The sequence below is a fragment of the Clostridioides sp. ZZV14-6150 genome, from assembly GCF_020657875.1.
GTDB lineage: Bacteria > Bacillota > Clostridia > Peptostreptococcales > Peptostreptococcaceae > Clostridioides.
This window is the reverse complement of the sequence record NZ_JAGWDA010000008.1, coordinates 1-57671: the sequence shown is the minus strand read 5'-3', so window position 1 is coordinate 57671 and position 57671 is coordinate 1. Positions and strand designations below refer to the sequence as shown.

At 28.4% G+C, this 57671-nt stretch carries 54 protein-coding genes and 2 pseudogenes (1 of these 56 running past the window's edge); 44 read left to right on the top strand and 12 right to left on the bottom strand.

The genetic code is table 11. The features are described 5' to 3' along the window. From KGF41_RS10860 to KGF41_RS10825, 8 genes are all read left to right on the top strand, one after another. Nucleotides 1–613 carry the 3' portion of a Crp/Fnr family transcriptional regulator gene (locus KGF41_RS10860; protein ID WP_227829641.1) on the top strand. The gene continues 68 nt to the left of window position 1, outside the view, so 613 of the gene's 681 nt are visible here — the last part of the coding sequence; its start codon lies off the left edge, out of view; the stop codon is at nt 611–613. Nucleotides 614–1014: 401 nt separating this feature from the next. Then, nucleotides 1015–2406, top strand: a complete 1392-nt coding sequence (locus tag KGF41_RS10855; RefSeq protein ID WP_227829640.1) for a [FeFe] hydrogenase, group A — start codon at nt 1015–1017, stop codon at nt 2404–2406. A 106-nt stretch (nt 2407–2512) separates the two neighbouring features. Beyond that, complete coding sequence (gene rbr, locus KGF41_RS10850) at nt 2513–3049, top strand: rubrerythrin (protein WP_227433364.1); 537 nt, start codon at nt 2513–2515, stop codon at nt 3047–3049. 31 nt (nt 3050–3080) lie between these two features. Further along, nucleotides 3081–3470: a Fur family transcriptional regulator gene (locus KGF41_RS10845; protein WP_227829639.1), complete on the top strand. Its 390-nt coding sequence runs from the start codon at nt 3081–3083 to the stop codon at nt 3468–3470. Between the two features lie 37 nt (nt 3471–3507). Beyond that, the gene (locus KGF41_RS10840) at nt 3508–3894 is read left to right on the top strand and encodes a desulfoferrodoxin family protein (RefSeq protein WP_227829638.1); all 387 of its coding nucleotides are present in this window, start codon (nt 3508–3510) and stop codon (nt 3892–3894) included. 146 nt (nt 3895–4040) lie between these two features. Further along, nucleotides 4041–5492, top strand: a complete 1452-nt coding sequence (locus KGF41_RS10835) for a glutamate synthase-related protein (RefSeq protein WP_227842805.1) — start codon at nt 4041–4043, stop codon at nt 5490–5492. A gap of 176 nt (nt 5493–5668) precedes the next feature. Then, nucleotides 5669–6484 carry an MBL fold metallo-hydrolase gene (locus KGF41_RS10830; RefSeq protein WP_227829636.1) on the top strand — a complete coding sequence of 272 codons (816 nt, stop codon included), beginning with the start codon at nt 5669–5671 and terminating at the stop codon, nt 6482–6484. 766 nt (nt 6485–7250) lie between these two features. Further along, nucleotides 7251–8441: a hypothetical protein gene (locus tag KGF41_RS10825; RefSeq protein ID WP_227843016.1), complete on the top strand. Its 1191-nt coding sequence runs from the start codon at nt 7251–7253 to the stop codon at nt 8439–8441. Between the two features lie 247 nt (nt 8442–8688). On the opposite strand, the pseudogene tnpA reads toward KGF41_RS10825, so the two are convergent. The 3 genes and pseudogenes from tnpA to KGF41_RS10810 all read right to left on the bottom strand — a co-directional run bounded on the left by tnpA (nt 8689) and on the right by KGF41_RS10810 (nt 11824). After that, nucleotides 8689–9089: pseudogene (gene tnpA / locus KGF41_RS10820) on the bottom strand (IS200/IS605 family transposase). Beyond that, complete coding sequence (iscB, locus tag KGF41_RS10815) at nt 9076–10428, bottom strand: RNA-guided endonuclease IscB (protein ID WP_227856658.1); 1353 nt, start codon at nt 10426–10428, stop codon at nt 9076–9078. The pseudogene tnpA and the gene iscB overlap by 14 nt, the downstream one beginning before the upstream one ends. A gap of 268 nt (nt 10429–10696) precedes the next feature. Beyond that, a complete protein-coding gene (locus KGF41_RS10810; RefSeq protein WP_227830128.1) occupies nt 10697–11824 on the bottom strand; it encodes a DEAD/DEAH box helicase in 1128 nt (375 codons plus the stop codon). A gap of 445 nt (nt 11825–12269) precedes the next feature. Between KGF41_RS10810 and nifV the strand changes: the two genes are divergently transcribed. The 9 genes and pseudogenes from nifV (at nt 12270) to treR (ending at nt 20251) form a co-directional block, all read left to right on the top strand. Then, nucleotides 12270–13463, top strand: a complete 1194-nt coding sequence (nifV, locus tag KGF41_RS10805; RefSeq protein ID WP_227433357.1) for a homocitrate synthase — start codon at nt 12270–12272, stop codon at nt 13461–13463. A 24-nt stretch (nt 13464–13487) separates the two neighbouring features. Next, the gene (locus KGF41_RS10800) at nt 13488–15413 is read left to right on the top strand and encodes an aconitate hydratase (protein WP_227850778.1); all 1926 of its coding nucleotides are present in this window, start codon (nt 13488–13490) and stop codon (nt 15411–15413) included. A 20-nt stretch (nt 15414–15433) separates the two neighbouring features. Continuing rightward, nucleotides 15434–16426, top strand: coding sequence for an isocitrate/isopropylmalate dehydrogenase family protein (locus KGF41_RS10795; protein WP_227482972.1), 993 nt, complete (start codon nt 15434–15436; stop codon nt 16424–16426). A gap of 250 nt (nt 16427–16676) precedes the next feature. Continuing rightward, complete coding sequence (locus KGF41_RS10790; RefSeq protein ID WP_227830131.1) at nt 16677–17126, top strand: MarR family winged helix-turn-helix transcriptional regulator; 450 nt, start codon at nt 16677–16679, stop codon at nt 17124–17126. 33 nt (nt 17127–17159) lie between these two features. Further along, a complete protein-coding gene (locus KGF41_RS10785; protein WP_227843014.1) occupies nt 17160–17654 on the top strand; it encodes a GNAT family N-acetyltransferase in 495 nt (164 codons plus the stop codon). A 144-nt stretch (nt 17655–17798) separates the two neighbouring features. Further along, nucleotides 17799–18005, top strand: a pseudogene (locus KGF41_RS10780) (NAD(P)H nitroreductase); the annotation flags it as partial. Between the two features lie 189 nt (nt 18006–18194). Beyond that, nucleotides 18195–18506, top strand: coding sequence for a helix-turn-helix domain-containing protein (locus tag KGF41_RS10775; protein WP_227433351.1), 312 nt, complete (start codon nt 18195–18197; stop codon nt 18504–18506). Between the two features lie 28 nt (nt 18507–18534). Beyond that, complete coding sequence (locus KGF41_RS10770) at nt 18535–19230, top strand: CPBP family intramembrane glutamic endopeptidase (protein WP_227830133.1); 696 nt, start codon at nt 18535–18537, stop codon at nt 19228–19230. A 307-nt stretch (nt 19231–19537) separates the two neighbouring features. Next, nucleotides 19538–20251, top strand: a complete 714-nt coding sequence (gene treR / locus KGF41_RS10765) for a trehalose operon repressor (protein WP_227830134.1) — start codon at nt 19538–19540, stop codon at nt 20249–20251. 111 nt (nt 20252–20362) lie between these two features. On the opposite strand, the gene treB is transcribed toward treR, so the two are convergent. Next, nucleotides 20363–21802 (bottom strand): PTS trehalose transporter subunit IIBC, encoded by a 1440-nt coding sequence (gene treB, locus KGF41_RS10760; protein ID WP_227830135.1) that lies wholly within the window; start codon nt 21800–21802, stop codon nt 20363–20365. Nucleotides 21803–22083: 281 nt separating this feature from the next. On the opposite strand from treB, the gene treC reads away from it, so the two are divergent. The 10 genes from treC to KGF41_RS10710 all read left to right on the top strand — a co-directional run bounded on the left by treC (nt 22084) and on the right by KGF41_RS10710 (nt 33576). Further along, nucleotides 22084–23742 (top strand): alpha,alpha-phosphotrehalase, encoded by a 1659-nt coding sequence (gene treC, locus KGF41_RS10755; protein WP_227843012.1) that lies wholly within the window; start codon nt 22084–22086, stop codon nt 23740–23742. 18 nt (nt 23743–23760) lie between these two features. Continuing rightward, nucleotides 23761–25125: a sulfatase gene (locus KGF41_RS10750; RefSeq protein ID WP_227843011.1), complete on the top strand. Its 1365-nt coding sequence runs from the start codon at nt 23761–23763 to the stop codon at nt 25123–25125. A gap of 64 nt (nt 25126–25189) precedes the next feature. Next, the gene (locus KGF41_RS10745; protein WP_227843010.1) at nt 25190–26311 is read left to right on the top strand and encodes a radical SAM/SPASM domain-containing protein; all 1122 of its coding nucleotides are present in this window, start codon (nt 25190–25192) and stop codon (nt 26309–26311) included. 92 nt (nt 26312–26403) lie between these two features. Then, nucleotides 26404–27186, top strand: a complete 783-nt coding sequence (locus KGF41_RS10740) for a sulfite exporter TauE/SafE family protein (protein WP_227840108.1) — start codon at nt 26404–26406, stop codon at nt 27184–27186. A gap of 60 nt (nt 27187–27246) precedes the next feature. Beyond that, entirely contained in the window at nt 27247–27759 is a 513-nt protein-coding gene (locus tag KGF41_RS10735; RefSeq protein ID WP_227843009.1) for a PTS glucose transporter subunit IIA, read from the top strand. A 354-nt stretch (nt 27760–28113) separates the two neighbouring features. Next, a complete protein-coding gene (locus KGF41_RS10730) occupies nt 28114–28998 on the top strand; it encodes a fumarylacetoacetate hydrolase family protein (protein WP_227840107.1) in 885 nt (294 codons plus the stop codon). Between the two features lie 98 nt (nt 28999–29096). After that, nucleotides 29097–30272 (top strand): phosphoribosylaminoimidazolecarboxamide formyltransferase, encoded by a 1176-nt coding sequence (locus KGF41_RS10725; protein ID WP_227843008.1) that lies wholly within the window; start codon nt 29097–29099, stop codon nt 30270–30272. Between the two features lie 128 nt (nt 30273–30400). Then, nucleotides 30401–31255 carry a hypothetical protein gene (locus KGF41_RS10720; RefSeq protein WP_227830143.1) on the top strand — a complete coding sequence of 285 codons (855 nt, stop codon included), beginning with the start codon at nt 30401–30403 and terminating at the stop codon, nt 31253–31255. 44 nt (nt 31256–31299) lie between these two features. Then, nucleotides 31300–32535, top strand: coding sequence for a glycosyltransferase family 4 protein (locus KGF41_RS10715; protein WP_227856657.1), 1236 nt, complete (start codon nt 31300–31302; stop codon nt 32533–32535). A gap of 102 nt (nt 32536–32637) precedes the next feature. After that, nucleotides 32638–33576 carry a cell wall-binding repeat-containing protein gene (locus KGF41_RS10710; protein ID WP_227856656.1) on the top strand — a complete coding sequence of 313 codons (939 nt, stop codon included), beginning with the start codon at nt 32638–32640 and terminating at the stop codon, nt 33574–33576. 335 nt (nt 33577–33911) lie between these two features. Here KGF41_RS10710 and KGF41_RS10705 read toward each other — a convergent pair whose 3' ends face one another. Then, on the bottom strand, nt 33912–34265 hold the full coding sequence (locus tag KGF41_RS10705) for a GIY-YIG nuclease family protein (RefSeq protein ID WP_227830146.1): 354 nt from the start codon (nt 34263–34265) through the stop codon (nt 33912–33914). 303 nt (nt 34266–34568) lie between these two features. On the opposite strand from KGF41_RS10705, the gene KGF41_RS10700 reads away from it, so the two are divergent. From KGF41_RS10700 to KGF41_RS10680, 5 genes are all read left to right on the top strand, one after another. Further along, nucleotides 34569–35480, top strand: a complete 912-nt coding sequence (locus tag KGF41_RS10700) for a recombination protein NinG (protein ID WP_227830147.1) — start codon at nt 34569–34571, stop codon at nt 35478–35480. A 250-nt stretch (nt 35481–35730) separates the two neighbouring features. Beyond that, entirely contained in the window at nt 35731–36165 is a 435-nt protein-coding gene (locus KGF41_RS10695; RefSeq protein WP_227830148.1) for a DUF6323 family protein, read from the top strand. A 23-nt stretch (nt 36166–36188) separates the two neighbouring features. Further along, complete coding sequence (locus KGF41_RS10690; protein ID WP_227850786.1) at nt 36189–37703, top strand: DUF6179 domain-containing protein; 1515 nt, start codon at nt 36189–36191, stop codon at nt 37701–37703. An 82-nt stretch (nt 37704–37785) separates the two neighbouring features. Further along, nucleotides 37786–39153 carry a M20 family metallopeptidase gene (locus tag KGF41_RS10685; RefSeq protein WP_227843006.1) on the top strand — a complete coding sequence of 456 codons (1368 nt, stop codon included), beginning with the start codon at nt 37786–37788 and terminating at the stop codon, nt 39151–39153. A gap of 35 nt (nt 39154–39188) precedes the next feature. After that, nucleotides 39189–39413 carry a NifU family protein gene (locus tag KGF41_RS10680; RefSeq protein WP_227830151.1) on the top strand — a complete coding sequence of 75 codons (225 nt, stop codon included), beginning with the start codon at nt 39189–39191 and terminating at the stop codon, nt 39411–39413. A 120-nt stretch (nt 39414–39533) separates the two neighbouring features. Here KGF41_RS10680 and KGF41_RS10675 read toward each other — a convergent pair whose 3' ends face one another. Both KGF41_RS10675 and KGF41_RS10670 read right to left on the bottom strand, forming a co-directional pair. Further along, on the bottom strand, nt 39534–39932 hold the full coding sequence (locus tag KGF41_RS10675; protein WP_227830152.1) for an HsmA family protein: 399 nt from the start codon (nt 39930–39932) through the stop codon (nt 39534–39536). A 2-nt stretch (nt 39933–39934) separates the two neighbouring features. After that, nucleotides 39935–40369, bottom strand: a complete 435-nt coding sequence (locus KGF41_RS10670) for a MarR family winged helix-turn-helix transcriptional regulator (protein WP_255287880.1) — start codon at nt 40367–40369, stop codon at nt 39935–39937. Nucleotides 40370–40741: 372 nt separating this feature from the next. Between KGF41_RS10670 and KGF41_RS10665 the strand changes: the two genes are divergently transcribed. The 8 genes from KGF41_RS10665 (at nt 40742) to KGF41_RS10630 (ending at nt 49425) form a co-directional block, all read left to right on the top strand. Next, the gene (locus KGF41_RS10665) at nt 40742–41728 is read left to right on the top strand and encodes an ABC transporter permease (RefSeq protein ID WP_227830153.1); all 987 of its coding nucleotides are present in this window, start codon (nt 40742–40744) and stop codon (nt 41726–41728) included. After that, nucleotides 41712–42623 (top strand): ABC transporter permease, encoded by a 912-nt coding sequence (locus KGF41_RS10660; RefSeq protein WP_227843005.1) that lies wholly within the window; start codon nt 41712–41714, stop codon nt 42621–42623. The genes KGF41_RS10665 and KGF41_RS10660 overlap by 17 nt, the downstream gene beginning before the upstream one ends. Nucleotides 42624–42738: 115 nt before the next feature. Beyond that, complete coding sequence (locus KGF41_RS10655; RefSeq protein ID WP_227830155.1) at nt 42739–44307, top strand: ABC transporter substrate-binding protein; 1569 nt, start codon at nt 42739–42741, stop codon at nt 44305–44307. Nucleotides 44308–44380: 73 nt separating this feature from the next. After that, nucleotides 44381–45406, top strand: a complete 1026-nt coding sequence (locus KGF41_RS10650) for an ABC transporter ATP-binding protein (protein WP_227856655.1) — start codon at nt 44381–44383, stop codon at nt 45404–45406. Further along, on the top strand, nt 45399–46343 hold the full coding sequence (locus tag KGF41_RS10645; RefSeq protein ID WP_227830157.1) for an ATP-binding cassette domain-containing protein: 945 nt from the start codon (nt 45399–45401) through the stop codon (nt 46341–46343). The genes KGF41_RS10650 and KGF41_RS10645 overlap by 8 nt, the downstream gene beginning before the upstream one ends. 333 nt (nt 46344–46676) lie before the next feature. Continuing rightward, complete coding sequence (locus tag KGF41_RS10640) at nt 46677–47531, top strand: protein-ADP-ribose hydrolase (RefSeq protein ID WP_227830158.1); 855 nt, start codon at nt 46677–46679, stop codon at nt 47529–47531. A gap of 189 nt (nt 47532–47720) precedes the next feature. Next, nucleotides 47721–48692: an alpha/beta hydrolase gene (locus tag KGF41_RS10635; protein ID WP_227830159.1), complete on the top strand. Its 972-nt coding sequence runs from the start codon at nt 47721–47723 to the stop codon at nt 48690–48692. Between the two features lie 283 nt (nt 48693–48975). Next, entirely contained in the window at nt 48976–49425 is a 450-nt protein-coding gene (locus tag KGF41_RS10630; RefSeq protein WP_227830160.1) for a hypothetical protein, read from the top strand. Between the two features lie 160 nt (nt 49426–49585). On the opposite strand, the gene KGF41_RS10625 is transcribed toward KGF41_RS10630, so the two are convergent. Then, nucleotides 49586–50515, bottom strand: a complete 930-nt coding sequence (locus tag KGF41_RS10625) for a helix-turn-helix transcriptional regulator (RefSeq protein WP_227856654.1) — start codon at nt 50513–50515, stop codon at nt 49586–49588. Between the two features lie 192 nt (nt 50516–50707). On the opposite strand from KGF41_RS10625, the gene modA reads away from it, so the two are divergent. The 4 genes from modA (at nt 50708) to KGF41_RS10605 (ending at nt 53992) form a co-directional block, all read left to right on the top strand. Next, on the top strand, nt 50708–51520 hold the full coding sequence (modA, locus tag KGF41_RS10620) for a molybdate ABC transporter substrate-binding protein (protein ID WP_227830162.1): 813 nt from the start codon (nt 50708–50710) through the stop codon (nt 51518–51520). A gap of 148 nt (nt 51521–51668) precedes the next feature. Then, complete coding sequence (modB, locus tag KGF41_RS10615; protein WP_227830163.1) at nt 51669–52352, top strand: molybdate ABC transporter permease subunit; 684 nt, start codon at nt 51669–51671, stop codon at nt 52350–52352. Next, entirely contained in the window at nt 52353–53429 is a 1077-nt protein-coding gene (locus KGF41_RS10610) for a sulfate/molybdate ABC transporter ATP-binding protein (RefSeq protein ID WP_227830164.1), read from the top strand. A gap of 5 nt (nt 53430–53434) precedes the next feature. Then, nucleotides 53435–53992, top strand: coding sequence for a sugar O-acetyltransferase (locus KGF41_RS10605; protein ID WP_227830165.1), 558 nt, complete (start codon nt 53435–53437; stop codon nt 53990–53992). A 186-nt stretch (nt 53993–54178) separates the two neighbouring features. On the opposite strand, the gene KGF41_RS10600 is transcribed toward KGF41_RS10605, so the two are convergent. The 4 genes from KGF41_RS10600 to KGF41_RS10585 all read right to left on the bottom strand — a co-directional run. Continuing rightward, nucleotides 54179–55195, bottom strand: coding sequence for an ABC transporter substrate-binding protein (locus KGF41_RS10600; RefSeq protein WP_227830166.1), 1017 nt, complete (start codon nt 55193–55195; stop codon nt 54179–54181). A gap of 32 nt (nt 55196–55227) precedes the next feature. Further along, nucleotides 55228–56250, bottom strand: a complete 1023-nt coding sequence (locus tag KGF41_RS10595; protein WP_227856653.1) for a CD0873 family tyrosine ABC transporter substrate-binding lipoprotein — start codon at nt 56248–56250, stop codon at nt 55228–55230. Nucleotides 56251–56403: 153 nt separating this feature from the next. Beyond that, entirely contained in the window at nt 56404–57159 is a 756-nt protein-coding gene (locus tag KGF41_RS10590) for an ABC transporter ATP-binding protein (protein WP_227830168.1), read from the bottom strand. After that, nucleotides 57146–57671: ABC transporter permease subunit (locus KGF41_RS10585; protein ID WP_413841488.1), on the bottom strand; the 526-nt coding region annotated here is incomplete at its 5' end. The genes KGF41_RS10590 and KGF41_RS10585, both read right to left, overlap by 14 nt.

The window sequence follows — 57671 nt, the reverse complement described above, 5'->3', positions numbered from 1 at the left end:
TGAAGTAAAAGATTTAATTTCAGCAAGTTATATTCAAAAATATAATAAAGGTGAACTAGTTCATTCTAAAAATTCAGCCTGTACTGGAATAGTAGTAGTTTTAAATGGTCAGCTTAGAAGTTTTATGACTTCAAATTCAGGTAAAGAAATTACTCTTTTTAAATTGTTTGAACGTGATATTTGTATGTTATCTTCTTCTTGTGTATATCAAGATCTTACTTATGATATCAATTTAGAAGCCGAAAAAGATTCTTCAGTTATTATAATTGATAGTAAATTTTTCAAAGAAATTTCTAGTAACAATCTTAGCATACAAAACTTCTTTCTTACTTTAACTCAAGATAAATTGTCTCAAATTATGTGGGTTCTTGAGCAAGTTGTATTTTTTAGCTTAGATAGTAGAGTAGCTAATTTTTTAATAGACCAATACTATTTAAATGATTCTATAAACATTAATATAACTCATGATACTATAGCTAACAATTTAGGCTCCGCCCGAGAAGCTATAAGTCGAATGCTTAAGAGGTTTGAAAATGATAAAATAGTAGAACTTTCAAGAGGAAGTATCAAAATAATTGATATAGAAAAATTAAAATTTTTATCAAGTCCGTAAAATCGAGTCTATAAAATAAAATGTGTATTCTTCTAAAAAATGGTGATAAGCAGGGTATTAATCCAATTATCAAAATAGGAGGTACACATTTTTATGTGTAATAAAACAGGAATATCAAAACATTTAATCCAAGATTATGGAAATGACATATCTGTAATAGAAAACTAATTTATTGGTATGTACTCAAAAGGTATGTCAACCTTGAGACAACTAATTTTAATGTTTAAGATTAAACTATATTTGGTTCTAGAAAATATTTTAAAATATTTAAAGAGAGAATAAACAAAAACCGAAATTGACAAAATATGGTATATAATCTAAAATAATAACAGTAATCGTTATTAATATTGAAAATTAAAGCGTAATTACTAGAAAGTCACAATTATAAGGAGAAAGATTAGATGAAACACTCATTTACTGAAATTAGAATTCCTATTGAAAAGGATAATCCTGCAATACTTAGGGATGAATCAAAATGTGTAAAATGTGGTCAGTGTAGAACTGTTTGTGAGAAAGAAATCGCTGTAGGGAAAATGTATGACTTAGATAAGACAGGAGATAATGCCATCTGTATCCATTGTGGGCAATGTGCAGTTGTATGTCCAGTTGAATCAATTACACAAGTGTATGATTATGAAAAAGTGAAAAGTTCTATTAATGATTCAGAAAAAATAGTTATATTCAGTACATCCCCATCTGTAAGAGTTGCACTTGGTGAAGAATTTGGTATGGAACCTGGTACATATGTTGAGGAAAAGATGGTTTCTGCTTTAAGAAAATTAGGGGCAGATTATGTATTTGATACTACATTTTCAGCTGATTTAACCATTATGGAAGAAGCATCTGAATTAATAGAGCGTATAACAAAGAATGATAAATCACTACCTCAATTTACAAGTTGCTGTCCAGCTTGGGTTAAGTTTGTAGAAACATTTTATCCAGAACTGATACCAAATTTATCTACTGCTAAAAGTCCAATAGGTATGCAAGGTCCAACGATAAAAACGTATTTTGCTAAAAAGAAAGGTCTTAATCCAAAACAAATTGTAAATGTAGCTGTAACTCCATGTACAGCTAAAAAATATGAAATATTAAGACCAGAAATGAATGATTCAGGAAAATACTATAAAGATGAATCCATACGTGATATGGACTATGTGATTACAACTAAAGAATTAGCAAAGTGGTTAAAAGAAGAAGAAATTTCATTTGAAAATCTAGAGCATTCATCATATGATGATTTACTAGGTAGAGGAAGTGGAGCAGGAATTATATTTGGCAATACTGGTGGAGTTATGGAAGCAGCTATAAGAACTGCCTATTATCTAATTACAGGAGAGCAACCTCCTCAAAATATACTAAATTTCACTCCTATTAGAGGAATTGATGGAATAAAGGAGGCAGAAGTTAAAGTAGCTGATAAAGTCATAAATGTAGCAGTAATACATGGTACTGCTAATGCTAAAAGTCTAATAGAGAGTATGAATGATAATAAACATAAATATGATTTTATAGAGGTCATGACATGTAGAGGTGGATGTATAAGTGGGGCAGGTCAGCCAAAAACATCTTTTGAAGTCACAGATATGATTAGGTTTAAGCGTATAGCTGGTCTGTATAATAAGGATAATACTATAAAAATAAAATCTAGCTATGAAAATCTAGATATAAAACAAGTTTATAAAGAATTTTATGGAAGTCCACTTTCTGATTTAGCAGAAAGTATGTTACATACAGCATATAATTCTAAAAATTATATGCTAAATAATATATTAGAAAATGAGAATATTTAAATAAAAAAAATAATATTATATATAGTTGACAAAAAGTGGAAATTAATATATTATATAAATATAGAAATAGTAATCATTACTATTATTAAAAAGGGAGGAATTAATTATGAACTTAAAAGGAACTAAAACAGAGAAGAATCTAATGGCAGGATTTGCAGGGGAATCAGAAGCAAGAAATAAATATACATACTATGCATCAAAAGCTAAAAAAGAAGGGTACAATCAAATAGCTGCTATATTTGAAGAAACTGCTAACAACGAAAAGGAACATGCTAAACTATGGTTTAAACTTTTACATGATGGAATGCCTTCAACAGAAGAAAATTTAAAAGATGCAGCAGCAGGTGAAAATTATGAGTGGACTGACATGTATGCAACATTTGCTAAAGAAGCTAGAGAAGAAGGATTTGACAAAATAGCTTATTTATTTGAAGCTGTTGGAAGAATAGAAAAAGAACATGAAGAAAGATACTTAAAACTTTTAGAAAACCTAAATGAAGGAAAAATCTTTAAAAGAGAAGAAGAAGTTGTTTGGCAATGTCAAAACTGTGGTCATGTGTATGTAGGTACTGAAGCACCAGAAAAATGCCCTGTATGTGACCATCCAAAGGCTTATTTCAATATAAAAGCTGAAAACTATTAAAAATTATTATAATTAAAAAGGAATGTTAACTATGAAATTTTCTAAACAAAGAGAACTGATTTTAAATGAAATATTAAATAATCCAGTTCATCCTACTGCTGATTGTTTGTATGAAAATCTAAAAAAAGATAATCCGAGTTTAAGCTTAGGGACTGTGTATAGAAATTTAGCTCAGCTAACAGAACATGGTTTTATAAAAAAAGTTAGTATTCCAGGAAATCCAGATAGATTTGATGGTAGAACAGAAAATCACTATCATATTATATGTGAAGTATGTGGAGAGGTGTACGATTTAGAATCTGAAATTCTTAGCAATTTAAAAGAATCAATATCAGAAGAAACAGACATAAAAATAACATCTTATAACATAAGTTTTAAAGGGATTTGTAATAATTGTAGAAAGTGTAGCCAAGTAGGTTAACTTTTCAAATTCTAAAAATAATTAATGAGGTGAGTTTATGTGTAGTGAAAAAAGATTTTTTATATGTGAGACTTGTGGTAATCTTATAGGGATGATACACAGTGCAGGTGTTCCTGTTTTCTGTTGTGGAAAGCCTATGAAAGAGCTTGTTCCTAATACAACAGATGCAGCAGTTGAAAAACATGTGCCTGTGATTGAAGTAGACGGAAATAATGTTACTGTTAAAGTAAGTAGTGTTGCTCATCCAATGACTAAAGAACATCATATAGCATGGGTGTATCTTATGACTGAACAAGGTGGTCAACGTAAATGTCTAGCAGTAGATGGAGAGCCTGTAGTTAAATTTGCTTTGAATGATGATGATAAAGTAGTATCTGCATATGCTTATTGTAATTTACATGGATTATGGAAAGCTGAATTGTAATATTTAAATAAACTGAATTAAAAAGGAGGCTAAAAAATAGAAATTTATTTCTATAAAAATAGCCTCCTATAAATTTATATAATTTCAAATCTTAATTTGTTTTTTTTATTTGTTTTGAGATTAATAGAGTATAAGGAGAAAATAATATGTCAATTTATAAATGTAGTGTTTGTGGATATATTTATGATGAATCTAAAAATGATAAAACATGGGATGAGTTAAGTGAAGACTGGACATGTCCTGTATGTACAAAAGGTCGTAGTTATTTTGGAAAAATAAGTACTGTGTATTTTGAAGGTGAAGAAAATAAAGAAAATAAAATAGAAGCATCTGTTCAAGAAAAATCTGATGTAAATAGTGAAAAAACAGGTGATTTAAATTATTTAAATACATATTTAAGAAGAGATGATGAAGTTGAGCAACATATGGATATAATTCATGAAATGGCTGTTACAGGAAAGTCTATAATAGAGCCTATGAAAACTAAACTACCAGTAATTTCTTGGGATGATATTTTAATTATGGGAGCTCAATTAAATCCATTACCTCTAAATGAACATGATGAAGTAAATACAACAACAATAATAGGAAAAAAAGCAAAAAAGCCTATGGTAATAGAAAATCCAGTTTATATTTCTCATATGTCATTTGGCGCTTTGTCTAAAGAATTAAAAATAGCTTTAGCAAAAGGTGCAGCTAAAAATAAAACAGCTATGTGTAGTGGTGAGGGTGGTATATTACCAGAAGAAATGGAAGCTTCATATAAGTATATTTTTGAATATGTCCCAAATAAGTATAGTGTAACTGAAGAAAATCTTAAAAATTCTGATGCTATAGAGATAAAAATTGGTCAGGGAACAAAACCTGGTATGGGAGGTCATCTTCCAGGTGAAAAAGTAACTGAAGAAATTGCCAAAGTTAGAAATAAGCCTGTAGGACAAGATGTTATAAGTCCATCTTGTTTTGAAGAAATACAATCAAAAGAAGACTTAAAGAAACTTGTAGATGAGCTTAGAGAGGTCTCAGAAGGACGTCCAATTGGTATTAAAATTTCAGCTGGGCACATTGAGAGAGATATGGAATTTATAGCTTATGCTAAACCTGACTTTATGACTATTGATGGACGTGGTGGAGCTACTGGAGCAAGTCCAAAGTTACTTAAGGATGCAACTTCAGTTCCAACAATATTTGCTCTTTATCGTGCTAGAAAATACATAGATACACATGGATTAGATATAGACTTAGTTATAACAGGTGGTCTTCGTATATCTACTGACTTTGCTAAGGCCATAGCTATGGGAGCTGATGCAATTGCAATTGCTAGTTCTGCTCTTATGGCAGCAGCATGTCAACAATATCGTATATGTGGTTCTGGTAAGTGTCCTGTAGGAGTAGCTACTCAAGATGAGGAATTAAGAAAAAGATTACATATGGAAAATAGTGCAAATAGAGTGGCAAATTTCTTAAATGTTAGTTTAGAAGAGCTTAAGACTTTTGCTAGAATTTCTGGTCATAAAGATATACATGATTTGAGCGTTGATGATTTATATACAGTTAACTCTGAGATATCAAATTATACGAATATACAACATGTATAAATTTTTAATTTAAAACTATCTAATAATACGAGTTTATAAAAGAAAATAGATTTAATAAAAAGAGAATTTTATATTATAGAATTCTCTTTTTTAATATGAAATTGAAGAGATTAAATTGTAAAATACATTGTAATATCGTACTATTAAACTAAACAACAATTTAAGGAGTGATTATTATGGAAAAGATGCAGATACAAGTTCTCGTTGATAATAATACATATATTGATAGGTACTTTGTTGGAGAACCAGCAGTTAGTTATTATATTGAGATTGATGGAAATAGAATTTTATTTGATGCAGGCTATTCAGAGGTATTTATATCAAATGCTGAAAAAATGGATATAGATTTAGGAGACTTGACTCATGTTATTTTTTCTCATGGACATAATGACCATACAAGGGGTATTCAATTTTTAGAAAATAAATATGATTTATCTAAAGTTAAGCTTATAGCACACCCTAATTGTTTTGAAACTAAAAAATGTGGAGATGATAATATAGGAGCACCATTTTCTATTGAGAAAGCTAGAAATACTTTTATGTATAAACCAAAGAGTAAACCTTTTAAGATAAGTGAAAATTGTATATTCTTAGGAGAGATTCCCTCTATAAATAAATTTGAAAAAAGAGCAAAAATAGGAAAATATAAATCAGAAAATTTATGGGATGATGATTATGTTTTAGATGATTCGGCTATAGCATGTAAGACTGATAAAGGTATTTTTATTGTTACAGGATGTTCTCATAGTGGAATTTGTAATATAGTGGAATATGCCAAAAAAGTATGTGGTGATGATAGAATTGTTGGAATCTTGGGTGGTTTTCATCTTTTTGAATTAGATGATAGACTAAGTAGTACTATTCAATATTTGAAAAAAGAAGAAATAAACATGTTGTATCCTTGTCACTGTGTTTCTTTTAAGGTAAAGGCTAAGATGAATGAAATGTTAAATGTAAATGAAGTTGGAGTAGGATTAACTATAAGTATATAGGACTTGAATTAAGTTATATAGTTTTAGAAAAGCCAATAATGAGTTTGAAAAAAATAAGTTTGTTTCAAAAAAATTAAGGGAATTAACAACAACTACATAGGTATAAATTAAAAGCAAAAGGGGCTGTCTCAAAATAGAGATAAGCCTCTTTTTCATTGTTGAAATGATGAAAATATATCTGATTTCATACAAAAAGAGTGCCTCATGAACTAAAAAGTTCATTTTGAGACACCCCCCTTTTTATATTATGTATTTATTTTAAGATAAAAGGAGATGTATAGTATTAATTAAAAAAAAAGATGTTTTTAATTATTTAATATTTTCATTAGTAGATAATTTTATTATGTATTAATAATGATGATATAAAGAGAAGTAAATTAAATTAGTTTATCTAAATACAATATTATTTTAAATATAAATTTATTTTTATATATAAGTCTTAACGATTTCAATAAGAATGCAAATATAGTAATAAATGATTATAACTATTATAGGTATGTTAAGCATTATCTAATTACATAAGTTCGTTTGTAAAAAATTTAACGTTATAAAAACAGTTTCATATAAAAAAATATAATATAAAAATATTATTAATTCATAATAATAAAATAAACGCATGAAATTTACCTGATTAGAAATAAAAAAATTAAAATTGTAAATTTTTAGAAAAATTACTGTTGAATTAACTTGACAAAAATGTTATTATTTTGTCAAATGTATGTTAAATTATAAATTTTTTACTATTATTTCTAGAGAGGATGATTTTATGCAAAAAAATGTAAAAAAAGCAAAAGCAACAGGCTCTATTCTAGCTATATTTGGAGTTGCAAGTGTTCTTTTTAGTTCGCATGCAGGTGGAGGATTTGCTACAGGAAATCAAGAAACTCAGTATTATGTGCAATATGGATGGATTGCACCACTCATGGCAATTTTAGCAATGATTATACTTACTGCTACTATGAGAGAAGTTATTATAATGTATAATAATAATAATTGTAAGAATTATAAGGATTTATTTTGTGAACTTTGGAGTCCATATCCAAAACTTGAAATAATATGGGAGATATATTATTATCTAATGGTTTTAATAGCTGTAAGCGCTGTTATAGCAGGTGCAGCAGCAGTTTTTCAGAGTATAGGAATTAATTATTTTATAGCCGTCTTTATTATCGGAATTGTACTTCTTATTTTTACTATATTTGGAGCTATGCTTGTATCTAAAGCAGCAACAGCAATGACCATAGCTATATTAGTATGTACTCTTACTATTTTTATAGTGGGTATAAAAGCTAAGGTACCAGAAATATCTGAAATATTCTCAAACAGAACAAGCTTCACACCTGGATACTTTAAGCCAATACTTAATACTTTTATTTATGCAGGATTCCAATCAGTTGTTATACCTACACTTGCAAGTTGTTCAAGACCACTTCTTAAAAATTCTAAAGAAGCTACTAAAGCAATGATAATTTCATTTGCTATGAATGCAGTTGCGTTGGGGCTTGCTGTAACTATGCTAATGGGATGGTATAGAGAATTTACTGCTGCTGGACAAACAACGCTTCCTACTCTTTATGTTGCAGGTCAATCTGGAAATAACACTATATACATAATTTATAATGTAGCACTATTCCTTTGTTTGATGTCTACAGGAGTAACTACAATATTTGGTCTTGTAAATAGATTTGAAGACCATAAAGCACTTTCTTTCCTTTCTTCAAAAATGAAAAGAAGAGTATTTACAGCATGTGCAATAATGGTAGTATCAATGCTTATATCTCTTACAGGGTTAAGTAACATAGTTAAGTATGGATATGGATATTGTGGTTATCTTGGTCTATTCACTATAGTTATACCTTTTCTAACATTGGGTCATTATAAGAATAAGAAATTTGCAAAAGAACATCCAGAGGCTAAATGGCCAGCAGATTTAGATGAGAATGTTGAGAATTTATAGTATAAATTAGTAGCTTAAGTATAAAAAGATGGTCTATAAAAGATTCATTAATGATGACTTAAGTGCAAAATTAATATAAGATTAATATCAGAAAAAATTTAAAATGATATTAACAATATTATTAAAATGAAACAATATAAAAATGTATGTGAATTTATCTAAGATAAGTACACATACGTTTTTATTTATTCAATTTTTATAAATTAAGGCGTAAAACCACTATACCTTTAGGTTAGTGGATGTAAGCCTATCCCTGACTTTGTATATATCTTTCAATAGTTTCTTTAGAAACATTTCCTATACTACAAGCAAAGTATCCATCTGACCAAAAAGTTTTTTCCTTCCAGAAATATTTGTTAAGATATAATTGGTTATTGTTAATTCTCCAAATCCTATAAGTTGAAATTTGCTTAAACCATCTTACTATCTCTAATATAGAAATTGTTGGTCTATATTTAACTAATAGATGCACATGATTTTTATCAACTTCCATTTCACTATGATTAAATCTTTTTCTTTTGCTATATTACTAAGAATATGTTTAATTTCATCACCAAATTTAATTAACAAGTTTTTTCTGTATTTACATACAAATATCAGATGTACCAATAACAAACACTTAGAATGATTTCTACTAACATAATCCACAACTCCAATTCAATCCCTTCTTAAATATATATGGTTTAATTAGTTTTACATTTGGCACTTTTTTGATTTCTTTTAAAGCTATATATTGCCCCTCATTTTGACTGCCTTTAACTGTATAAACTTTTCCATCATATTTAATCAAGTCATTTGGCTGATACAATGATTTTTGCTTCCTTATTCTTCTTTGACCTTTAGATATTTTCTGACCTCTGAACACTCTAAGATTTTCAGAATTTAAATTCTTGTTTCTAGTTCTTCTTCCACAATTAAGTTCACTTGCAGAAACTTTCTCACCAGTTCTATTATCTATATATTTAGCATCATAGAATTTTTCAAGACTTCTATTGTTTAATCTTGATTGTTCAACTTTAAATACTTCTAAATTTCTAACTTGATTAACACCTTTAGCTATAGCAAAAGCATCATTAAAATGACTTTTTTCTATACCATGTTCAATTCTATGATTTTTAGTCAAATAACCATAAGTTGCTTTAATGTTAGTATATTTTTCTTTCAACTGTTCCAATAAGTACCATCTTATCATTGACATAAATGTAGCATCTTTAAAATCTTTAACCTTTTTACCATTTTCACACCAATCATACAGAAATTTACCCTTTTTATGATTAGGAGATGTATGACACTTATTACACAAAGTTATTAAATTACTAGGAGCATCAGAACCACTATCACTCTTGTACTTAATATGATGAATTTCTAATATCTGTTCTTTATTCTTATTCTTACAATTAGGATTTTGACATTTATGTCCATCTCTATGAAGTACATATTCCCTTACATTCCAAAAACCAATTTGTTCTCCCTGCTGATACTTTACTCCATATATATCAGGATTCTTGATTTTTTGCATATCAAAGTTGGCAACCTCTATTACTATATTTTTAATAGGCAGTATTGAATTAAGATAATCTATAAATTTAACATGAGTATCTAACTTATGTTGTAAACTTGGTGCTAACCATCCATTTTCTATTTTTCTATTGTTCCATCTAGGTTTTCTATATCTTAATCTTTGTCTTCTAATTCTTCTATATTGACTTTTTTCTAATAATCTATCTTTCATACCTTGAAGCAACTTTACTTCTCCAACTATCAATTCTTTACTATCTGTTATAGCTGAAAATCCTATATTTAAATATCCGCTATCTATCCCTAATGTTACAGATTGAATATATTCAGTATCCGTTTTATACAGTAATTGTATAGTAAATGGATTAACTCTTTTAACAGTAGCTTTCTTTTGTTTTAATAATTTTCTAGCTTTTGCATTATTAGTAGGCATTAACGGTTTTCCTTCAAAGCTAATTACATACACCATAATATTAATCCTTTCAGATAATTTAACCTCACCTTACGGTGGTAAGCTCTCTTCGCCAATGTTATGAAAGGTTTTAAATATACCACACTTCGCCTGCCATCAGTGATGTTTAATGATACACCGTAGAGTTTAGGACTAGAGAAGTATCCTAAAGTACCTATATATTCTTACATAACGTAGTTAAAACTTAGGCTATTCAACTAACTTGTAATCTCCTACAAGCCACTACCCTTTAGGGTAGTTGACAATTTGATAGTTAGCCTATATATTATAATTTTACAATTCTTCTATTAATTTTAGATTCTATAGCTGTTTCAATTTCACTTAATATTCTCTCGTTTTTAGGGTCAATAAAAGCACAAGTATAACCCTGTTCTCCAGCTCTACCAGTTCTACCAATACGGTGAATATAGTCTTCAGGCGTTTCTGGTAAATCGTAATTATATATGTGACTTACTCCTGATATATCAAGACCTCGAGAAGCTACGTCTGTAGCTATTAAATATTGTATTTCTAAATTTCTAAATGATTTCATTATTCTTTCTCGCTTTGATTGGGCGATATCACTATGCAACTTTTGACAATTATATCCTCGTATAGCAAGAGCCTCTTCAAGGTTGTCAACTCTTCTTTTAGTTCTACAGAATATTATAGCCATAAAAGGATTGTCTTCGTTTAAAACACTGCATAAAGCATCTAATTTCTTTCTATCTGTAGTTTCTACTACTTCTTGTTTTATATTAGTAAGAGTAATTTCTTCTTTTTCAATAGAAACAACAACAGGATTTTTTGTATATCTATAAGCTAATTTTTTAACTTGAGAATCCATAGTTGCAGAAAAGCATAATGTCTGTTTTTTATTTGAAGTTTCTTTTAAAATAGCTTCAACCTCATTTTTAAATCCCATAAGCAACATTTGGTCTGCTTCATCTAAAACAAAAGTTTTTAATTTGCTAAGGTCAATTGTTTTTCTATTTAAGTGGTCTAGAAGTCTACCTGGTGTTGCTATAATCATATGAATATTTCCTTTTAGTTTTTTTATCTGAGAACCAATGTCTTTTCCACCATAAGCTGCTAGAATATTTATATCCTTAGATTCTTTAAGTTTTATAGCTTCTTCTGTTATTTGAATAGCAAGTTCTCTAGTTGGAGACAGTATAAGTACTTGTATATCATCTATATCCAATGATATATTCTCAAATATCGGAAGCAAGAAAGCAAGTGTTTTACCTGTCCCAGTCTGAGCTTCTGCTATGACATCTTTTCCTGATTTTATTAAAGGAATACTTTCTTTTTGTATAGGTGTAGGTGTTGTTATTCCTGATGTTTTTATAATATTTATAGTATCTTCGCTAATTCCTAAGCTCTTAAAATCCATTATTATCTTACCTTTCATGAAAAATTTTCTATTTTATTAATCAATTAATAATATCATATTTGTAAGTATTTTTAGTAATTTTTTCGATTATTATTTATATAGTTTAAAAATATAGTGTATAACTCTTAAAATATAGTGTAGATTAAATTAAATTTTAGCTAGAATTTTAGAGGTTTAATTTAAAAGGTTTTTTGAAAATAAATCTATTTATAAATTAAATTAAAATGCAAGAAAAACATAATAACTTTCATTTTTAAGAAGTTTTCACAAAAAGGAAAAAATATAGTGCAATAATTAATATAAAGTAATATAATAGATTACAAGATATGAAAAGCTAAAAAAATAAATTGCAAATGAAATTAAAATGAATAAAAAATAAAAAAATAATCAAAAGTTAGAGACATCACTGAAAAATAAGACCTAATATTATTAAAACTAAATGTATACTAAGGGGGGCATTAATATGTGCATTATATCAAAAGATAGAGCAAAGGAAATCAAAATAGTAGATACTACTTTAAGAGATGGGGAACAAACAGCTGGGGTTGTATTTGCGAATAGAGAAAAAATAATGATTGCTGAAATGTTAAGTGATTTAGGTGTCGACCAAATTGAAGTTGGTATACCTACTATGGGTGGAGACGAAAAAAATGTAATAAAGCACATATGCAATAGAAATTTAAAAGCAGATATAATGGCTTGGAATAGAGCAGTGATAAAAGATGTTGAAGAATCTATTTCTTGTGGTGTTGATGCAGTAGCCATATCAATATCAGTATCTGATATTCATATAGAAAATAAACTTAGAACTTCTAGAGGTTGGGTTTTAGAGAATATGGCTAAGACAGTTGAATTTGCAAAGAAAAATGGATTATATGTTTCAGTAAATGGAGAAGATGCTTCAAGAGCGGATATCGACTTCTTAACTGAATTTATAAATGTTGGAAAGCAAGCAGGAGCAGATAGATTTAGATATTGTGATACTGTAGGAGTTATGAATCCTTTTTCTATAAAAAATGCAATAGAAACTCTTTATGAAAGAACTAATTTTGACATAGAAATGCATACACATAATGATTTTGGTATGGCAACAGCAAATGCACTTGCAGGATTAGCAGCAGGAGCAAACTATGTTGGAGTTACAGTTAATGGCTTAGGTGAGAGAGCTGGAAATGCAGCGTTAGAAGAAGTTTTAATGGCACTTAAATGCATCTATAAATGTGATTTAAATAACGTAGATACTAGAAAGTTTAGAGGGATATGTGAGTATGTGTCACAAGCATCAGGAAGAATACTTCCTACATGGAAACCAGTAGTTGGAGATAATATGTTTATACATGAATCAGGTATACATGCAGATGGAGCTTTAAAAGACCCACATAACTATGAGCCATTTGACCCAAGTGAAGTAAATCTTGAAAGAAAGATAGTAATAGGAAAGCATTCAGGAAGAGCAGCAGTAATAAATAAATTGAGTGAATATGAAATGTATATTTCTCCAGAAAACGCTACCAAATTATTAAATGCCATAAGAGCTACATCTATAAGATTGAAAAGAAGTTTGATGGATAAAGAGATTCTTCAATTATATTGTGATATACTAGCACATGAAAAAGGTACAACAGAAGAAGAAGCAGTTAGAGGTTCATATATTTAAGATATAATTGTTTAGGAGGAAAGTATGGGAGATAATATAGTTTATAAAATAATCAAAAAACATATAGTGGATGGAGAGGCTGTTGCTGGCAATTCAATTGGGATAAAAATAGACCAGACTTTAACACAAGATTCCACTGGAACAATGACATATCTTCAATTAGAAGCTATGGGCATAGATAAAGTAAAAACAAAAAGAAGCGTTGCATTTGTAGACCATAATATGTTACAACAAGGATTTGAAAATGCAGATGACCATAAATATATACAAACAGTAGCTGATAAATATGGTGTTTATTTTTCTAAACCAGGAAATGGTATCTGCCATCAAGTGTTTTTAGAAAGATTTTCAACACCAGGAGATACACTTTTGGGTTCTGATAGCCACACACCTACTGCTGGTGGTGTTGGTATGATGGCTATTGGTGCTGGGGGATTGGATGTTGCTCTAGCTATGGCAGGAGGAGCATACTATATAAAAGCACCAAAAGTCTGTAAGGTAAACTTAGTTGGAAAATTAAATAATATGGTATCTTCAAAAGATATAATATTAGAAGTGTTGAGAAAACAAACTGTAAAAGGTGGCGTAGGTAAAGTCTATGAATATGGAGGAGAAGGTGTCAAAAATCTATCTGTTCCACAAAGAGCCACAATAACAAATATGGGAGCTGAACTTGGAGCAACTACTTCAATATTCCCAAGTGATGAAAAAACACTAGAGTTTTTTAAGAGTCAAGGAAGAGAAGATGTTTGGATGGAGCTAAAATCTGATTCAGATGCAATTTATGATGAAGAGATTACTATAAACTTAGATGAATTAAAACCATTAGCTGCAAAGCCTCATAGTCCAGACAATGTAGATGAAGTCGAAAATATAGGAAAGATTAAAATAGACCAAGTTGCGATAGGAAGCTGTACAAATTCTTCTTATGAAGACTTAATGAAAGTAGCCCAAATTTTAAAAGGCAACAAAGTTCATAAGAATGTAAGTTTGGTAATAGCACCAGGCTCAAGACAGGTTATGGAAATGATAGCTAGAAATGGAGCTTTAGGAGATATAATAAGTGCTGGAGCTAGAATATTAGAAAATTCTTGTGGGCCATGTATAGGTATGGGTCAATCTCCAGGAACTGATTCTGTATCTTTAAGAACTTTCAATAGAAACTTCTATGGAAGAAGTGGAACTCTATCAGCACAAGTATATTTAGTGAGCCCAGAAGTAGCAGCAGTAAGTGCTATAAAAGGAGAACTTACAGACCCAAGAGAATTTGATGTTAAATTTGAAAACTTAGATGTAAATGAATTTTTAATAGATGATAGTATGATAATAAAGCCTTCTGATGTAGGAAGCGATGTAGAAGTAGTTAGAGGTCCTAATATAAAGCCTTTCCCTCTTAATACAGAACTAAGTGAGTCTATAAGTGGAAAAGTAATATTGAAGACAGAAGATAATATAACTACTGACCATATAATGCCATCAAATGCTAAGTTACTTCCTTTTAGAAGTAACATACCATATCTTGCAAATTATTGTTTTAATACTGTAGATACAGAGTTTCCTCAAAGAGCAAAAGATAATGATGGTGGATTTATAATTGGTGGAGACAACTATGGACAAGGTTCAAGTAGAGAACATGCTGCCTTAGCACCATTATATCTTGGTGTTAAAGGAGTAATAGTAAAAAGTTTTGCAAGAATACACAAAGCCAATTTAATAAACAGTGGTATAATTCCAATGGAGTTTTGTGATGAAAAAGATTATGAAAATTTATCTCTTTTAGATAGTCTGGAAATACCAAATATTTTAGATAATTTAGATAGTGGTGTTTTAGAGGTTAAGAATTTAAGCAAAGGAACTTCTTTCAAAGTTAAAGTAGAATTATCATCAAAAGAAGTTGATGTATTAAAAGCAGGTGGAAAATTAAATTACACTAAGAATCAAGCTAATTAATATGAAAAGAGGGAATATTAATGTATAAAGTGACACTTATACCAGGAGATGGAATAGGACCAGAAGTTGCGAAAGCTATGAAAAAGGTTGTAGAAGCTACTGGGGTAGAGATAGAATGGGAAGAAGTTAATGCAGGAGAAGCAGTTATTGAAGAATATGGAACTCCACTTCCTCAATATATTATAGATAGTATAAAAAAGAACAAAATAGCTATAAAAGGTCCAATCACTACTCCTGTAGGGAAAGGATTTAGAAGTGTAAATGTAACTTTAAGACAAGCATTAGATTTATATGTTAACTTAAGACCAATTAAGAGTTTTAAAGGTATAAAGTCAAGATATGAAGATGTTGATTTAGTGGTAGTAAGAGAAAATACAGAAGACTTATATGCTGGTATAGAACATAAGATAGGTGATTATGCAGCTGAAAGTATAAAGATAATAACAAGAGGTGCAAGTGAGAGAATTGTTGACTTTGCATGTAACTATGTTAAAGATAACAAGAGAAAAAAAGTTACAGCTATACATAAAGCAAACATAATGAAAATGTCTGATGGCTTGTTTTTAGATGTATTTAGAGAAGTAGCATCAAAACATGGTGTCGAGTATGATGATTTAATTGTAGATGCAGCAGCTATGAACTTAGTTTTAAATCCAGAAAACTACGATGTAATGGTAATGCCAAATCTTTATGGAGACATACTATCTGATTTGGGAGCTGGTCTTGTTGGAGGCTTAGGTATAATTCCAAGTGCAAATATTGGTAAAGATTGTGCTATATTTGAAGCTGTTCATGGAAGTGCTCCACAAATAGCTGGGCAAAATAAAGCTAATCCAACAGCTCTTATTCAATCGTCAGTAATGATGCTTAGATACCTAGGGGAATATGAAAATGCACAAAAGATAGAAACAGCTTTAGAAAAAGTATTTCTTGATGGAAGTAAATTAACTGTAGATTTAGGTGGTTCAGCTTCAACTACTGAATTTGCAGATGAGGTATGTAAATATATTTAGTTGTTATTTATAGTAATAATATGATGTAAGCCTAAAAAGAGCTGTTAATTGTATATGGGACAATTAACAGCTCTTTTTTTAGCTCTGTAATTATATATTTATAAGCATCCATTCAAAAATATGAATAAAAATAAATGTAAAAAAGTTATTTTTTTAGTTGAATATTCAACCAATATATGGTAATATACAAATATAGTTGAAAATTCAACTAAATATATTTTAAACTTAGAGGTATTGATTGGAGGTGTATTTGATTAAAACTTTAGACAGTAATATATTAAGAGAAGTTGGTACTTTATCTAGAGCAGTAAATTCAATAAATGATATGAAGTACAAAGAATTAAAGTTACAAAAAGGGCAATTTACTTTTTTAACACGAATTTGTGAAAATCCTGGTATAAACCTTGTAGAATTATCAAATGTGTTAAAAGTAGATAAGGCTACTACAACCAAAGCTATACAGAAGTTAATAAAAGCAGGATATGTGGATAAAAAGCAAGATGAGTTTGATAAAAGAGGATACAATTTAACTCCAACTAATAAATCTTTAGAAGTATATGAGTTAATAATTGAAGAAGAAAATAGAAGTATAGAAATCTGTTTTAATAATCTTACAGATGAAGAGAAGCAAACAGCAAACAATATACTAGAGAAAATGAGAAAAAATATAGAAGAAGAATGGTTTAAAGTAAAAAGGTAGTAAATTAATATATGAATATAAGGAGATATTTTTATGATTAGAAAAGCAAATATAAATGATTTAGATAGTATCATGGGAATTATAAAATCAACAGTAGAGGAAATGAAAGGCTATAATAATACACAATGGGATGAAAACTATCCATCAGATAAAGACTTTGTTTCTGATATTGAGAAACAAGATTTATATGTAGAAGAAGTAGATGGAAAGATAGCAGGATTTATATGTATTAATTATGATGAACCTAAAGAATACATAGATTTAAATTGGTCGTCTAATGAGAAGGCTATGGTAGTACATAGAATGGCAGTAAATCCAAGTTTTAGAAAGATGGGAATTGCATCTAAACTAGTTGATTTTGCTGAAGAATTAGCTAAAGAAAACGATGTATCATATTTAAAGAGTGATACATATTCAATAAACTCAAAGATGAATTCATTGCTTATAAAATGTGGATTTATCAAAATTGGTGAAATGAGTTTCCTAGGAAAAGAGAAATCTTTCTATTGTTATGATAAAATATTATAAAAAGTATTTATCATACAAAGGCTAGAGAATACATTTTCAGTATTAGTAGGGGCATGATGTAAGCCAGATGTATGCTATTATGAAAGGGTTGATTTAGATGATTGAATTTCTAAAAAAAAGAAGAAGTAACTTCAATCTCATGAGCTTGGATTAGGTTCTTGCTGGATACAAGTAAGAAATAGGATGCATGATGATAGTATAGATGCTGATAAATATATTAGAGATGAACTGAACATACCTGATAAGTACAGTGTAGAATGTATAATTTCTATAGGCTACCCTGATGAAGAAAAAAAATCATACTGTGACTCTGATTTGGACTATGAAAAAGTTCATTTTAATAAATTTTAATGTATAATATATTATATTAAGACAGTATGTTTTTTTGATATTGTTAATATATATTTAAAATTGTAAAAATATATCTGAATTTTACTAACTTATATAGGGGTTATGTACAAGGATTTTAAAGATAAGTATAGAAATTAATGTTTATAATCGATACATAACTAGAGTAACAAAATTTAAGGAGGTTCAAATATGGGTATATTTAAAACAAAGATTGATGAGGATTGGAAAGTAAACTACATCAAAGAATTTAATGAAATGAGAGACTCTTATGAGAGTAAGCTTCAAAAAAAACAGTTTGAAGTAGATAGTTTAAAATCAGAATTAGATAGACTTAGAAGCTACAAAAATAGTCTTAAGCCAAAGGAAAAACAAATTACTGATGATGATATAAATAATATAAAAAACTTGAGAAGAGATGGTTTAAGCTATAAAGAAATTTCAAGTGAAACAAGTTGGAGTAAAGCAACTGTGAGTAGAGTATTAAATGGACTTTACGATTAGTATATACATGGGGTGATTTAAATTGGGGATGAAGTATAGTTATAAAAAATGTATAATGGATTCTATTTCATTGATGTTCATAGTTCAGATAGTAAGGATGATTTTAAATTATATACTTCTAAGTCAATTTGAATTTACCCTTGAAAATTTTAACATTGTAAATTTAATTTCTTTTACAATAGTTGGGTTATCATTAATTTTATTTTTAAAAAATAGTCCTTTGTATAATAAGGTGAGAAATAGAAAAATCACAGAAGCTTTCAATGAAAATAAAGATAATGTACTTATAAAAAGATGTAAGTTGATACTTTTTATAGTAGCTTTATCTCTAGTGGTAATCTCAATTTATTACAATAGAGGCTATATGTTTTTTTATGTAACTATGATGACTTTATCTGTATTAATAGTTCCAGTATTTGAAGAATTATTTTTTAGAGAGTACATATGGAATTATTTAAACAATTTTATAAAATCAAAGAGTAAAGTTATATGTATAACATCTATATTATCTGGTATTTATAATATAGGATATATAGATGTTATACATAATTACATAATGTTATATAATAACTCTTACTATACATTTGAAGTTATTATTTCAAAAATTATTATAGGTACTGTTTTTGGTATTGTACTTGGTATTGTTAAGTCAAGATTTAAAGATGTAAGCTTTTGTATAATATTGAGAAGTCTGTTTACTATACTTATTAGACAGATAATATGATTATATCTACTTAAATAATATAATTATCTTGTAATAAGTATATAAATAATATCTACTTAGATAATATAATTATCTTGTAACAAGTATATAAAGGTAATGAATGATAGCTATATATATAAAATAAACTCTAATATTTGGAGTTTATTTTTTTGTAGGAAATTATTTTAAGAAATTAATTATATTACTTATGCAATTTATTGTTTTAAAGATTAACAAGACTATTTGACAGCTTAGCCCATAATATGATATTTATATAAAATGAGATGAGTGTACAAACTAAAACTAATTATGAATGAGAGTGATTTACTTGAAGAAATTTTATGAAATATATTTAGATTTAGAGAAAGATATAAGAAATAATGTATATGCAGTAGGAGAGCTTTTACCAACAGAAGTAAAGCTTGCTCAAAAATATCGAGTATCAAGAGAAACTATTAGAAAAGCGCAGTCGCTTTTATTGGAGAAGGGGTTTATACAAAAAAAACAAGGTAAAGGGGCTATTGTTTTAGATATAAATAAATTTGAAATAGAAGGGTCAGGGTTGATTAGTTTCAATGAATTACAAAAGAATAAAAATTTAGATACAGAAATAAGTGTACTAAAAAATAAAAAGGAGATTATGCCTTTAGAAATTTGTAAAAAACTAGATATAGACACAAAAACTAAGGTTATAGCAGTTGAAAGACTTAGAAAGATTAATGGAGAAGCTGTTATTTTAGATAAAGATTACTTTATATCTGAAATAATACCAGAAATACCATTAACAGCAGTTCAAAGTTCAATATTTAATTATATAGAGAAAAATCTAGAACTAAAAATAGGTTATGCAAATAAAGAAGTAACAGTAGCTCCTGTTACAGAAGAAGATAAAATATTGCTAGATATTGGAACAGATACACATGTTGTAGTGATACGAAGTGAAGTTTACTTAGAAGATACAAGATTATTTCAGTATCATGAATCTAGACATAGAGTTGATACATTTAGATTTGTAGATTTTGCAAGAAGAAGAAATCTTTAATTATATAAAAGAGTGTCTGTTTTGTACTGTACCCTCAATTGTTGAATCAAAATTCTAATGATTGGATTTCAGTATATTTAGACACTCTTTTTTTATTAGACTATATATTATTTAATTTTCTATAAATTCTTTATTAAAGTATTTGCTCTTTGAGAATATGTATGTAAGGATACAAGTAATGGCTATAGAAAGCCCCATTGCTAAGAAGTAAACACTCCATTGGTCTGTAAATATAGATAAAAACGCTGGTAACCCTGATATACCTATAGAACTTGCTTTAACATTAAAGTAAGATACAACTCCTCCAGCTATACCTGCACCTATCATAGATGCTATGAATGGGAAACGATAACGTAAGTTTATACCAAATATTGCAGGTTCAGTAATACCTAACCAAGCTGAAATTGAAGCTGTTAATGCAACACCCTTGATTTTTTTATTTTTTAATATAAAAAACATTGTCAAAGCTGCTGCGCCTTGCCCAAGGCTAGCCATAACTTGTATTGGCCATAATGTAGCAAATCCTAAAGTACCTATCATTTGTAAATTTATACCTAAGAATAAGTGATGCATACCTGTTATAACTAATGGAGACAATATGAATCCAAAAAGTGCTCCTGCAAGTACTGCATTAATTTCAAACAATCCAAGAATTCCACTTGTAATTAAATTGGCAAATGACATTGTTATAGGTCCTATGATAGAGAATGTTAAGAAACCAGTTATTAACAATGTAAGAGGAGCAACAAAAATAAGCTGAACCATCTCAGGAATTTTTTTAGTTAAGAACTTTTCGATTGTCGCTAAAAGATAAGAAGAACATAAAACAGGGATTACTTGTCCTTGATAGCCTATTTTAGCAATATTAAAACCTAATATATTCCAGTAAGTAACAGCTTCAGGTGTTTTAGAGTATTGTGCACCAGGCATTAAATCTGGATTAATTAAAATAAGACCTAATACAATACCAAGTACAGGATTTCCTCCAAACTTTTTGACAGCTGACCAACCTATTAGTGCAGGTAAAAATGAAAAAGAAGTATTTGCTATAAGATTAATCATATTAGATATACCAGCCCAATTACTATGAACTTCTAAAAAGGGTTGTTCATAGAAAATTCCTGGGTTAGCAAGTAGATTATTTATACCCATCAATAAACCAGAGGCAACTATAGCAGGCAATATAGGAATGAATATATCTGCCAACACCTTTATAGCTTTTTGAAGTGGATTTAATTTTTTATTAGAAATCTCTTTAACCTCAGCCTTTGTTGCTTCTTTAAGTCCAGTAATTTCTATTAATGTAGCATAAACTTTATTTACAAGACCTGGCCCTATAATAACTTGAAATTGACCATTTGAGGTAAAGCTTCCTTTCACTATATCTATTTGTTCTAATTGCTTTATATTAACTTTACTTTCTGAATTTAGAGCAAATCTTAATCTAGTAATACAGTGTGTCGCAGATATTATATTCTCTACTCCCCCAATTGCTTCAAGGATTTGCTCAACCTGCTCTTTATGATGTGTATTTTCTTTTAATGTGCTCATAAAATTACCTCCCTCTTAAAATACGATGTTGTATAGACAAATCTTGAAAATAATATACCATAGAGAAATTTTTATGTCAACGTTATCCTAAATATTTTTAAAATTTAATTGCTAAAAGATAAATTGTATATTATTGGAAAATCAAAAAAGTAAGAGTAAATATGGAAGGATTATAGGGAATATGTTTTTTTATTTAGAGTAAATATTGATTTTAACAAAAAAAAGGTTTATTATAAAAATATAAAAGTTGTCTAGACAAAAATGAAAGGGGAAATTTGCATATGGATTTTAAGAAGAAAGTTATTTATCAAATATATCCAAAATCATTTAATGATTCTAATGATGATGGGATAGGAGATTTAAAAGGAATTATAGAGAAATTACCTTATTTATATAAATTAGGTGTAGATATAATTTGGATTAACCCATTTTTTGTTTCTCCACAAAGGGATAATGGATATGATATTGCTGACTATACATCAATAGATTCTATGTTTGGAACTATGGAGGATTTTGAAGAGTTAGTAGATGAAAGTAAAAAATATAATATAGAATTGATGCTGGATATGGTCTTAAATCACACATCAACAGAACATGAATGGTTTAAAAAAGCTTTGGCAGGAGATAAAAAGTATCAAGATTTCTATTTTATTAGAGAGGGCAAAGAAAATAATCAACTACCGACAAATTGGAAATCTAAATTTGGAGGAAATGCTTGGGGAAAATTTGGAAATACAGATAAGTACTACTTACACTTATATGATGTTACACAAGCTGACCTCAACTGGCGTAATCCTAATGTTAGAGAAGAATTATATAAAGTTGTAAATTTTTGGATAGATAAAGGTGTTAAGGGGTTTAGGTTTGATGTAATAAATGTGATTGGTAAAGATGAAGAATTGAACGATTCTACAAATAATATAGGAAAAGAAATGTATACAGATAAACCTATTGTCCATGAATTTATTAAAGAAATGAACAAAGAAACTTTTGGAAGAGTTGAGGGCATAACAACTGTTGGAGAAATGTCTTCAACAACTATTGAAAATTGTATCTTATATTCTTCTCCAGAAGAAAAAGAGCTTTCAATGACATTTAATTTTCACCATTTAAAAGTAGATTATAAAAATGGAGAAAAATGGAGCGATATACCTTTTGACTTTATGATGCTGAAAAAACTCTTAAATGAATGGCAAGAAAATATTGAAAGTGGTGGTGGATGGAATGCACTATTTTGGAATAATCATGACCAACCAAGAGCTATTAGCAGATTTTGTAATGAAGAATATAGAGTGGAAGCATCGAAAATGTTAGCTGCTACAATACATCTATTAAGAGGAACTCCGTATATATATCAAGGTGAAGAAATAGGTATGACAAATCCAAACTTTGAAAAAATAGATGATTATTTAGATGTTGAAACTCATAACGCGTATAATGAATTTTTAAAAAATAAAATCGAAAAAGAAACAATAATGAATATTATAAAGTCCAAATCCAGAGATAATAGTCGTACACCTATGCAGTGGTCAGACAAATTAAATTCAGGTTTTACAAATGGAAAGCCATGGATTAAAATAGCAGAAAATTATAAAGAGATAAATGTTGAAAAGGAACTTAAAGAAGGGTCAATTTTTAATTTCTATCAAAAGTTAATATCTTTAAGAAAGCAATTAAATATTATATCTGAAGGCTCTTATAAGGGAATTTTACTAGATGATGATAAAGTTTATGCTTATGTTAGAAGCTTAGAAAATGAAAGATTAATAGTATTTAACAACTTCTATGATTGTGAAGTTGAAGTTGAGATTAGTGAGGAATTTTTAGGCAAATCACTTACATATTTGATAGGGAATTATGAAAAGCGAGATTTAGAACCTAAGTTAAAGTTAAGACCTTATGAAACAGTAGCATTTTATAGTAAGGATATAAAAAAATAATGGAAAGAGGTAGTATTAATGAAACCAAATATTTTACTTATGATTTCTCATGATAGTGGTAGAAAATTCAGTAACTATGGATATAATGTGGAAACTCCATGTATAAATAAATTAGCTCAAGAAGGAATTCAATTTGATAATTATTTTTGTGCAGCACCTCAATGCAGTCCAAGTAGAGGAAGTATACTAACTGGATTATACCCTCATAATAATGGGTTAATGGGACTTGCACATCTAGGTTTTTGTATAGATTCTAAACATACAACACTTCCTATGGAGTTACAAAAAAACGGATATGAAACAACATTAATAGGGCTAAGCCATGAAACAATAAATGAAGCACCACCAATAAAAGATAGAGTATTTTCTTCAACCTATGACTTAGGATATGATAATTTTATAGCGGTTCCAGGGGATAGAGCTCCTAAGGTTGCTAAAGAGGTAGTTAAATTCTTAGAGGAATATAAAGAAAATCAAGGAAAGCCATTTTACTTAAGTGTAGGATTTTTTGAAACACATAGAGATTTTGATGAATATGAACCTTATGCAGATAAATTGGATGAAGTAGAAGTATTTAAGTTTTTACCTGATACAGAAGATGTAAGAAAAGATATAGCTTTATATAATGGTTCAGCAAAAGTACTGGATGAGGCAATAGGCAAAATATACAATAAATTACAAGAAACAGGATTAGATAAAAATACAATTGTTATACTGACAACAGACCATGGAGTTGCATTTCCAGGAGCGAAAGGAATGCTAAAAGAAGCAGGATTAGAGACAGCGCTTATAATTTTATTACCTAATTCTTCTCAAAAAAATGTGAAAAAAGAAGCACTATTATGTAATGTTGATTTATTGCCAACTATACTAGATTTAATTGAAGCTGAAATTCCTAAGAATATAGATGGAGAAAGTTTTGCCAATTTATTAAAAACAAATGAAGATATAGGTAGAGACTCATTCTTTACAGAGATGACATGGCATGATCAATATAGACCAATGAGAGGCATAAGGACTAATGAATATAGCTATGTTAGAAATTTTGAAGATGGGCCTAAAGTATATATTACAGTTGATTCACATTTGAGTTTATCAGGTAAAGCTGTTAGAGATAAATTTTATGTTCCTAATGATAAAGAAGAACTTTATGATTTAAGAAAAGACCCACTAGAAGAAAATAATCTAATAAATGATTCAGATTATCAAGACATAGCAAATGAATTGAGAAAGAAAGTTGATAATTGGATGTTAGAAACGAATGACCCACTTTTAAAAGGACCTGTAAAAGGGACAGGTTCAAGTAGATGGAAAACAGAAATAGAAGAGGGTAGAGCTTATCCAGGAAGAGAAGAATATTATAGACTATTATCTGATAAGTAGAAAATATTAAACAAGTAAAAAACATTAAATAAGTAAAAATATATAAAAAAGAAGGTTTTTTATAATGAAAAGTATATCAGTTTTGATTAAACCAGTCTCATCGTTATGTAATTTGAGATGTAAATATTGTTTTTATGCAAATGTGAGCGATTTAAGAGAAGTAAAATCCTATGGTATTATGCAGGAGGATACTGTAAAAAACATAGTAAATAATACATTTGAAATTTTGGATAATGGAGATAGAGTTACATTTGCTTTTCAAGGTGGAGAGCCTACTTTAGTGGGATTAAAATTTTTCCAATATTTTATTGAGTATGTTGGTAAAATGGAAAAAAATATAACAGTAAACTACTCTATTCAAACGAATGGAACTCTTATTGATAATCAATGGTGTGAGTTCTTAAAGAAAAATAATTTTTTAGTAGGATTATCATTAGATTTACTAGAAGATTTACATAATAAAAATCGTGTATATTCAAATAATAAGGGAAGTTATATAGATGTAATAAATACAAAAAAACTACTGGAAATATACAAAATAGACTTTAACATACTATGTGTTCTGACAAATCAGATTGCACTTAATCCAAAAGAGGTTTTTAATTTTATAAAAGCAAACGATGTGAAGTATATACAGTTTATCCCTTGTTTAGATGATTTAGACTGTAAAACTAAGTCAGAGTACTCTTTAGAACCTAAATATTTTGCATACTTTTATAAAATAATATTTAAGCTTTGGAAAAATGAGTTCAATAAAGGAAATTATATAAGTATTAATTTGTTTGATAATCTTATATCCATTTTAATTACAGGAATTCCTAGTACCTGTGGGATAATTGGAAAATGCCAACCACAATTTGTAATAGAGGCTGATGGAAGTGTATATCCATGTGATTTTTATGTACTAGATAACTTTAATTTAGGTAATATAAAAGATAACACTTTATTGGATATTTTAAGAAAATCTAAAATGCAAGAATTTTTGCATAAAGATATAAAGAAAGAAAGTATTTGTTTAAATTGTAATTTTTACAAAATATGTGGTAGTGGATGCAAAAGAATGAAAAATTCTATGTATATTGATTCTAGTAACAATTACTGTGGATATAAAGAATTTTTAATGTCTACTTTTAGTGACCTAGAAAAAATATCAGTATTAGTATATAAAAATCAAATACTAAAATAATTTTAGTATTTATAATTCTAAGTTAAAGTGATTAAAAATTATGTATAATTAAAGGGTTTTGAGCAGAGTAAATTTAGTTAGGATGATTTTAAATGAATGTAATTTTATTTGTAATAGCTATACTTTCAACAACTATAGGAGCTATAACGGGTATTGGTGGAGGGGTAATAATAAAGCCAGTGCTAGATTTGATTGGAGTATTTGATGTTTCGACAATAAGTGTGTTATCATCATTTACTGTATTATCGATGGCAATTGTTTCTGTATATAAACAAATTAAATCAAAACTTTTTAAAATAAACTTTAGACTTATTTTAATTGGTGGAGCATCAGTATTAGGAGGGACTATAGGTCAAAGGTTATTAGATTTATCTATTTCATATGTAAATAATCCTTCTATAATAAAAATAACTCAAAATATTATAATGATTATTTTGTTAGTAATGGTTTATTTATATAAAGATAAAAGTTTAAATGTTAAGTTTAATACTAACATTACATATTTTATTGTTGGCATTTTTTTAGGGGTTATATCTTCATTTTTAGGAATAGGTGGAGGTCCTATAAATGTGGCTGTGTTTACAATATTATTTGGATTATCAGCTAAAGAAGCTGCGTTTAATTCCATTATAACTATTTTATTTTCTAATATTTCAAAGTTAGTTACAGTTTTCATAAATACAGGGTTTGGTATATATGATTTATCTGGATTACCTTTTATGATAATAGGAGCAGTATTAGGAGGAATTATAGGTTCCTCGATTAGTAAAAATATGGATGACAAAAGAGTTAAATATATGTTCTCGTATATGACTATAATTATTACTGGAATAAATATATACAGTATATTTCAAGTAATATATTTTATGAATTAAAGTGTATAATGTAGATAACACGAGAAGTCAATTTAAATTATTGGAATGAGGAGATTTAATATGTTCAAAAAGTTATTCTCAAAAAATAAAAATGAAGAAGTAAAAAGTAATTATATAAAAGGAGTATTACAATCGCCACTTACAGGGAAAGTATTAAGTATAACTGATGTTCCTGATGATGCTTTTTCTAGTAAAATGCTAGGTGATGGGATTGCTATAGAACCACAAGAAGGAGTCGTATCTTCTCCTGTCGATGGGGAGGTAATTCAAGTATTTTTGCCATCTAAGCATGCTATATGCATAAAGAGTGAAGATGATTTGGAGATACTAATACATATAGGATTAGATACTGTAAAGATGAATGGAGATGGATTTGAAGTATTAGTAAATGCAGGAGATAAAGTCTACTGTGGGCAAAAACTTATAAGATTTGATTTAGAAAAAATTAAAAAAAGCGTTAAATCTGTAATAACTCCTATAGTTATAACCAATTCTTATGACATAGATAAAGTTGAAATTTTAAGAACTGGAGATATATGTATTGGAGAAGATTTAATGAAAGTTTATAAGTAAATAGGTTTTACCAAGAGGTTTTGTCTAAATAAAAAATATTATAACTATAAAATGGCTGGATATAATAATATTGAAAGAGTGTAGGTATGCTTATTTTATTAAGGGTACCTTTTTTTATTGTGTTTTATAGAAAATTTATCTGCATAAATAAAGTTTTTTAAAACAATCTTCTTATAATTATATTATTTTTACTAATTATCTTATTTTTGATAATTTCTGATATTTATGAATTGTTATACTTTTTAGAACTCTATTTTTAAATATATATTGACATATATATATTATCTATTACAATTGATATAAACTAATAAAAATAAAATATTATTAATCAACTTATTGAATGGAGGAATAGAAATGAAATTTGTAACTTTCTGTACTGGCAATGAAGAAAATATAGGTGTATTTAACTCAGAAACAAATAGTATATATGAAATTAATAGTTTGGGATTAAGCAAATTATATACAGATATGAATGATTTTATTGAAAATGTATCTACTGGAGATTTAGAAAAAATAAAAAAACATTCATTTGAAAATGCAAAGTGTTATAAGTTAGAAGAAGTGAAATTATGTTCCCCAATTGTAAGACCTAAAAAAGATATTATATGTTTAGGTTTAAACTATAAAGACCATGTCAATGAAATTCCAGATGGTGTTATAAAAAATGTAGTTATGCCAGACTATCCAATTTATTTCTCTAAAAGAGCAGATAAGGCAATTGGAGTGGATGATAAGATAAGTTTACATGGAGATTTAGTAGAAAAGTTGGATTATGAATCAGAACTTGCAGTAATTATAGGAAAAGAAGGTATAAACATATCAAAAGAAGATGCCTATGAATATATATTTGGATATACAATAATGAATGATATAAGTGAAAGAGCACTTCAAGATAAACACGTGCAGTGGTATAGAGGAAAAAGTTTAGATACACATACATCTATGGGACCTTGCATAGTACATAAAGAAGAATTTGAGCATCCTTTAAAACTAGATATAAGTAGTGTGGTAAATGGAGAAGTAAGACAAGATTCTAATACAGAATACTTTATATTTGATATACCTACTGTAATAAGTGATTTATCAAGAGGAATGACTCTAAAGCCAGGAGATATAATTTCAACTGGAACTCCAGCAGGTGTTGCTATGGGAATGAATCCTCAAGTATATTTAAAACATGGTGATGTAGTCGAATGTAAAGTCGAAGGGATAGGAGTTTTAAAAAATATAGTTGATTAATGGATAAATATGCCATATAATTTTATTAGTACGAATAATTTAATTAATATGGAATTAATCAAATTCAAGATTAATTTACTATAGAGAGGGATGAGTGTATGGCAAAAGAACTAGAACTAAAGTATGGCTGTAATCCAAACCAAAAACCATCAAAAATTTATATGAAAAATGGAGAACTTCCTATAGAAGTATTAAATGGAAAGCCTGGATACATAAATTTTTTGGATGCATTTAATAGTTGGCAACTTGTAAAAGAATTGAAAGAGGCTACTGGTCTTCCAGCAGCAACTTCATTTAAACATGTAAGTCCAGCAGGTGCAGCAGTAGGAATACCTTTATCAGATACTTTAAAACAAATATACTTTGTTGATGATTTAGAGCTTTCTCCATTAGCTTGTGCTTATGCAATGGCAAGAGGGGCAGATAGAATGTCTTCTTATGGAGATTTTATAGCACTTTCAGATGTGTGTGATAAAGAGACTGCGACTATTATAGCGAGAGAAGTTTCTGATGGTATAATAGCCCCAGGGTACACAGACGAGGCTCTTGAGATATTAAAAGGAAAGCGTAAAGGGAATTACAATATTGTAAAAATTGATGAAAATTATACTCCTGAACCTATTGAAACAAAGGATGTTTATGGAATCACTTTTGAACAAGGTAGAAACGAAATATTAATAAATGAAGACTTATTAAAAGATATTCCAACTGATAATAAAATCTTTACAGATAGTGCAAAGCGTGATTTAATTATAGCTCTTATCACATTAAAATATACACAGTCAAATTCAGTTTGCTATGCTAAAGATGGACAAGTAATAGGAGTAGGTGCAGGACAACAATCACGTATTCACTGCACTAGACTTGCAGGTAATAAGGCAGATATTTGGTATCTTCGTCAACATCCTAAAGTATTAAATTTAAAATTTAAAAAAGATATAGGTCGTCCAGATAGAGATAATACTATTGATGTATACCTTTCTGATGATTATATGGATGTACTTGCTGATGGTATATGGCAGAATTTATTTGAAGAAAAACCAGAACCTCTTACTGGAGAAGGTAAAAGAGCATGGCTTAAAACTTTAACAGGAGTAGCTCTTGGTTCTGATGCATTTTTCCCATTTGGAGACAATATAGAACGTGCTAAAAGAAGTGGAGTAAGTTTTATAGCACAACCAGGTGGCTCTATTCGTGATGATAATGTTATATTAACTTGTAATAAGTACAATATAGTTATGGCATTTACTAAAAATAGATTATTCCATCACTAAAGTATAAAAAATATAAAATAAATACTGATTAAATTAAAAATCTACAACGAGTTTTGTTGTAGATTTTTTTATTTGCTGTATAATTTTAAATAGAACTTTATTTTTAGATATTCAATTTGGAGGATGATATGGCTTTAAATATAAGAGACTATAGCCTATTGTGTAGTCAAGGTACAGCTAAATTTAATGAAGATGTAGTTGGTATAAGTCCATTTGGAGCATGGGTTTTGGATGGTGCGACAGGGCTCAATGGAAAAAACTTAATATCAAATGAAAGTGATGCAAGATGGTATGTTCAGTGGTGGAATAAGTATTTATATAAAAATATGAATAGAGAAGAATCATTAAAGAGCATTATCAATAGTGGGATAATAGAAATTAAAAAAGAGTATGAGATGAAATTAAATGGAATAAAGGTGGAAAAATTAGATTTGCCATCAAGTTCTATAGCTATTGTTAAATTTCATGAAAATAAAGTAGAGTATTTTTTATTAGGAGATTGTTCTTTATTTATTAAAAATGGAGATTCTAAAGTCATAAAAGATAGAACTATTTGTAAATTTGATAATTCTGTGTTTGATGAAATGAGTAAGCTTTCTGATTTAGAAGAAATGACTTTTGATGAGATAAAGTCAAGTGTCATGGATACAATAGTAAGCAATAGATTGAAAAAGAATACTAAAGATGGATACTGGATATTGGATTTTGATGAGGATGCTGTAGAAAACTCAATATACGGATACTTAGAAATAAAAAAAGATTTTCAATTGATGTTAACAAGTGACGGTTTTACAAGTGCTTGTGATAGGTATAACCTTATAAAAGAAGAAGAATTGATACGTATAGCAGAAAAATTTGGCATAGGATATATACATAATAAAGTTAGAGACTTTGAGGATAATGACTATAAAGCAATTAAGGTTCCAAGATTCAAAGTAAAAGATGATTCTTCCTGTTTGTATCTGGATATATATAACGATTAGATTATATGAAATTGTTTAATTTTAGAGGGGCGGTAAGTAAAAAAGTGAAAATTCTTCATATAATAACACAAAAACCAAATAGTACAGGTAGTGGAATATACATGTGTGGTATGATAAAAGGGTTTGAAAAAATAGGTCATGAGCAAGCTGTAATTGCGGGTATAGATGTTAATGACAATGTAAACTGTTTTTCAAGTGATGTAAGTTTTTATCCAGTAAAGTATAATTGTGGAGAACTAAATTTTCCTGTTGTAGGAATGAGTGATTCTATGCCATATGAAAGTACTAGATATAGAGATTTAAATGTAGAAATGATAAATAGATTAAAACATCAATTTAAAATAAATATAGACAGAGCTATGGAAGATTTTAAGCCAGATATTATAATATGTCATCATTTATATCTTTTAACTGCATTTGTCAGAGAGATTGTGAAAGATATTAAAGTTATGTCTGTTTGTCATGGGACTTGCTTAAGACAGTTAAATACTATCGATTTAGAAAAAGAATATATAATATCAAATATAAAAAATTTGGATTTAATATTTGCTCTTCATAAAAAGCAAAAAGATGATATTATAAAGACTTTTGGAGTAAGCGACAGTAAAGTAGTTGTAATTGGTAGTGGATATAATGATAGTGTATTTTATGATAAAAATTATAAAATAAAAAATGATAAGATAAGGATAGTATTTGCAGGAAAGATATGCAAATCAAAAGGATTGATTCCATTTATAAAAGCTATATCTGGACTAGTATATTGTAAAGATTTAATAGAAGTCAATTTTGCAGGTACAGGAAGTGATGTTGAATCTTATAATGAGATTGTTAAGCTTGCAAGTCAATCTCCATTTAAAATGAATTTCTTAGGAAAATTAGACCAAAGTGACTTAGCTGAGCTATTTAATAAGTCACATATATTTGTTTTACCATCGTTTTATGAAGGGTTGCCAGTTGTAGTTTTAGAGGCTTTATCATGTGGACTTGATGTAATTACCACTGATATTCCTGGTGTTAGAGAATGGATTGGTAGTGTGATTAATGATTCTGGAAAGATAGAATATGTAATGTTGCCTTCTATGAGTTTAGATGGTATTCTAAATGAAGAAGAGTTATCTATCTTTGAGAAGAATTTATATAATGCAATAGATTTTAAAATACAATATCTATTGTCTCATTTGGAGAAAAGGTCATCTGTAGATATGTCAAAAAAAACATGGGACGGTTTAGCTTATAGGATGAATGAAGTTATTTTAATGGATGAGATGTGTCTAATTTAGAGTGATTTAAATTATAAAAAAAGTGTAACTATTTTTACACTACTTTTAAGCGAATTTATATTATACTGATACTAAATATATTTATTTTGAGGGAGGTAATTTATGAAGTTTAGTAAAAGAATATTAGCATTAGGTATTTCAGCATTATTATTAAGTGTTAGTTTTCCAACATCAGCAAATGCACTAGATAAAATCGAAAATATCCAGGGAACAGATAAATATGAAACAGCTGGTATTATTGCAGATAAGCAAGATTATACAACAGCTGTACTTATCAATTCTGATTCTAGGATGGTAGATGGTATTTCTGCTAGTGGTCTTGCAGGGGTAAATAATGCAGCAATTTTATTAACTAATAAGGATGATATACCAGAAGCCACTTTACAAAGGCTTAATAGAGTTACTAAGATATATGTAATAGGTGGCGAAAATACTATAAGTAAAGATGTAGAAAAAATGCTACTTATGAGAAGAATGCAGGTTATAAGAATTGATGGAGTAGATAGAGTAGATACAAGTTATAAAATTGCAGCTGAAATAGAAAAGATAAAAAGCAGTGATAAGACGTTTTTAGTAAATGGATTTAAAGATGAAGCTGACGCAGTGAGTGTTGCATCTGTTGCGTATAGAGATGGTGCTCCTATTTTATTGACAAAAGATATAGCTTCAGCAGAAGAAGATACAGATTTAGACCCATGGTTTGGTGTTTCACCTGTTCCAGTATATGCTGTTGGAGGAAAATCTACACTAAGTGATTATATAGTAAGTAGATATAGAGCAACAAGAATTGATGGTAGTGATAGATATGAAACTAATAAGAATGTAATTAAGAAGTTTTATAATGAAACAAAAGAGTTTTATGTGGCAAGTGGAGATGATTTAGTTTATGCTTTAGTTGCTTCACCAATGGCTAAAAACGCTCCTGTTGTTTTAGTTTCAGATAAAAGTGATAAGAGTATATTAAATAATGCTAATAAAGTCACTGCAATAGGTATAAATGATAAGAATGTTATAGAGCAATGTTTAGAAGCTACAAAATAATAGAATGTTATCAGTAAAATGAATACATAATATATAGTAAAAGTCAGTATAATGCTTATATTTTAGTGATATATAGTGTATAAATATTAAACTATATAAATCTTCTAGTTGATTTTATGACAAAAATCAATTAGAAGATTTTTTTTATTAAAATTATGTATCAAAGTTATATACTAAAATTGAACTGTATATGTTAAAAAATAATGCGTGAGCTATTCATATATAAGAATCAATTATCCTCATAAATGACAAGATGAATTGAGTCATACACAAAATTGTATGACAATTCCATCCTATCATGTTCACATCAAAAAAGAAGATATGATGCGCATTTTTTATAAAGAATAAATCTCATAAGAGTTATCTTCTTTTAGTTTTTCTAACCAAACCATTTCTAAAATATCTAATTCTTCTAAGTAATCTTTTTCAGTTTTATTATCATCATGTTTTATAAGTTCTAAAATTTCAAATGTAAATGCTTTTTCTCCATATTTTTTCCAAGCATTATTTAAATCTCTTACCATACATGACCCAGCACAAAGTTGAAATTTGAGGAAGTTAAACTTGCTTTTTATATCATTGCTTTTTCCAAGATAAATCTTTTTAGTAATATCACTTTTTATCATAAATACACCAATGTCAAATTTCATTTCCCTGTATAGTTGTTTTAATTCACGTTTTCTATCCATTTTCTGAGTACCTCTCCTTATAATAATATGTAATATGTAAAATTATTTATATATTACATATTATTATAAGGATATTAATTAGAAATGTAAATAGATTTTGATAAAATTAATTATAAGTTTACTATTGCTTAGTATTAATATTTAGGCTAATTAGAGTTATTATATGATTTAATGTTATATAAAATTAAAAAGAAGAGTTGACATGATGAAAATTATAGAATAAACTAAAAATGTAATAGTAAATGAATATTAACTATTACATTGAAAGGGAATTATTATTATGAAAGGGAGGAAATTGTTACTATGAATAAAAATATAGAATTAATTGGAAATTTTGCTAGTGATTGGATTCGCTATAGTGATTATGAATATAAAATTACTGAAGAAGATGAACTGTATATAGTACCAACAGAAGATGCTGTATTTACTATGTACAATCCATTTGATGTTGCAGATGAAATTATAGTAGATATAATTCGCATAGGGCAAGAAGCATTACAAGATATATCAAAAGAAACTAAAGAAATGAGATTAAAAAAAGAAGTACTTGAATTTGTAAAGAAATATGGACTGTTAGGATTGATTTATTCAAGTGTATATAATAGAGATATTGTGGGTGAAGAAAGAGTACTGATGATTGAAAAGAATTATATTACAAAAGAGAATATATTGAATACTGATGAGTATGTAAATATGTTTATCCCATTTGCAAGTGATGAAGATGTATACTTTAAAAAATATAAACGAGGTATAGATGTATCAAAACGAGAGGAATCACCTAAGTTTTTTGGAAAAAGACCACTGATTTTGGATTTAGTATTTTCAAGGTTTTATACAGAACAATTGGATTGGATTGTAAATTTTGCTAAGGATATGTGTAGACATTTTAATCAAATTTGTGTCTATAAAAATATGTCTAACTTATTAACTGAAAGTGTGACTATTATGTCTGGAGGGTTTAATCCTCAAAAGATAGGATTTTCTATAAGTCAATTAGATAAACCCACTATTGCATGGGAATTTAATTCTTTAAAAACAGCTATTGAAACTATATATGCATTTGCAATTACAAGTGAACCTGCATCTTTAAATAAATGTAAGTATTGTGGAAAGATTTATATACCTACAAATTCTAAATCTCAATACTGTTCACCTTCCTGTAGAAATTGCTCAAATGTAAAGAAAAGCAGAAGTAGAGCTAAAAAAGATAAGTAAATTAATATATCATTGTTTAGATTTTAATTATAAATAACTATTAAATGAATAAATAGTTATAAAAAATATATCTGAGTAATGATATATTTTTTTATTGAAAAATTTAATTAAAATAGTAATTTTGAGTTGACAAAAACTACTTATAATAATACTATTATAAGTAGTTTTGCGAGTGAATATATATACTAATTTAAGTATATCATAAAATAAGTTAAAAGTCAATAGAAAAATGGAAAAGGAGAATTTTAAAATGATATCACCTATTATTTTGAGTTCTATGCATCAAAATTTAAAGGAAATAGAAAGAAATGAATTGCTTGAAACTAATAAAGAATCTAAGTGTTATGGTCTAGTACTTTCAGAGGAGGATGTAAAAGATATAATAACTTCAAGAAATGATACTTTAAAGGGATATGGAAGAATAGAATTAGAGATAAAAGTTACAAAACAATTAATAGAAAATATATATACATCACAGTTTACAAACATGGATGATTATTTAGAGACTATTAATGATATGCAAGAAATCTTTTATTACTTAAAAAATGAAACAGATGATAAAATTTGTGATGATGAAATTATAGAAATACTTGATGAACTTTATGAAAAATTTACAGGGAATATGGATAATGTAAGAGGGGAAGCAGAGGAATTTGCAAAAAAGTTTAAATTTGGAGAAGTTTAATCTAATGAGAGGGGAAACTTACTATGTCAAATAATAATCTAACCAACATCAATATAAACGAAAATAATCTAATAAAAAATCAATATGCAATATCTCTACTTAAAGAATGTATGGATTGTAAAGTAATAAATGAGAGAGAAGTATATAACATACAACAGGAAATATCCTTAATTCTTATAAATTTAATTAAAAAATATACAAATGGTCAAAGTACATCAGTAAAGATTGAAGTTGCTGAAAAATTATTGCTTTCAATTTGGTATGCTATTGATGCATATGTAAGTAAACTTGAAAATATAGAAAAAAGAATTGTAGGATTGACGTCTAAAAATATTAAGAATATATATTTAGAAGGCATTAAAATTCTTGAATATGATTTACTTGAGTTAGAAAAATTTTATGAACTAATGAAAAGTAGAAAATTATATACTAACTCAATAGCATATAATGATACTTTAATGGAATTGTCTGGTTTCTTTAAAAACTATAGTATAAAATTTGAAGCCTATGATATTCCAGTGAGTATAGATTATCCATTGGCATTAGATGATATGGATATTCAAGGAATTTATTATGTAAAAAATTATATTGAGAGTATGGATATAGAAAATAGATTTTGTAATTTATTTAAAAAGAAAGATAGAGAAAAATTATTTTATGATTATGGAATAACTTATAAAATAGATTGTGATGTTATACTTATAAACTTATTTGAACTTATTATAAATAACTCTATTTTCTCTGCAATTTTAGGCAATGAATCAACTAATTTGAAAATTTCAGAATATGAATATGAATTTTTAGAAAAACAATTTAGAAACATCTACAATCATACCTTTGAAGGTGAAATTAAGGTATATGAGGAAAATAATGTAATTGAATTTATTGAAGAAAATAATAGTTTTGATTTTAATGATTCTGAAGAACTCGATAAACAAAGTACAATAAATGAAAAAATAGTTTTATTGCTTGAAGAAGCAATTGATGTATTGATAGAAAGATTAAATATAGAAGATGAAGCCATGATAAAATACATAAAAGCATATGAGAAGATATTTATTGAGTCTGTACTAAGTTCAATAAAAAGTGGCACTTTTAAAAGTATGATAACTGTAAGTAAGAATGAAAATGAACCTTTAGAAAAGTATATTGTTGATGATGAAAATAAATTAGATGATGAGTCATTTAGAGCGATATTCAATGCTGTACTAGAAAGTACTTCTATAATTGAAAAAATAAAAATAATAAAGGAAAACATCAATGCAAAAAAAGACTTTATTGATATTCTTGAATCTGAGTGCTTATTTGGGGATGATTATCTAATGCTATTTGCTTCATTAAGTGAATTTGAATTGGCAATACTGGGAAGTGTAGTATTTTATGAAGATATGAGAATGGAAGAAATTAATTTATTGGAACTCTTATTAAATAAAAATAGTGAAACTACACTATGGAAAAGAGAGTACATTGAATTTATGAAGAGACAAAATAAGGAAAAAATACATTGTATAGAAGAATATATAAATCAAATTAATTAACAAAAAATTGTGAATAAATAGAATGTTAGTATATAATATAATTTGTAAAGCATATCAAAAATACATATCTGTGGAGGAGATTATGAAAGAATATATTATAAATAATATTGAGGAGATAAGAGAAGAATTAATTGATTTATCTAAAAAAATATGGGAAAATCCAGAATTAGCTTTTGAAGAAAAGTATGCAAGCAGTATTCAAAAGGAATATCTAAAGTCAAAAGGATTTGAAATTGAAGAAGTAGACAATTTACCTACTGGATTTATAGCAAGTTTTGGAGAAGGGAAGCCAGTAATTGGAATACTTGGCGAATATGATGCTTTGCCAGAACTATCACAATCTGTGAGTACAGAAAAAAATCCATTGGTAGAGGGAGAATCTGGACATGGATGTGGTCATAATTTATTGGGTGTAGCAGGTGTAGGAGCAGTCGTTTCTATTAAAGAACTAATGGAAAAAAATAAATTTAATGGAACAATAAAGTATTTCGGTTGTCCTGCTGAAGAAGAAGGTGGAGGAAAGACTGTAATGTGTGTAAATGGATGTTTTGATAATGTAGATTGCGCATTTACATGGCATCCTTTTGATATAAATGCCACATGGAGAGGTGGAAGTCTGGCAAATTTATCTGCTAGATTTAAGTTTAAGGGAATAACAGCACATGCAGCTCAAGCCCCTCATAATGGTAGAAGTGCATTGGATGCTGTTGAACTTATGAATGTAGGAGCAAATTATTTAAGAGAACATGTAATTGACTCTATAAGAATGCATTATGTTATAACTAATGGTGGGGGAAGACCTAATGTAGTTCCTGGTTTTGCGGAAAGTTGGTATTTTATAAGAGGTAAAAAAGCAAAAGATGCAGAGCATGTTCTTGACAGGCTAATAAAAGTGGCACAAGGAGCAGCTATGATGACAGAGACTGAAATGGAGTATGTAATTACTGATGGGATTTATGATTATATACCAAATCAGTGTTTAACTGATTTAGTATACGATAATATGATTCTTGTTGGCCCCCCTAAAACTACTCCTGAAGAAGAAGAATTTGCAAAAAAATTATGTGCTACTCTTACTAAGGAAGAGAGACTAGGTGTAGCTACAGCATTCCAAGATGATAAATCTATTATGGACAGTTATATACATCATGGTATAGCTGATGGAGCAGAAGGTAAAGGATTAGCTGGTTCTACTGATGTTGGAGATGTAAGTTATGTGATACCAGTGGCTCAATTTGCAATGGCAGCATGGCCTGTTGGTGTGGCAAGCCATACATGGCAGTCATGTGCATCAGCTGGTTCAAGCATAGGATTTTCAGCTATGATAAATTCAGCTAAGGTATTGGCTTGTAGTGCTTATGATGTATTTATGAATACTAAGGTTATTGATGAGGCAAATATAGAATTTAAAAAATCATTAGATGGACAAAAATTTAAACCATTGGTATAATCTTGGTAATAAAAATATTTCTGGGGGGAATAACTATGAGAGAACAAGTTGAAAGAGTGCTTGAACAAAAGATAAAACCTGTATTACAAAGAGATGGTGGAGATGTAGAGCTTATAGATGTAAATGAGAATGGAGTAGTTTTAGTTAGATTACAAGGTGCTTGTAGTGGATGTCCAGGAGCAACTATGACAATAAAAGCTATTATTGAAAATGTTTTGGTAAGCGAAGTTCCAGGAGTAACTCAAGTATTAGGTGTTTAATAAATTTAAATTATACATAAGGATTTATGAAGTTGTGTAAAAGAGTAAGTAAAATATTATAGATAGATATGAAAAAGTGTGTAAGTGTATATTCATTTTCTTACACACTTTTTTTACTTATTATCCAGCCATACCAATAAACATACCTATAAAGTATGGAATTAACCAGATAGTCCATACAACTATACTAAACTTATGGAAGAATTTTTTCTTATCTTCATCATCCTTATACAAAACAAAAGTAGCCCATCCTGCATGAAAAAGCATAAGAACAATTGCTAGGAGACCTGTTATACTATGAAGATTTTGGGACAATACAGATTTTACTTCAAAAGAGTGGCTATTAGCTATATTACTCATTGTAAATGTTCCTAAAGTATCAAATATTAAACCAAGCCAAAATATAATTACATGTTTCTTTTTTAAAATTTTAGCTTTTCTCTCTCCAAATACACCTATAGTATAAAAAATTAAAGCTGATGTTATAAACACTATTGCAAGTATTAATTTAGAATTCATAATTATCTCTCCTTTATTTTTGCTAATATATTTCTAAGATTTTTTACTAATTCATTTAATTCTTTTTCATCACAATTTTTAAAAATATCATCAAAGCTTTCTTGCATTTTACTTTTAAAATTTGTAGCAAATTCAAGTCCATCTTCTGTAAATTTAACATATGTATTTCTCTTATCATCATATTTTTTGAACTTTTCTACATAGCCAATTTGTTCTAATCTACTGACTATACCTGATACAGTTCCTTTAGCTAAAGACATCTCATCGCATAGTTGTGATATTGTTAGCTCTTGATTATGAGCTATTAGTTTTATAACTATAATCTGTTGATGTGTCAATCCATTTTCTTTAAAATTTTCTTCCACTGTGTACATTGTTTTAGAATAGAGTTCTTTGAGAAGCATAGCTATTCTAAAACAATCATAATTAGTTTTCAATAAAATCACCTCTTAGATGGTTTGCATAGAAACTAATATAATATAGTTTTAATAAATAGTCAATATAAAACCAATAATTATATAATAAAAAACTTAATAATTATATAATAAAAAACTTAATAATTATATAAAATAAAAGATTCGTAACATCATAAAAATTTTATTTTAGGTAAAAATAAAACAATTTGATGAAATTTTAACAATTTTTCAAAAGTTTGTTTACACACAACATAAATGATGCTAAAATTGGTTTATAGATAAATATTTAAAATTTAATTTTTATTTAATGATAATAAAACCACGAAGGTTTAAACGTCGATTGACGCTTGCTTTTGGTGGTTTTTTTTATTGCAACAAAGGGGGAATAGGGGTTTGTTAAAGGATATAGTTAAAAAGTTGTTGCAGTTTATTTTAGTAATGTTTTTATTATCTTTTGTAGTTTTTTATATGGCAAGACTTGCTCCAGGAGACCCGTTAATTTCTTACTATGGAGATGGTGTAGAAAGAATGAGTACTCAAGAGAAAGAAAATGCTATGAAAAAACTTGGTCTAAACGAACCAATATACAGTCAATATATAAAATGGATTTCAGATGCATCAAGAGGCGAATTTGGAATTTCATTCAAATATAAGCAAAATGTTACTTCTGTTATAAATGATGTTTATATAAACACTATCATATTAGGTGGGTCAGGATATATACTTACCTTTGCGCTAGCATTACTTCTTGGAATCTTTTGTACATTGCATGAAGACAAGCTCATAGATAGGATTATATGTAAACTAGGAACAATAACCAACTGTATTCCATCATTCTGGGTTGCTTTAGTACTTATACTTATATTCAGTATAAATCTAAGTATACTTCCAAGTAGTGGAGCTTATTCAATGGGAGAGGAATCTAGTATATCAAGTAGGATATCTCATTTAATATTACCTCTTACAGTACTTATATTGAGCCATTTATGGTATTACACATATATGATAAGAAATAAATTGCTAGAAGAAATAAGAGAAGATTATGTATTGCTATGTAAAGCAAAAGGTTTAAACAATAGAACCATTGTTTTTAAGCATTGCCTGAGAAATATAATGCCATCCTATATAAGCATTATGGCTATTTCAATACCTCACATATTAGGAGGAACTTATGTAGTTGAAAAGGTTTTTTCTTATCCTGGGTTAGGAACTCTTTGCTTTGAGAGTGCAAAGTATCACGATTATAATATGTTATTAGTTTTATGTCTAATAACAGGGGCTTTAGTAGTATTTGGAAATATGTTAGCTCAAATTATAAACAATAAAATAGACCCTAGAATGAAGTACGATAGAGGTGATAACAATGAAGCTGCAATGTAGTGATTTTGAGATTGTAGGAGAAAATTATATTTCAGTAGTAGAAGACGAACAAATAGAAATAAAAAAAACTCTGTTTGAAAAATTTAAACAGTTACCATATATATCAATCATCATTTTATCCATTATAGTTATTGGAAGTGTATTTTCATCTTTGATAATGACACATGAGCCAACATATATGGATTTAGTAAGTTCTAATTTAGCTCCAAGTAAAGATTTTTTCTTTGGAACAGATTCAATGGGAAGAGATATATATTCTATGATATGGTATGGAGGAAAAATATCTTTATTTATAGGAATATTTTCGACAATAATATCAACTATCATAGGAATTGTTTATGGTAGCATAAGTGGTTCAGCATCTGAACTTGTAGATGATGCAATGATGAGATTTACAGAAATCATACTTAGTATACCATCAATATTAATTATAATATTTGTACAAGCGATACTTGGGAATTCAAATCCAATATCTATGTCCATAGTAATAGGGATAACAAGTTGGATGAATATATCTAAAATTGTAAGGACTGAAGTTAGACAAATAAGAAATAGTGAGTACATACTAGCAGCTAAAAGTATGGGTGGAGGATTTTTCTATATATTAAAACAGCACTTACTTCCAAATTTTGTTGCATCAATAATGTTTATGGTAGTAACAAATATAGGTGCAGCTATTGGAACTGAATCAACACTGAGTTTTTTAGGAATTGGTTTGCCAATAGAAATTGTTTCTTGGGGAAGTATGCTATCTTTATCAGAGGAAGCACTGCTTTCAAATAGATGGTGGATTATCCTAATTCCAGGTATATTTTTAGTTACTACATTGGTTTGTATAACTAATATTGGTAATTATATAAGAAAGAGCAATAATAAAAAATCAAGTAATTTATAAATCAGCGTTTCAAGTGTTAAATAAGCAAATACTAAGGTATTTGAAATATCTATTTAAATAAATGGGGTCAAAGCTTTAAAAAATATTTATTATTAAAAGCAAAAGGGGGAGCATCATGAAATTAAAGAAATTAAAAGTTTTAAGTCTAGTAATGATACTTAGTCTAATGGCAGGCTGTTCTAGTGCAGGAAATGGGGACAAAAAAACAGATAAACCTAAAGATGGTAAAGTACTTGTTTATGGAAGTAATGACTATACAAGTATAAATCCGGCACTATATGAACATGGAGAAATAAATTCATTGATATTTAATGGATTAACAGCTCATGATGAAAATAATAAAGTAGTTCCTTGTCTAGCAAAAGATTGGAAATTTGATGAAGCAACAAATACATATACGTTTAATTTAAGAGATGATGTTAAATGGCATGATGGAGAGAAGTTTACAGCAAATGATGTTAAATTCACAATGGAAACTATAATGAATCCAGACAATGCTTCTGAAATAGCATCAAATTATGAAGATATAACAAAAATTGATGTAGTTAATGATACTACTATAAAAATTACTTTAAAAGCACCAAATACAGCAATGCTTGATTATCTAACAGTTGGAATATTACCAAAACATGCATTAGAAGGTAAGGATATAGCTACTGATGGATTTAATCAAAAACCAATAGGTACTGGACCATTTAAACTTGAAAAATGGGATAAAGGTCAAAGTATAACACTTGTTAAAAATAGTGATTATTTTGTAAAAGAGCCAGGTCTAGATAAAGTAGTATTTAAGATTGTACCAGATGACAAAGCTAAAGCAATGCAATTAAAATCAGGCGAATTAGATTTAGCACAAGTAACTCCTAAAGATATGTCTAATTTTGAGAAAGACGAAAAGAATTTTAAAGTAAATATAATGAAAACTGCAGATTATAGAGGGATACTATATAACTTCAATTCTAAATTCTTTAAAGATGAAAAGACTAAAGGATTACCAAATGCTTTAAGTTATGCAATAGATAGAAAAGCAATAGTTGATAGTGTATTATTGGGACATGGTGTACCAGCATATTCACCTTTACAAATGGGACCATATAATAATCCTGATATAGAGAAATTTGAGTATAATCCAGAAAAAGCTAAGCAAGAAATTGAGAAATTAGGTTGGAAATTAGGTTCTGATGGAATATATGAAAAAGAAGGTACTAAATTAGCTTTTGAAATAACAGCTGGTGAAAGTGACCAAGTTAGAGTTGATATGGCTAAAATATGTGCACAGCAGTTAAAAGAAATAGGTGTTGATGCTAAAGCTGTAGTTGTAACTGAAACAGATTGGGCTAATCAAGATGCACATTTAATCGGTTGGGGAAGTCCATTTGACCCAGATGACCATACATATAAAGTATTTGGAACAGATAAAGGTGCAAACTATAATGCTTATTCTAATCCTACTATAGATAAAATACTTCAACAAGCAAGAGAAACAGAAAATAAAGATGAAAAATTAAAGTTATATAAACAATTCCAAGTAGAGATGACTAAAGATATGCCATACACATTTATTGCTTATATAGATGCCATATATGTTGGAAAACCAAATATAAAAGGTTTAACACCTGATACAGTTTTAGGTCATCATGGTGTAGGTATATTCTGGAACATAGCTGATTGGACAATAGAATAATAGTTAGATTAATTAGAAACCTTAGGGATAAAATATATCCCTAAGGTTTGAATAGCATAGGGGTTGATGGTTTTTGGAACATTTATTGGAGGTTAATAATCTATCTGTAAGCTTTAAAATTGAAGAAGGTGAAGTACAAGCTGTGAGAGATGTGTCTTTTACTCTAAAGAAGGGTGAAACACTAGCTATAGTAGGAGAATCTGGTTGTGGAAAATCTGTATTGTGTAAAAGTTTGATGAAGATACTTCCATATAATGGATATATCAAAGGTGGAGAGGTTCTACTTAAATCAAAGGACTTAGTTAAAAAATCTGAGAAAGAAATGGAAAAGATTAGAGGAAGAGATATATCAATGATATTTCAAGACCCTATGACATCTTTGAATCCAACCATATCAATAGGAAAGCAAATAACTGAAGCTATAGTAATCCATCAAGGCATAAGTAAAAGTGAAGCTAAAAAAAGAGCTATAGAACTTATTGAATTAGTTGGGATAGATAATCCTGAAAAAAGATTTAAACAATTTCCGCATCATTTTTCAGGAGGAATGAGGCAACGTATAGTAATTGCTATAGCACTGGCTTGTAATCCAGAAGTATTAATTGCTGATGAGCCTACAACAGCCTTGGATGTGACTATACAAGCTCAGATAATTGACTTAATAAAAGAACTACAAGATAAAATAGGTTTATCAATAATATTTATAACTCATGATTTAGGTGTAGTTGCAACTATGGCTGATAGGATAGCAGTTATGTATGCAGGTAAGATTGTAGAAATAGGAACAGTAGAAGATATATTTTATGACCCTAGACATCCATATACTTGGGGATTATTAGGTTCATTACCTACTTTAGATTCACAAGAAGAGTATTTGTATAATATACCTGGAATGCCTCCAAATTTATTAAATCCTCCAAAGGGGGATGCATTTGCAGTAAGAAATAAAAATGCTCTTAGGATAGATTATGAAAAGGAGCCACCAATGTTTAAAATTAATGATACACACAGTGCAGCAACTTGGTTATTGCATCCAGATGCACCTAAAATAAATATACCAGTTAGGGTAAATGGTGGAAGGGTGATTTCTAATGAATAAAGAAAAATTACTAGAAATAAAAAATTTAAAACAATATTTTCATTTGGATAAAAGTACTACTGTAAAAGCAGTTGATGATATAAGTTTTGATATATATAAAGGAGAGATATTTGGTTTAGTAGGAGAATCTGGTTCGGGAAAATCTACAACTGGTAAAACTATAATAAAGTTACATGAGCCTACTGGTGGAGAGGTAATTTATAAGGGAAATTGTATCTCAGATAAAAAAGCATATAAATTTGTAAAAAAAGATGTAAATAAAAGTATGCAGATTATTTTTCAAGATTCTACTTCATCATTAAATCCTCGTATGACAATTGGAGATATAATTTCAGAGCCACTTAAAATTCAGGGTGTCTGTAAAAATAAAGCAGAAAGACTGGATAAAGTCTATGAGATGTTAAATTTAGTTGGGCTTGATAGAAGCTATGCAAATAAGTATCCTTCTGACTTTTCGGGTGGACAAAGACAACGTATTGGTATAGCTCGAGCTCTTTCAGTAGACCCAGAGTTTATAATAGCTGATGAACCTATAGCTTCTTTAGATGTATCTATACAAGCACAAATAGTAAATTTATTTAAAAAATTACAGCAAGAAAAAAACTTAACTTGTTTGTTTATAGCGCATGATTTATCTATGGTGAGACATATTAGTGACCGTATAGGAGTTATGCATAATGGAAAATTAGTAGAATTAGCGGATTCAGAAGAGTTGTATAATAATCCTATTCATCCATATACAAAGTCTTTACTTTCTGCAATTCCTATTCCTGACCCAAGATATGCTAAGCTAAGAAATAGAGTGGAATATAATTCTAGTATGTATAATTGTTCAAATGATGAGTTATCAAGTTGGATTGAGGTTTCAGATGGTCATTTTGTATATGCTTCTAAATCAGATATAGATAAATACCAACAAAATTTAAAAGTTGTTTAGTGTAAAAACCACTCTAGGTAAGAGAGTATATAGATTTAGAGTGGTTTTTATGTATATAAATTTATGTGTAAAAGTGTCAGTTTTAGAAACTTTCGCCTTTAATTATTATATTTAAAAATTTTATGTTTAAAGTGTTAGCAAGTAGCATATTATTTCTATAAAGGGTTCTATAAAATACTTAAAATAGTTCTATATTTTGTCTTTAAATATATTAATATTAAAAAATTTACACTTTTAACAGGATTTATGTAAGTGTTTATAGAAATAAATAAGTATGTACATAATACATAATTATTTTTTATAATTCTAAAATACAAGAATGGAGAGATAGCTATGAAGTGGAGAGATTATGCTGATGATGTAAACTTATTTGAGGATTTTGATAGAAGTATCAAACCTCTAACTGACGAACAAAAAAAGAAAAATATAAACACTTTAATTGCATATTTTTCAAAAGAAGTTCCTTCTAAAATATACAATTTATCAAATGATGAAATCAAGCCTAGAGATATACTTAGAGGACTTCTTAATGTATATCCACCAAAAGAAATTGCTCCAGAGATACTGAGTATGTTACATAATTTATTGTTAATTGAATGTGAAGAAAGAGAGTTAGTAGATGTAAATGATATAGAAGAAGTAGAGGAAGGTATTGCTATATGGAGAGGCAATATAACTAATTTAAAAGCAGATGCAATAGTAAATGCTGCAAATAATAAGTTATTGGGATGCCTGCAACCATTACATTTATGTGTAGATAATGAGATACATTCATGTGCAGGTCCTAGACTTAGAGAAGATTGTGACAAAATAATAAAAAAACAAGGACATTTAGAATATACAGGAGATGCTAAAATAACTAGAGGTTATTGTCTACCTGCAAAATTTGTAGTACACACTGTTGGACCTATTGTATCTGGTGGTCAGCCAAGTAAAGAACAGGAAAAACAATTACTACATTGCTACAAATCATCTCTAAATACTATAAGAGAAATTGATGAAATAAAGAATATCGTTTTTTGTGGTATTTCTACAGGGGTATTTGGATATCCAAAAAAAGAAGCAGCTAATCTTGCTGTAAATAGGGTGAGATTGTGGTTAAAAGAAAATCATGAGAAAAATTTAAAAGTTGTATTTAATGTATTCACAGAAGAGGAAGAAGAAAAATATAGAAGAATATTTAGATAGTACTTGTCAATAAAGTATATAGTAATATTTATTAGATGAGGTAATAGCTTATAAATATTAATGATTAAAAAAATATAATTTGTAATTTTAGTAGATTAATAGGTATAATAGAAATCATAAGAGTAGTATAAGTAGTGATTGTATTACTTTTAAAAAACACAATATAGGAAAATTAAATGGTAAATAAATATGAAAAATAGTTTTAAAAATTATATTAGTTTAACAAATAAGGTAATAGTTGTGTCAGTTGTATTTCTGTTAATACTATTAATCATATCGTACATATTTGGAAAATTGGTGTACGATAGCTCAGTTGGCTCAGAACAGTTAATAAAAAAAGAGGATGTAGTAAAAGTATTTTCTGAGAGAAAAGATAAACCATTAGATAAATTAAAAAACTACAAGACAGAGGAGTTAATGATACAAAGTTCTAATAATTACAAACTGGAAAGTCTTTTTATAAATTCAAATATAAAAACAAAAAATACTATTATAGTTGTTCATGGAATTGGAAGTAGTCACTATGAAATGTTAAAAATAGCATATGAATACTTAGATAAAGGTTATAATGTATTGATTTACAATCAAAGAAATACTGGTAACAGTGGAGGCGATAATTTCACATTTGGTCTTTATGAGAGATATGATTTAGATAGTATGGTTAAGTTTGTAAAAAATAAATTCCCAGATGGTAAATTGGGAATCCATGGATTTTCTATGGGTGCAGGAACGGCTACTATGCATACAGCTATAAATTCAGAAAGTCAAGAGGTCGATTTTTATATATTAGATTCTCCATATTCTGAAATGAAGGATGCCATTAGAATGGGAGTAATAGAAAAACATATACCAAATATATTAGTAAATTATGTAGTAGCATGTGGAGATTTGTATAATAAATTTAAATCTGGATTTTGGTATAGTGATGTAGAGCCATATAAGGCAATCGAAAAGAGTAATGTTCCTATACTATTTATACATGGAACAAAAGACACTGTTTGTAATTATCAAAATAGCCAAACAATGTATGACTTAGTCAAACATAATAAAAAAGAGCTATGGCTTATAGAAGGTGTTGAACATGTCGCTGGATATGACTCTGATAGTAGAACATATTTCAATAGAATTTTCAAGTTTATAGATAGTAGTATTATTAATTAATAGAAATTAGTTGTATATTTCAAGGGGGTGTCTCAAAATGAACTTTTTAGTTCATGAGGCACTCTTTTTTGTATGAAATCAACTATATTTTCATCATTTCAACAATGACAAAGAGGCTTATCTCTATTTTGAGACAGTCCCTTTTTCATATTAAATATAAATGTTTAATATGAATTAATTGATTATGAAAATGAAAATAACTACCAATTAAATTCACTTATACCTCAAATAAAAGAGTTAGTATTATATATAACAAAATCTAACGAAAAGAGAGGTAGTATATATGAAAAACAAAAATAATAAAGAAAAAGGCATGTTGAATGTGAGAGCATTAAGAGTTTTGGGATTACTATTGATATTTTTTGATTATACAGGAGATACTTTAAATTTTTATAACTTTTTTGCTAAACCCTTAGTATCAGGAAGTTTATATCAACCAGGAGGAGCCGACTATATAGTATTGTTATTATTTGTTGCAGAATGTGTATACTTAGTAGGAAGATACACATTAAAAGTTAAAATAAATTGGAGTGAAGTTATTGAAAATGAAAAAGATAATTTTATTAATAATTTATTAGTTGAGAAAATACAAGAAGAAAGCAACTTTGTATATAACCTATTAAACTCATTTATTTTACCACATGTATACAAGATAGGAGAATTATTCATATTTAAAACACATAACGCGTTAATCTACATTAAGGAAAAATACTATTATGTAAATATATATTAATATATATTTAACTGTTTAGTGTATTGAATTCTATATATGACTATTAAGACGAATAGTATAGGTTTCTTTGATAGGTTAAGTTTTTTGATATACATAAAAATCGCAATTTACCTTACTATTAATTTATAAGTCTTGTAAAAATAGATTGCGATTTTTATTTTTAAACTTCTGCTATGACTTTACCTGTGTCAATCAAATCATATCCACCAAGACCCTGAAGTTCAGCCTTAAATTCAGCTGAATTAATTATACTAATTATAGTTTGGTAGACAGGGTTTTTTAAGTCTTCTTTTTTTATGACCAAATCATAGCGTTCCTTGTGAAGAGGAATAAAGTCAATATTGTTTACTTGTAGAGCAGCTTTTTCATTGCCCAATCCAACATCAGCTATACCACGAGAAACCTTGCTTGCTACGCCTAAATGTGATAATTCTTCATTATAATAACCATTTATATCAGTGCCATTAAAATTTAAAAGTCTAAGTTTACCATCAAGCAAAACTCTAGTTCCAGCCCCTTTTTCTCGATTTACAAGTGTTATATTTGGTCTGGTTAAATCCTTCCAATTTTTTATTTCCTTAGGATTTCCTTTAGCAACGTAAAAACCTTGCATTCTATAAGCTAGATTTATAAGTACACATGGGATTCCTGGTAACAGTTTTTTAACAAAAGTACTATTATATTCATCTGTTTCAAAATCCCATAGATGGGATGATGCTATAGAAACCCTGCCATTATACAATTCATATAGAGCATTATAACTGCCTATATAAGAGCGAAATGTATTTACTCTATCTAATTTTTTTTCAACAGACCTAGCTAAAATATCTAATATTACATCTTGACCAGAAATAATAATTTTAGAATTATTATCAATATCTATATTTTTATTGTTAAAATGTGTATCTTTAATTTTACCAGTTTTCTGATTGTTGATATATTCTTCAACATCTTTAATATCAACTCTTATTTTTTTACCTACTTTGTAAGAAGGAAGCTCACCTCTTTTGATTAATTCATATACAGTATTTTTTGTTATTTTTAATAGTTCAGCTACTTCAACAGGTGTCAAAGATGATAATGAGTCCATAATCCACCTCCATATAAGGTTATTTTAACATTAAAAAAAGAAAAATGTAGAAAAATATTTAAAAGTAATATAAATAATTTACTTGAAAATTTATTAGCAGGTATATATAATTAAGTTATACATAACAAAACATGATAAAACATGATAAAACGAATTAAAATATGTATCAAATTTACAAAAAGGGAGAGTATTATGAAAAAAATATTGGGAATATTAGGACTAGTTGCATGTTTAACTTTGGGGACAGTTGGATGTAGTAGTAAAGAAAGTCCAAAAGATGATGGAAAAGAAGAACAAACAAGTAAAAGTAGTGAGGCAGTAGAATTAAACATATCAGCTGCAGCAAGTTTAAAAGAAGCAATGGCAAAAATTGAAGAAGAATACAAAAAAGTTGATTCCAATGTAAAACTTACAGTTAACTATGGAGCATCAGGTTCGCTTCAACAACAAATAGAACAAGGTGCACCATGTGATTTATTTATTTCAGCAGGCCAAAAACAAATGAAAGCTTTAGATGAAGAAAAGTTATTGGTTTCTGATACTATGAAAGATTTAGTTAAAAATGATTTAGTTCTTATTTCTTCTGCTGGTAGCGATGTATCTAGTATGAAAGACTTAACTACAGATAAAGTAAAGAAAATTGCAGTTGGAGAAGCTGAAAGTGTTCCAGCAGGTAAATATGCAGATGAAGTATTAACTAATTTAAATTTAAAAGATACATTGAAAGATAAATTAGTGTTTGCAAAAGATGTAAAAGAAGTTTTAGCATGGGTACAATCAGGAAATGCAGATGTTGGATTCGTTTACTTTAGTGATACTGTTAATAATGATAAAATAAAAGTAGTTGAAAAAACAGATGAAAAAACTCATTCACCTATTACATATCCAGTTGCAGTAATTGAAGCTAGTAAAAATGCAGATGCTGCTAAGAAATTTGAAGAATTTCTATTAAGTGATGCAGGACAAAAGATTTTTGAGGAATTTGGATATAAAAAAGTAGAATAAGTTTAAAAATAATTTATATATAATTAAAAAGAAATTGTATATAGATAAATGAAAATTGAAAATAATTGTATATTATAATAAAATGGAAATAGTGAAATTAATAGATTTATTAATTTCACTATTTCCATTTAAATTAAGGAGGGAAAAAATGGGGACAGATTGGTCACCTTTATGGATATCACTTAAGACAGCTTTTTTGTCAACGATAATAACTTTTATAATAGGAATATTTGTGTCATATATTATGGCTAACTATAGAGGTAAGTGGAAAGGTCTTATAGATGGTATATTTACACTTCCATTAATTTTGCCACCCACAGTTGTTGGATTCTTTTTATTGTTGTTATGTGGGAAAAATGGCTTTGTAGGTAAATTTTTACTGAATTTTGATAAAACCTTAATATTTAGCTGGACAGCAACTGTAATCTCAGCAGTAGTAGTATCTTTTCCTATGATGTATAGAACCTCAAGGTCAGCTTTTGAACAAATTGATAACAATATGTTGTCTGCTGCTAGAACCTTAGGTCTTAATGAATGGAAAGTTTTTTTAAAGATTGCAGTACCATTAGCTTGGCCTGGGATAATAGGTGGACTTGTGTTGTCGTTTGCCAGAGCACTTGGAGAATTTGGTGCTACACTTATGATAGCTGGAAATATACCTGGCAAAACTCAAACGATGCCAATCGCTATATTTTTTGCAGTTGAAGGTGGAGATATGAATAAAGCTATGATGTGGGTTATGATTATTGTAGCAATATCTATAGCAATGATTTTATTATTAAATTATTGGTCGGAATTCCAGCAGAAAATAATAGGAAAGAGGTGTAGATAGTTGAGTTTATATGTAGATATTGAAAAAGATTTATCCTCTTTTAAATTAAAAGTAAAAATTGAACAGGAAAAAGGAATTTTAGGATTTTTAGGTGAATCTGGTTCTGGAAAAAGTATGACATTAAAATGTATAGCAGGACTTGAAAAACCTACAAGAGGTAAGATTATATTAAATGAAAGAGTGTTGTTTGATTCTGAAAAAAAGATAAATTTATCAACACAAGAAAGAAATGTTGGTTTTTTATTTCAAAACTATGCATTATTTCCACATATGACTGTAAGCCAAAATATCGAACTTGGTCTTTCAAAGTTAAGTAAAGATGAAAAAAAGGAAATAATAATGAAATATTTAGAAATACTTAAATTAAATGGATTTGAGGGGAGATATCCTTGGCAATTATCTGGTGGGCAACAACAAAGAGTGGCACTAGCTAGAGCATTAGCTACATCTCCAGATATACTACTTTTAGATGAACCTTTTTCTGCATTAGACCATCATTTGAGGAGTAATATGGAAAAAGAACTTATGAACATGTTAAAAGATTATAAGGGAGATATATTGTTTGTTACTCATGATATTGAAGAAGCTTACCGAGTTTGTGATGATATTATGGTTTATAATAAAGGAGAAGGTCTTCCCAAAAGACCTAAAAAAGAACTATTTGAGTTTCCAAAATATCTTATAGAAGCAAAAATAACAGGATGTAAAAATATATCTCGATTAAATAGAATAGATGAAAATACTATTTACGCCACAGATTGGGGATGCAAGTTGACATTAACTGGAAACATAGGTGATAATATAGAATATGTGGGAATCAGAGAGCATCATATTAAGGTTTTAGATTCTAGTGAAAATTTAGATGGCAAGTTATGTTTTCAATTAATTAACATCATAGAAAATCCATTTACATATACTATATATGCTAGAAACCATAATTTATCTAGTGAAAGTATGCCTATTCAAATAGAATTAGAAAAAAACAAAATGAGATTTGAGAAGGGAGACAGCATTTATTTAGATTTTCCACAGGAATATTTATTTTGCTTTAAGTACAATTACAACGAAAAGGAGTAAATTATATGACTGAAAAAGAAAAAATGTTGTCAGGTCAAGGTTACTATGCAAGTGATGAATTGTTAGTAAAAGAGAGAGAGTATTGTAGAAAATTAACTAGATTATTTAATAATACTTTGGAAGATGAGTATGAAAAGAGAGCAGATATTTTAAGACAACTATTTGGTTCAGTTGGTAATAAAATAAATGTGGAACAAAGCATAAAGTGTGACTATGGATATAATATACATGTAGGTGAAAATTTTTTTGCAAATTATGACTGTATTTTTTTAGATGTATGTAAAATTGAAATCGGTGATAATGTAATGTTAGCTCCAAATGTTCAAATTTATACAGCTTATCATCCAATTGATGCACAGCTTAGAATTTCAGGAATAGAGTATGGCTCACCTGTAAAGATAGGGCATAATGCATGGATAGGTGGAGGAGCAATTATAACTCCAGGAGTTACTATAGGTGATAATGTGGTAATAGGTGCAGGAAGTGTGGTTACAAAAGATATACCATCAAATACTATAGCAGTTGGAAATCCATGTAGAGTAATAAAGAAAATAGAAAAATAAGCTTATTTATATAAATAAGTTAAGAGTATTTACATACTATCTTTAAATAAATAATGTATTAAAAGTAAAAATATATGCCTGTTTTATGTCTTGAAAAACTCATAGAAACAGGCATATTGATTGTATACAAAAATCTCATTGAATTTTACTTTGTTTTAATATTTTATATTAATTAGAGTAGCCAAATTATTTATTTTCAGTTTTAATATAAACTATATTCTCGTCAGAAGGTTTATCTATAGAAAGTGCCTTTAGAGTATCTTCATTAATAATTAAATTAGTTTCTTCTAAACTTGTTATAGGCATATCTGAAACTTTAGATTCTCCTTTTAGAATCTTAACAGCCATCTCACCAGTCTTATAACCTAATTTTTCATAATCTATACCTTGGCAAGCCAATGCTCCACCTTTTACCATACCCTCTTCTGCAGCTATTATAGGTATTTTGTTTTTAGTAGCAAGTTGAGAAACTATAGGCATAGAAGATGCAAGTAAATTATCTGTAGGAGCGTAAATAACATCTACATTACCCATTAAACTAGAAGCAGCTTGATTTATTTCACTAGAAGAACTAATTCCTTTTTCAACAATTTTAAGGCCTTTATCATTTGCATATTTCTTCAAGTTATCAACTTGAACTTTAGAATTTACCTCGCTAGTATTATATATAACACCTATAGTCTTTGCTTGTGGGATGAGTATATCAAGAGCCTTTAAACTCTTATCAATAGGTGTAAAATTGGAAGTTCCAGAAACATTTTTACCTGGTTTATCTAAAGAATCTGCAAATCCAGCAGAAACAGGGTCAGTTACAGCAGTTATAAGTATAGGTATATCTTTAGTAGCATTGTATGCTGCCTGAGCAGATGGAGTAGATATAGCAAATATCAAATCTTTTTTATCAGAAACAAATTTACTAGCTATAGTTTGTGTAGTAGGCATATCATTTTGAGCATTTTGATAATCTATTTCTATATTTTTACCATCTTTAAATCCATTATCTTCTAGAGCTTTAATGAATCCTTCTCTAGATGCATCTAAAGCTTGATGCTCAACCAATTGAGTAATACCAATTTTTTTAATTTCATTATTTTTATCAGATGATTTATTTGAATCATCCTCATTATTTTTAGAACAACCTGTAATGGTGGATACACTAAGAACACCAATTAAAATTAAATTTATCAACTTACTGGACTTCATTTTGACCACTCCCTCATAAAAATCTATTATATTTATTCTTGTTTAGTTTTTACATAAGAAATATTTTCATTAGAAGGTTTTTCCATACCTAAAGCTTTTAATATATCTTCATTAACAATGATATCTGTATCATCTGATGTAGCTACAGGCATATCAGAAACTGATTCACCATTTAAAATTTTAACAGCCATCTCACCTGTTTTGTAACCAAGTTTTTCATAGTTTATACCTTGACAAGCAAGAGCACCTTTTTCAACTGGACCAGATTCAGCTGCTATAACTGGAATCTTATTTTCAGTAGCTATTTTAGAAACTATAGGCATAGAAGAAGCTACTAAGTTGTCAGTAGGAACATATAAAACATCTATCTTACCAACTAAACTAGAAATTCCCTGATTGACTTCATTTGAAGTAGTTATCCCTTTTTCAACAACTTTAAAACCATTTTTAGAAGCATATTCTTTTAAAGCATCCACTTGAACTTTTGAATTAACTTCACTAGTATTGTACATAACTCCTATAGTTTTTGCCTTAGGAGCAAATATTTTAAGAAGTTCTAAGCCTTTTTCCACAGAAACGAAATCTGATGTTCCAGATACATTTCCACCTGGTTTTTCAATTGATTTAACTAAGCCAGCAGAAACAGGGTCACTGACAGCAGTTATAAGTATAGGTATATCCTTAGTTGCATTGTACGCTGCTTGAGCAGATGGAGTAGATATGGCAAATATTAAATCCTTTTTATCAGATGCAAATTTACTTGCAATACTTTGTGTAGTAGGCATATCATTTTGAGCATTTTGGAAATCTATATCAATATTTTCTCCATCTTTAAATCCATTTTTTTCTAAGGCTTTTACAAATCCTGTTTTAGTAGCATCTAATGCTGGATGTTCAACCAATTGAGTTATACCAATTTTTTTCACTTCTTTATCTTTAGAGCTATTTTCTTGTTTAGAATTGCCAGAGTCTCCACCTTGTGAACATCCTGTAAGCATAGATACTCCAAGAGCACCAGCTAAAATTAAACTTACCAATCTTTTTTTATTAATCATTTTTATATCCCCCTCAAAAGTTTTATTGTTATATATGTTCATATATTCATATGAATTGTTGTAGTATTGCTAAAAATGTTATGACTTTAAAATTATTTTATAAATAAACTAACTTGTAACTAAGCTAAAATTAAATTATCATAATAGATACTTTTAAACTGCATATTCAAATTTTTCTAATATTTCTTCAACTGTTAATTTTTCTTTTTCTTTTCCCTTTACATCTAAGACAACTTCACCTTTATGGAGCATTATCAATCTATCTCCATACTGAAGAGCATGCTTTAAGTTGTGAGTTACCATAAGGGTAGTTATATTTTTTTTTCTTACAATCTTATCAGTTAATTCAATTACTTCATTTGATGTCTTTGGGTCAAGTGCCGCTGTATGTTCATCAAGTAATAAAACTGAAGGGCTTGTTAAGCATGACATAATTAGTGAAAGTGATTGTCTTTGACCTCCTGATAAAAATTGTACTTGTACGTCTAGGTATTTTTTTAAATCCAGAGAAACTCCTTCTAATAAATTTTCTAGAAAATCTCTTTTATAACGAAGACATTTTTTTAGATTCAATAACTTACCTTTATTAAGAGCCAAGGATAAGTTTTCTCTAACTGTCATAGAAGGACAAGTTCCTAAACTTGGGTCTTGAAAAACTCTACTTACTATTTGAGTTCTTCTATGTTCAGCTAAATTAGATAGATTGTGTTTATTTAATAATACTTGACCAGAAGATTCTTTTATAAGACCCGATATTATATTTAATAAAGTGGATTTACCAGTTCCATTACTACCTATGATACTTACAAATTCACCATCTTCTATGTCAATTGATAAATTTTCAAATATAGTATTAGGTTGACCGTATGGATTTGGGAAACTCTTTGAAAGATTTTTAATTTGTAACATCTATAACACCTCTTTTTTCAGATTTATTTTTGGTACTAGCTTTGTACTTGTTTTTTTTTAGTGAGATATTTAAGTTACCAGTAGCTAAGAAAGCTATTATAACTATGGCAGTTATCAGTTTTAAATCAGTTGATAGCATACCTAAACTCATTGCAAAGTATATAGTGAATTGGTATATGAAAGAGCCAACAATTATTGCAGTAGTATCTTTAATAAAAGTGAATTTCTTAAATAATGTAATACCAATTATGATAGAAGCAATTCCAAGTACTAAAGTTCCAATACCCATATTTACATCTGAAAATCCTAAGAATTGAGCCATCAAACTACCAGATAAAGCTATAAGTCCATTTGAAATCATAAGTCCTAATATTTTTATAGAACCAATATTTATACCCAAAGATTTAATCATTTGAGAGTTGTCACCAACACCTTTTAGAGTGTATCCAAGACCTGTCTTTAAGAATAAATCTAAAAGCACTTTACAGATAAATACAAATACTAAAGCTAAA

Bases quoted from the DNA above. Each gene is read 5' to 3' on its own strand.
- KGF41_RS10735 (WP_227843009.1), top strand. From the start codon at position 27,247: ATGTTCAAAAAGTTATTCTCAAAAAATAAAAATGAAGAAGTAAAAAGT.
- KGF41_RS10775 (WP_227433351.1), top strand. From the start codon at position 18,195: ATGGGTATATTTAAAACAAAGATTGATGAGGATTGGAAAGTAAACTAC.
- KGF41_RS10810 (WP_227830128.1), bottom strand. From the start codon at position 11,824: ATGAAAGGTAAGATAATAATGGATTTTAAGAGCTTAGGAATTAGCGAA.
- KGF41_RS10635 (WP_227830159.1), top strand. From the start codon at position 47,721: ATGAAAAATAGTTTTAAAAATTATATTAGTTTAACAAATAAGGTAATA.
- KGF41_RS10700 (WP_227830147.1), top strand. From the start codon at position 34,569: ATGAATAAAAATATAGAATTAATTGGAAATTTTGCTAGTGATTGGATT.
- KGF41_RS10705 (WP_227830146.1), bottom strand. From the start codon at position 34,265: ATGGATAGAAAACGTGAATTAAAACAACTATACAGGGAAATGAAATTT.
- KGF41_RS10785 (WP_227843014.1), top strand. From the start codon at position 17,160: ATGATTAGAAAAGCAAATATAAATGATTTAGATAGTATCATGGGAATT.
- modA (WP_227830162.1), top strand. From the start codon at position 50,708: ATGAAAAAAATATTGGGAATATTAGGACTAGTTGCATGTTTAACTTTG.
- treB (WP_227830135.1), bottom strand. From the start codon at position 21,802: ATGAGCACATTAAAAGAAAATACACATCATAAAGAGCAGGTTGAGCAA.
- KGF41_RS10675 (WP_227830152.1), bottom strand. From the start codon at position 39,932: ATGAATTCTAAATTAATACTTGCAATAGTGTTTATAACATCAGCTTTA.
- KGF41_RS10845 (WP_227829639.1), top strand. From the start codon at position 3,081: ATGAAATTTTCTAAACAAAGAGAACTGATTTTAAATGAAATATTAAAT.
- KGF41_RS10595 (WP_227856653.1), bottom strand. From the start codon at position 56,250: ATGATTAATAAAAAAAGATTGGTAAGTTTAATTTTAGCTGGTGCTCTT.
- KGF41_RS10835 (WP_227842805.1), top strand. From the start codon at position 4,041: ATGTCAATTTATAAATGTAGTGTTTGTGGATATATTTATGATGAATCT.
- KGF41_RS10710 (WP_227856656.1), top strand. From the start codon at position 32,638: ATGAAGTTTAGTAAAAGAATATTAGCATTAGGTATTTCAGCATTATTA.
- KGF41_RS10740 (WP_227840108.1), top strand. From the start codon at position 26,404: ATGAATGTAATTTTATTTGTAATAGCTATACTTTCAACAACTATAGGA.
- KGF41_RS10795 (WP_227482972.1), top strand. From the start codon at position 15,434: ATGTATAAAGTGACACTTATACCAGGAGATGGAATAGGACCAGAAGTT.
- KGF41_RS10590 (WP_227830168.1), bottom strand. From the start codon at position 57,159: ATGTTACAAATTAAAAATCTTTCAAAGAGTTTCCCAAATCCATACGGT.
- KGF41_RS10660 (WP_227843005.1), top strand. From the start codon at position 41,712: ATGAAGCTGCAATGTAGTGATTTTGAGATTGTAGGAGAAAATTATATT.
- KGF41_RS10645 (WP_227830157.1), top strand. From the start codon at position 45,399: ATGAATAAAGAAAAATTACTAGAAATAAAAAATTTAAAACAATATTTT.
- KGF41_RS10690 (WP_227850786.1), top strand. From the start codon at position 36,189: ATGTCAAATAATAATCTAACCAACATCAATATAAACGAAAATAATCTA.
- KGF41_RS10745 (WP_227843010.1), top strand. From the start codon at position 25,190: ATGAAAAGTATATCAGTTTTGATTAAACCAGTCTCATCGTTATGTAAT.
- KGF41_RS10750 (WP_227843011.1), top strand. From the start codon at position 23,761: ATGAAACCAAATATTTTACTTATGATTTCTCATGATAGTGGTAGAAAA.
- KGF41_RS10655 (WP_227830155.1), top strand. From the start codon at position 42,739: ATGAAATTAAAGAAATTAAAAGTTTTAAGTCTAGTAATGATACTTAGT.
- KGF41_RS10720 (WP_227830143.1), top strand. From the start codon at position 30,401: ATGGCTTTAAATATAAGAGACTATAGCCTATTGTGTAGTCAAGGTACA.
- KGF41_RS10630 (WP_227830160.1), top strand. From the start codon at position 48,976: ATGAAAAACAAAAATAATAAAGAAAAAGGCATGTTGAATGTGAGAGCA.
- KGF41_RS10600 (WP_227830166.1), bottom strand. From the start codon at position 55,195: ATGAAGTCCAGTAAGTTGATAAATTTAATTTTAATTGGTGTTCTTAGT.
- treC (WP_227843012.1), top strand. From the start codon at position 22,084: ATGGATTTTAAGAAGAAAGTTATTTATCAAATATATCCAAAATCATTT.
- KGF41_RS10855 (WP_227829640.1), top strand. From the start codon at position 1,015: ATGAAACACTCATTTACTGAAATTAGAATTCCTATTGAAAAGGATAAT.
- KGF41_RS10730 (WP_227840107.1), top strand. From the start codon at position 28,114: ATGAAATTTGTAACTTTCTGTACTGGCAATGAAGAAAATATAGGTGTA.
- KGF41_RS10685 (WP_227843006.1), top strand. From the start codon at position 37,786: ATGAAAGAATATATTATAAATAATATTGAGGAGATAAGAGAAGAATTA.
- KGF41_RS10770 (WP_227830133.1), top strand. From the start codon at position 18,535: ATGAAGTATAGTTATAAAAAATGTATAATGGATTCTATTTCATTGATG.
- modB (WP_227830163.1), top strand. From the start codon at position 51,669: ATGGGGACAGATTGGTCACCTTTATGGATATCACTTAAGACAGCTTTT.
- KGF41_RS10725 (WP_227843008.1), top strand. From the start codon at position 29,097: ATGGCAAAAGAACTAGAACTAAAGTATGGCTGTAATCCAAACCAAAAA.
- rbr (WP_227433364.1), top strand. From the start codon at position 2,513: ATGAACTTAAAAGGAACTAAAACAGAGAAGAATCTAATGGCAGGATTT.
- KGF41_RS10830 (WP_227829636.1), top strand. From the start codon at position 5,669: ATGGAAAAGATGCAGATACAAGTTCTCGTTGATAATAATACATATATT.
- iscB (WP_227856658.1), bottom strand. From the start codon at position 10,428: ATGGTGTATGTAATTAGCTTTGAAGGAAAACCGTTAATGCCTACTAAT.
- KGF41_RS10640 (WP_227830158.1), top strand. From the start codon at position 46,677: ATGAAGTGGAGAGATTATGCTGATGATGTAAACTTATTTGAGGATTTT.
- KGF41_RS10825 (WP_227843016.1), top strand. From the start codon at position 7,251: ATGCAAAAAAATGTAAAAAAAGCAAAAGCAACAGGCTCTATTCTAGCT.
- nifV (WP_227433357.1), top strand. From the start codon at position 12,270: ATGTGCATTATATCAAAAGATAGAGCAAAGGAAATCAAAATAGTAGAT.
- KGF41_RS10695 (WP_227830148.1), top strand. From the start codon at position 35,731: ATGATATCACCTATTATTTTGAGTTCTATGCATCAAAATTTAAAGGAA.
- KGF41_RS10840 (WP_227829638.1), top strand. From the start codon at position 3,508: ATGTGTAGTGAAAAAAGATTTTTTATATGTGAGACTTGTGGTAATCTT.
- KGF41_RS10625 (WP_227856654.1), bottom strand. From the start codon at position 50,515: ATGGACTCATTATCATCTTTGACACCTGTTGAAGTAGCTGAACTATTA.
- KGF41_RS10605 (WP_227830165.1), top strand. From the start codon at position 53,435: ATGACTGAAAAAGAAAAAATGTTGTCAGGTCAAGGTTACTATGCAAGT.
- KGF41_RS10800 (WP_227850778.1), top strand. From the start codon at position 13,488: ATGGGAGATAATATAGTTTATAAAATAATCAAAAAACATATAGTGGAT.
- KGF41_RS10680 (WP_227830151.1), top strand. From the start codon at position 39,189: ATGAGAGAACAAGTTGAAAGAGTGCTTGAACAAAAGATAAAACCTGTA.